Consider the following 55183-nt stretch of genomic DNA (forward strand, 5'->3'; position numbering starts at 1 on the left):
GGGTATTCGGGAAATCCTGTTGTAAGCAGGCTTCCCGATCCCAAAATCTCAAATTGATGGTCGTGTTGATGGACGCCCTATTGGGCGCCCTGGGTGGCCTTGAGAATGGCCTCGATCGGCACGCCGTAATCGGTAGGTATCTCGCTCGGGTCCATCGTGAAGATGTCCCGCATCACGAACGGAGACTGTCGCTTCGGCTTGGGCTTAATCACCTTGTGCTCCAGGCTGAACAACGTCTTGGCCCGGAACATCTCGAAGGACATGCCCCTGGCATTGCGGTTCAGGTCGCGCATCTGCCGGTTGATCGACTCGGTGAAGGCGTTGGTGTTGCGCTGGGCAGGGCCGAAGTAAGCGAAGATCTCCCTCTCCCAGTTCGTCATCGAGGTGATCAGCGGCTTCCAGTGGGCCTTGTGCCCCTCGGGAATCATGCTCAGCCACTGCTGGTAGCGTGACCGGGCCTCAGCCTCGGTGCTGGACTCCCAGATATCGAAGAACGCCTCCTTGAGCTTGTAGGCCACCCCCAGCTCGGGGAACTGATCCAGCCAGGTGTGGATGACCAGCTCGTTCATCGGGTTCAGGTCGCGGCGGCGCATCAGCAACAGCTTGCGGTCGCCCTTGAGCTGCCGCCGTTGGTGCTGGGTCAGCTCCTTCTTGATGCCCTTGCGCAGCACCTCCAGCGATTCGTTGGCCATTCGCTGGATGTGGAACCGATCCACCACGATAGCCGCCTTGGGGAACAGCTTGGAGGCCACGTCGCGGTACGGCTTCCACATGTCCTGGCAGACGATCTGGACGTTCTCCCGGCCCCGCATGTTGGCCAGGTAGTTGTAGAGCACGTCGAACTGGCGGGACTCCAGGATGTCGATGATCGTCCCCTGTTCGATGTTGGTCAGGACGCAGCGGAACTGCCGGTTCAGGTACAGCTCGTCGATGCCCAGCACGCGCGGCAGGGTGGGCCGGTAGCCGTAGGCCTGCACCTCGCAGTAGGCCTTGATGACGGCGCGCACCACCGACTCGTCCACGCCGACCTCATGTGCCACGCTGGCATTGGTGTTGGCCAGGGAGCGCTTCACGATGAAGTCGTAGCAGCGCCGCGTCATGCGGTGGTCTTCGGCCATCTCGTGAAACTTCGGCGTGAACGTCGAGTCGCAGCTCTTGCACTGGAAGCGCCGCTGCACGGCCCAGAGCGAGACTCGCTTTCCATGCATGGGCACGTCCCGGTATTTCACCTGCTTCTTGCCGAAGCGGACGAGCTGCCCCACCGTGCCGCAGGTGTGGCAGGCGGGCGGATCGGGATACTCCACCTGGAAGTGGTAATCGTGCTCGTCCTCTTCAAAGCTCAGCACCTGGGCTCGCAGAGGGTGGAGAAGGCTGGTAGGGGCGTTCACTGCTTGGCTCCTTGGCGCATTTGTCGCAGTTGGTGCTGCTGCACCGTGGCGCGGGTCTTGAGGTTCGTCAGCGCCGCCTGGGCGAACTCGAACATCTCGTCGGTGGAGACCGGGAGGTCGCCAGGGGTGAGCATGGCCTTGATCAGGTCATGGTGACTCATCACACAGGCATCGGTGGGGATCAGCGTGTACTGCTCCTCGCCCTTGTAGTCGGTGGAGACCATCCAGCGTTCGATGCGACCCAGCGGGCGACCGATCAGGGTGCCGAAGCCCTTGATCTCGTCCTTCGGCAGCCACTCGCCCTCCAGCGCATACGCCGCGATGAAGTTACGGGCAGAGTCGAGCTGCTCGGCAGGGATGTCGGCAGCGGAACGGACGCCGAAGGCGGCGTGTGTCTGCGACCAGATCTTCATGGTGGCTCGCCGGCGTACATCCTGCGGCAGCGAGGACACCTTGCCCTTGATTAGCGAACCGAGCATGTGGAAGCCATCGGTGCCGATGGTTTGGCCTACGAGCGTAGCCATGCGGTTGTCGGTGTCTTCGTACCGGCCATGCTTGCGGATCGAAGGCAGAACCTCGGCGGTAACCCACTTCTTGAAGCGCTTCGCCTCGGCCTTGCGACTACGAAGGATTAGGCTGTAGAGCCCGGACTCATTGATCAGGATCGGCTTGCGACCCGAACCCGAATACTGTTCGTGTTCGCACTTCTCGTCGCTATCCAGTCCAAGCAAGGCCTTATTGGTGTCGCTCAGCGCGAGTGCGGAGCAGACATCAATGGCGAAGAACCACGGCTGGTCGTCGATCAACAGGGCGCGGACCTTGCGAGCTTCAAACTGGAACGGGATGACTTTGGCTGCGTTCATGGGGCATCTCCAACGATTCTGGCTGTGTGCCCACCTTCCCAAGGCCAATTGGGAGGGTGGAACCGTGCGGGTTGGCCTACCGGTCGTTGGCACCGGCCACTCTTGCGAGTGCCCACACGGCCCACCCATAACGCGGGTGCAGCCATGCCTCGGACACAAAAAAACCGCTCTAGGGCGGTTGTGTCCGCCAACGAATACCGGGAGGCCAATCCCAGGCCGCAGGATTTACTGCGACGGGGACACGGTACCCAGCCCAAGGCGGTGTGTCAACAAGATTTCCCGTAAGCAAAAACGATTTGTAGAGCCCTACTGAAAGGGCTCAATCAACAACCTTTCCCGAATACCCGTATTAAATCAGCCGTAACTCACCTCATCTCATCAACCTCAGATGATGGCGTTGAAAAACTCGTAATTAAAGCCAAAAATGAAGCCACTTCTGCTATGCTTGACCTCTATGTCGTTGGTCGCGGGGTAATCTCTGACAACCTCGGAAATCACGACGAAAGTGTTATCGCGGAGACTATGGAATGCAAAATCCGAGATAACGAAAGCCTGAGGGAACAGCTCGAGATATTCAAAGCAGATGGACAACAAAACGAAGCGAACTATAACGGTATTTTATCTATTAACAGTGTCTCTGCCTGGACCGATTTCGCTGGCAGGATACAAGCTGGCTACACACTACTACCCTGAATTAGCGCTAGGCTTTTATGCAAATAGAAAAGAGCTGGCATCAATTGTCGCTTCATATGCCTTCACCATGCTTGGCTTTCTAGCTGCAGTAATGGCAATCCTGCTGAGTTTCTCCCACTCGAACACCTTTAGACAGTACAGAAAAAACCAGTACCTTAGCGTATTTTTTTCAATTTACTTTTATTGCCTAGCAACTCTGGCTGCGACATTCTTAGCATCTCTTTTAGCGCTGTCATCTTCTCTGGCATCCTGGTCAATCCAGGCGGCGTTAACTCTATCGCTAAACAGCATGGTCCAAGTGTTGATTATCGGACTAGCAATCTCCAGCATCTGCAGGAAAGCAATGCGAGGATGACTGGGATGCCCGATGCCAGCGCTGAAAACGGGCTCCTCGCAACTTAAAATGGTGCCTCTTCCTCGTCCTCGTCCTGCTTAACCAGAACGACATCCTCCCCCCTATCGATCACCCGATCGTCATCCGTAGCTGCATCCCACTGCAGAATCACCGACCCGTCATCACAGAACGTCATGTCCAGGCCGTCAGTCTCGGCCAGTAGCTCCATGATCGTGTCCCAATCCTGGTCGCTATCCGTGTCCAGCTGATGGATCAAAACCTTCCTCCCGAACTGAGCAAGCGGGGAGTTAATCATCGCAGAGACCCGCAGCCCCAGTTTCTCCAAGCCTGTCAGATCCTCGCGAGGCGCTGGCGTCGCGAATCCTTGTGCCACTCCCATTTCCCACCTCTAATACTGTATATGCGTACAGGCAATAGAGATCTTAGCGTGAGCTCACGAAAAAATAATTAACCGCCGGTATTGACGTAAAATTTACCGCCGGTTAACTTTGCTGCATCGCCGGATCGACACCGGCCAGCGGCAAGGTAGCGATGAACAGGCCTCGACTGTTCAGAGGGTTGGCAACTGACCCAGGCGTGCAGCGTAAAGCGCCAAGACCAGTTATCCGGCGGACAGGGTCGCGGTCGGAGTCACCAATTCGAAGATAGCCGCGAAACCGACTCCAGTAGAGGGCCGCGGCTGAAGGAGATCCTAAAATGCCGAGATTCACGAATGGGGCGTTGGTCTTTCTGTTTCTGCTGGCTTTGGCCGGTGGCTTTGCCATCGGGCAGTTGCTCGCAGAAATCAGCAGCTGATGCTCACCGGATTTCACTGGCTGGCCTTGGAGACAGGGCCAGACGGGAAGTCACAGGTGGCCACTGCCTTCCCAGTGAGCGAGCAATGGAGGGACGCAATCATGAAGTAAGAATAGAGCCGCCTAATCCAGCCATGGATCACTGGCAGCCTACCCGGCCGCTACAGAGCTGGGCGCTTTGACCGACGACAGAATATCGGTCTCGGAGTGCGCTGGTCGCCGCCAGCCCCGATAGCCAGCCGCATGTGCTGCACAGCGTCGGTCGGTGGCAACGACGCCGGATGCGTAACCGGCCCGATTCACCTTGTTCCCCATCACAAGGCTGCATCGGAGAGCCTTCCCGACCCTACATCAAGCATGTTCAGGGAGACAGGCGGGATCGGCTCTCCAATGCAGCCCCAACGGAAGTGAATTGCAATGGCGAAGTCGTTCAAGCAAATGATCAAGGATGGCGAGGTGCGACGCGCCGATGCCATGAAAGTCCAGCTGGAGGATCTGTACGAGGAGCCAGGCTTCAACCTGCGCACCGAAGGTGAGGCCCTTGAAGCGAGCATCGACTCCCTTGCGGAGTTCATCGCCGCAGGCGGGCAAGTTCCACCGCTGGAGGTTCGACCTCGCGCAGAGGGCGGCGTATGGCTTGTAGATGGTCACCGCCGTCGACGAGCGCTGCTGAAGCTGGACGCAGCAGGCCGCCTCCCAAGAACGCCGAACAAGGAAAACCCAGCGATTCTCGAAGCTTGGGTGCCGGTGATCGCATTTGAAGGAAGCGATGCAGATCGGGTCGCACGCATCATCACCAGCCAGGAGAACGAGAAGCTCTCCCCTCTTGAGCTGGCCGAGGGTTACAAGCGACTGAGGTCATTTGGCTGGTCGGTCGAGCAGATCGCGAAGAAGGTCGCCAAGACCCGGCAGCATGTCGAGCAGGTGCTCACCGTCGGCAACGCTAATACCGACGTGCAGAACCTGGTCGCCGCTGGGCACGTCTCGGCTACCACCGCAGCACAGGTAGTGCGGGAGCACGGCGACGGTGCCGGTCAAGTGCTGGGCGCTGAGCTGGAGAAAGCCCAGGCAAGCGGCAAGAAGCGCGTAACCGCCGGAACGATAAAAGGACCGTCGATCCCCAAGCTGCGCCTTGAAGCCGTCCACACTGCCTCACGCAACTTGATTGCATCGCTTGATGCGATCGACGAAGACAGCCGAAGCCTAACCATTTCCACCGCACTGGTCATCCAGCTGCGCAAGGCCTTGGAAAGCGCTCAACCGAGATAACCCATGGACACGATCACCATCGGCCAATGGATAGGCCACCTTGGGCGCGGACTCGCGCCCCGCGAGCTGGAATGCGTTCTCGATGTTGCCCAGGGCATGACCTCGAAGCAGATCGCGCGACACTTCGGCATCAGCGAGGGCGGCGTCGAAAAGCGCATCGCAGCCGCAATGTTCAAGCTCGACGTGCCCCGCCGCGCTGCCCTGGTCGCGGAGGCAATGCGCCGCAACATAATCAGTCCGATGTGCTTCCTGCTCGTCGCCCTAGTCGCAACCCACGCCGCAATCGGCGACAGCGATCCAATGCGCCGCGATCGCCGGGCGCCCGAACGGCGCACCGCCCAGATTCGAATCGTTCGCCGGGCCGAGGCCCTGGAACTTCACGCCTGATTCCCCACCGAGGATCACCCCATGCAGACAGCAATGCACCCCGCCTTCGCGGAGAAACGCGCCCTGCTCGCGGCCCTGCTCGAGCGCAGCCAAGTGGTACGCGACGAAGCTCGCGCTAAGGTCGCCCAAGGGAGCCCGCGGTACCAGGCATCTGGTCATGGCGGCACCTGGGATGTGGTTGAGATCGCCACGGGAGCGGTGCAGGGCTTCGCCTTTAGCTACCGGGCCGCGCTGCGGTTCGTGGATGCGATGGAGGCCGGAGCGGCCAGCAGAACAGGCACACGGCAATGAGCAAGCGCAAACCCCACAACATGCGGGCACGCCTCGAGCGCGCCTGCCGCGCCCTGGTCTCCGCCAACCACGCAGCCGTGGTGAACATCGACCCAAGCGGCCAGCAGGTGCTGATCAACTGGAAGAACCTCAAGCAGATTCGCGTTCGCCAGGTTGTCGATGCCGTCTGCGATATGGCTCACAGATGGACGATCTACCTCAGCGTCATGTGCCGCAAACCCGATGGCGCGGAGTACTCCAAGTCAATCGAGGTGGCACCAAATGGCAATTACCGGGCCGAGCACCTGACCGACGTGATCGAGGCGACTTACACCGACCTGCGGGCCACAGCCAACCCCAATCACCTGGTGGCGGCCGGATGGATCGCCATCCCTACCGACACAACTCTCGACGAGGCAGAGGCCGCCAAGATCTTTGCCGCCGTTGGCGCCTGGAATCAGCAGAAAGCAGCATGAAACGCATCACAGCGCGCGGCCGGCACGGGCGGCGCCAACAACACATCACTCTGCCGCCCAGCGGCCTGCAACAGGGAGGCGAAGATGCGAATCGATCTGCCGGGTCAGTTCGACCTGCCCATTCAAGTTTCCCATCAGGCTCCACAGGCGCCTGTCGGCAGTAAAGAGCAGCTGGCCGAGCGCATAGCAAAGGCGCTCATCAAGTACGAAGCCCGCCCTTCCTCGGCGCTCTGGATAGAAATCCAGGCCTGCGCCCGCGAAATTCTCAAGTAACCACCATGCCGCCACCAGCACGGAGGGCGGCGCCATGCATGGAGAAAGCCATGGCGAAGTTCTACTACCAGATCAAGGGACGCCGCCCGGCAACAAGCGCATACGGCGAGGCTGAGTGGGCGTGGCCACCAGTTTTCAGCGGAATGGTCGAGGCGCCAGACCGAAAGGCGGCTAAGGCAGTGGTCGAGGAACAGTACGAACGCCAGTTCCCATCGCGCGTGCTGCGCAAGGACATGGACGCGCACGAGTATTTGCTGCACGTCCAGCCGATCGACGAGAACGACAGCTACCTACTGGGTCGCTTCGAGAACAGGCCGTGTAAGGAGTGCGGCACCGTTTTCAAGCTGATCGACAAGTACAACGACCCGCACACCGAAACGAAAAGCCACGACTACTGCACCGAGAAGTGCCAGACGGCCGCAAAGTTTCGTGATCTTTCGGAGTTCCGCCTGGCCAGCGAAGGCCGGTCGCCGCCAGTGATTTACCAAGTGCGGCAGAAGTCCAGCGGTCGGGTTTACGTCGGCCAGACTACCCAGCCGTTCACGCTGCGTTGGTGGCAGCACCTGAGCAATCCAACCAGCTGCAAATTCCACGCAGCGCTCGGCGGCTCCGACATCACCGACTGGGAGTTCTCCGTGCTCGAGGTGATCGCCTACCCAGAGGATTGCACCAATCGAGCGGCGTACATCACCCAGCGAGAAAGTCACTGGATCGAAAACCTGGCGGCGGTTGAGACAGGCTTCAACACCGTTCGCCCTGCCGGCGCCGCCGATCAGGCCCAGGTGCCGCTGCCTCTCGCCGATCTAGCCTGACCCGCGCTGCCCGCCAGCGCCTTCCCCTATTCAACGATAACGATCACGCCGCACCGGCGAGGAATCCCCATGCCCACAGAAAACCGATCCACAATGGTCAGCGTGCCGCGCGAGCTGCTGCAATGCGCCTCCCGAGAGCCAAGCGGCGAAGTCATCAATGTGTCGCGCCGCAACGCTCTTGAGGCGCTGCGCGCCCTCCTGGCCCAGCCAGCCGAGCACCAGGGCGAGCCGGTGGCGGGAGAGGCGGTGTATCAGTTGCGGAATACATTTGTTGGCAATGTCTGGCGCGATGCGGACAAGGAAGCTTATGACAGCGCCGAGAAGCTGGCTGAGTACGAGCGCCGCGTGCTCTACACCCGCCCAGCGCCAGCAGCTCAGCAAGAGCCGGTGGCGACGCTGTACACCGCCATCGAAAACGGATTCTCTGACTTCGCCTGCTTAGGCGCTCTTGACGGCGGGTCATATTACAAAATGACCCCACTCTACACCCACGCCGATCCTGGCGAGGTTGAGCGGCTGCGCGAAGAGGTGGAGAAACAGCGGCGCCTCAAGATGCTCGTTGCCGAGAATCTGCAAAACGCGCTGGCCAACTGTTCGGTCTACCGCTACCAGCTGAACGAGCAGAGCACGCTGCTGCAACTTGGTCTGACGATGATCAATCGCGGCATCGTCAGCTTCGACGACCAGATCGAATACCGGCAGAAGCTGGCCGCCCTATCCGCCAGCGCAGAGCAGGAGGTGAAGTCGTGAGCCAGTCAATCGCACCAACACTTCGCGCAATGGCCAGCAACTACGCGGGCGGGCATTCCTGGGATCACCTTGACGGCGAAGCGGTAACGCGCGCAGCGGACGAGATCGACGCCCTGCGCGGGCAGCTGTCCGAGCTGAAAAAAGGGCTTGAGTCGCAAGTGGTTGAGGGACTGCGAGCCGATAACAAGTGGCTGCGCGCTGAGCTGGACAAGGCCTTGCTCAGGCTGGCCGAGCGGGATGCGCTGCTGCGCGAAGTGCTCGAGTTCATCGACGACGGTGTAGGTCGCAGTGGTGGCGAGTGGGCGATTATCCAGAAGGCGCGCACCGCCCTATCCGCCAGCGCAGAGCCGAGCGCCCCAGCATGCTGCGCATGCGGCCCAACAGAAAACATTGGCGCAGAGTTTGACGTCTGCGTCGATTGCCAGCAGCTCGCCCTGTCTGGGTATGGAAAACAGCAAGCGCATGACTTGGCAATGAGTGCTCAGGTTGAGCGCGATGAGCGGAAGCTGTTTGAAAAGGCTGTAATCGACAAGGCCGAACGCTTTCATCCAGACCTGAAACAGTACGGCGACCAGCCGGACGCAGAGTACCGCGACGCTAGTCTCGAATGGGCCTGGGGCCTATGGCGAGCCCGCGCCGCCCTGGAGCGCAAGCCGTCCTGACCACTGGAGTACATCCGTACTCTTTCGCTGTAACCCCTCTCCCCTCTATTCAATGATGCCGCTCAGCTGGCGGCAAGGGCGAAGCCATGTCTGAAAATAACGCGTGCTCCGAATACAACAAGGCGGAAGACCGCTGCAACAGCGGTTTCCCTGTTTTGCACTCTGTCTGTCGCGGCATGCCGAACGGCTGCCACGCGTGCGGAACACCTCATACCAAGCCGATGTGCATGCGTGAAGACCTGCCAGCACATCTGGTTCGTGACGACGGGATGCCGCTAGGTTGGCCGGTCAAGTAACCCCCTATCACCTCTATTCACTGCCGCGATATGGCGGCCAAGGATCTCCTGTGCCCAAAACGATCATCCTGACCGGCCAAGCCATCGTGAACTTCAAGCGGGTCATGTACGACGTGCCGGACGACGAAGTCCAAGAGCTGCTCGAAAGCAACGATCTCCGGGAGTCGCAGATCGATGACGACGATCTCCGCGACATCGAATGCATCCACGACGACGTAGCCATTGAGGTGCAGCCATGACCCGCCTCGCCCTCTGCCTCCTGCTGCTGGCCTCCGGCGCCAGCGCCCAAGAAAACGTCATCGACGTGCAGCACGACAGCCAGCGCGGCGTCACCTGCTACCTGCTCAACGGGGTCGGCATCAGCTGCATCCCCGACAACCAGCTCAGCGCAGGCAACGAGCGCCAGCTCTCCCCGCACGAGCAAGAAGACAACTCCCCTACCCCGGCTTCCGCTCAAGGGCGCTTGATTGATGAGAGGTATCAGATGTGAAAGCACTATCCATCAAGCAGCCATGGGCCTGGCTGATCGTTCACGGCGGCAAGGATGTCGAAAACCGCACATGGCACACGAAGCTGCGCGGTCGGTTCCTGGTGCACGCTTCGCAGGGCATGACCTGGGACTATTACCGCTGGGCCGCAGGGTTCGCGCGCCAGGCCGGCGTCGATGTCCCGACGTTCAACGAGCTGGAGCGCGGCGGCATCATCGGCTCGGTAGAGCTTGTGGATTCGGTCGATCACAGCGACTCACCTTGGTACATGGGAGACAAGGCCTTCGTGCTGCGCGATCCAAAGCCGCTCCCTTTTACCCCGCTCAAGGGCCAGCTTCAGTTCTTCGACGTGCCAGAAGGTTTGCTTCCATGACCGACCTGATCGAAGTGAAGACGGCCGACTTAGTCGGCGAAGCGCTGGGCTGGGCAGTCGGGCACCACTTTTTCGCCTGAGGTCTTCAAATGACATTGCGCCTCATATCGGTAACAAAGGCAGCTGAAATGCTGGGCATAGGCCGGTCCACGGCCTATCGCTTGGCCAAGGCCGGCGCCATACCCTGCGTTCGTGGCTTCGGCCCGCTTCGCGTTCATTATCAAAAGCTCGTCGAGATGATCGAGGCGGGCATCCCTGATACGCTCGCCGCCGCGGGCGTCGTATCCGAGGAGAGGATATGCCGTATAAAAGAGGAAAGGTGTGGTGGATTAGCTACACCGCGTCAGACGGAACTTATGTTAGACGCTCTGCTGGCACCGAGGACTATGCCGCAGCCAAGGCCCTAGAGCAGGAGCAGCGGAGCCAGGCGTGGCGGGAAAAGGAGATGGGCTTCGATCGGCAGCGCACGTTCGAAGAGGTGATGATCGAGTACCTGAACCACGCGGCGCAGACGCAGCGCAGCTTCGACACAACGCAGCACCGGGTCAAGGCGCTACGTGGGTTCTTCGCCGGGCGGATCATGAACGACCTGGCCGGCAAGGACATTCGGGAATACTCAACGCTGCGGATCAAGGCCGGGAAGTCGCCGGCAACGATCAACCGTGAGCTGGCCGCGCTGTCTGCGGCCATCAACTGGTGCGTCACTGAGCTGGAGTGGGGTCTGCCCAACCCGGTGAAGGGTCGAACAATGCGAGAGCCGGAAAGCCGCGTGCGCTGGATCACCAGGCCGGAGGTTGATGCTCTGTGCCGCATCGCACGGACGCAGCGCCACGGCAACGTGCTGGACGACTTCATCCGCCTGGCGGTGAACACTGGCTGTCGTAAAGAGGAAATGCTCGGGCTGGAGTGGCGCCGGGTGGATATGGCAAACCGGCTGATTTTTCTGGAGGGGGAGAGAACGAAGGCTGGGAAGCGCCGAAGCATCCCGCTGAACGAGGCAGCCATGGCGGTTATGCGCAGCAGGTTGGCTGACCGGGCGGAGCACTGCCCATCGTCACCGTGGGTGTTCTCGCGCCGCAATGGGGAAAGGGTCGCCGATCCGTCAACCGGGTTCGACTCAGCGACAAGGAAGGCAGGCATCACCGACTTCACCATCCACGACCTGCGGCATACGTGCGCAGCCTGGCTGGTGACAGCAGGAGTACCGATGATGGAGATAAGGGATTTGCTGGGGCATTCGACGGTGCAGATGACCGAGAAATATGCGCACCTCGCACCGGCCAGGGTGCGAGATGCGGTCAGTGTGCTCGACAAGCCGATGTCACAATCTCGCTACACTGAAACTCCAGCCGGTCGAGCGGAGGGCACTCTAAAGCTGGTAACTGCTTGATTTACAAGATGGTGCGGACGAAGAGACTCGAACTCTTACAGCTTGCGCCGCTGGAACCTAAATCCAGTGTGTCTACCAATTTCACCACGTCCGCGTGGAGCACTTAAAGCAAAGGCGCCCGATTATACAATCAAGGCGCCTTCGAGAATATGGGGTGGACGATGGGAATCGAACCCACGACAACTGGAATCACAATCCAGCGCTCTACCAACTGAGCTACGCCCACCATATTGCAGTATTGCGTTACATCACTTGCGTGCCAAAGCTGCCTATATGGCGCACCCGGCAGGACTCGAACCTGCGACCATCCGCTTAGAAGGCGGATGCTCTATCCAGCTGAGCTACGGGCGCATATTCAATCTGCTTTCTGCTAGGATTGCAAATCAACTTTTAGCCGTACCGAACAAGCTAACAAATCCGCTCATTCTGCCTGACCTTGCTAACCAGTGCTAGGCTCTGCCCGACAAGTGCGACGAATGTTATAGACGGGCCCGAAGGTCGTCAACACTTTTTTCAAAAAAATTTAAATTATTTAAGGGGTTAGGGGATTTGCCCGACCACGCGCCTTTGCCCTCGAGCCGTGTCGTGCGAGAATGCGCCCTCTTTTATGTTCCCTTCTCGATGGTTAATCACGCGTCTATGACTGCACACCTTATCGATGGCAAGGCGATCGCCGCCAACCTGCGCAAGCAGATCGCCCAACGTGTCGTGGAGCGCCGCCAGCAAGGCCTGCGCACGCCCGGCCTGGCGGTGATCCTGGTCGGCACCGACCCCGCCTCCCAAGTCTATGTCTCGCACAAGCGCAAGGACTGCGAGGAAGTCGGTTTCATCTCGCAAGCCTTCGACCTGCCCAGCGATACCACGCAGCAAGCCCTGACCGACCTGATCGACCGCCTCAACGACGACCCAGCCGTCGACGGCATCCTCCTGCAACTGCCACTGCCGGCCCACCTGGACGCCTCGCTGCTGCTCGAGCGCATCCGCCCGGACAAGGACGTCGACGGTTTCCACCCCTACAACATCGGTCGCCTGGCCCAGCGCATCCCGCTGCTGCGCCCGTGCACCCCGAAAGGCATCATGACCCTGCTGCACAGCACCGGCCAGGACCTCTACGGGATGAACGCGGTGATCGTCGGCGCCTCGAACATCGTCGGCCGCCCCATGGCCATGGAGCTGCTGCTGGCCGGTTGCACCGTGACCGTCTGCCACCGCTTCACCCAGGACCTGGCCGGCCATGTCGGCCGCGCCGACCTGGTGGTGGTGGCTGCGGGCAAGCCGGGGCTGGTCAAGGGCGAGTGGGTCAAGGAAGGCGCCATCGTCGTCGACGTTGGCATCAACCGCCAGGAAGACGGCAAGCTGGTGGGTGACGTGGTCTACGAGACCGCCCTACCCCGCGCGGGCTGGATCACACCGGTGCCAGGTGGCGTCGGGCCGATGACCCGGGCGTGTTTGCTGGAGAACACGCTGTATGCGGCGGAAGAGCTGCATAAGTGACAAGAGAAACGGCACCCATTGAGGTGCCGTTTTTTGTGCTGAGGCGGATGGCTCTATCGCGGGGCAAGCCCGCTGCTACACGAACAGTGCCCGTCTTCAGACCACCTCACTTGCGAGCCTCCTCCCACGATTTCAGCAGCTCGGCGTAGTTCACCGTCTCGCCCTTGGGCTTCTCGTTCGCCAGCTTCGGCTTCGGCGCGCCAGGCTGGTCGAACCAGTACTGGGCATCCTTTTCAGGGTTGAGCTTGGGCGCACAGGTGGCTTGGGCGTTGGAACGCTGCAAGCGTTCGAGCATGCGGTCCTGGTCGCGGGCCAGGCCATCGAGGGCCTGCTGCGGGGTCTTCTCGCCGCTGGCGACCTCGGCGATATGGCTCCACCACAGCTGCGCCAGGCGCGGGTAGTCAGGCACATTGGTGCCGGTCGGGGTCCACTGCACCCGCGCCGGGCTGCGGTAGAACTCCACCAGGCCACCGAGCTTGGGCGCCAGGTCGGTCATCGCCTGGGAGTTGATGTCCGACTCGCGGATCGGCGTCAGGCCGACGATGGTCTTCTTCAGCGACACAGTCTTGGACGTCACGAACTGCGCGTACAGCCAGGCCGCCAGGCGCTGCTTCTCCGGGGTCGACTTGAAGAACGTCCACGAACCGGTGTCCTGGTAACCGAGCTTCATCCCCTCCTCCCAGTACGGCCCCTTCGGTGACGGCGCCATGCGCCACTTCGGCGTGCCGTCGGCGTTGACTACCGGGAGCCCCGGCTTGGTCATGTCCGCCGTGAAGGCGGTGTACCAGAAGATCTGCTGGGCGATGTTGCCCTGGGCCGGCACTGGGCCGGCCTCGGAGAAGGTCATGCCCTGGGCTTCCTTGGGCGCATAGGCACGCATCCAGTCCACGTACTTCTGCGTGGCGAACACGGCCGCCGGGCCGTTGGTGTCGCCACCACGGGTGACGCTGGAACCGACCGGGTGGCAGTCCTCCACGCGGATGCCCCACTCGTCCACCGGCAGGCCATTGGGCAGGCCCTTGTCGCCGCCGCCGGCCATGGAGAACCAGGCGTCGGTGAAACGCCAGCCCAGGGACGGGTCTTTCTTGCCGTAGTCCATGTGCCCGTAGACACGCTTGCCGTCGATTTCCTTGACGTCCTCGGTGAAGAACTTGGCGATGTCCTCATAGGCCGACCAGTTCACCGGCACACCCAGCTCGTAGCCGTACTTCTCCTTGAACTTGGCCTTGAGGTCCGGGCGGTCGAACCAGTCGGCGCGGAACCAGTAGAGGTTGGCGAACTGCTGGTCGGGCAGTTGGTAGACCTTGCCATCGGGCGCGGTGGTGAAGGAAATGCCGATGAAGTCCTTCAGGTCCAGGGTCGGCGAGGTGTAGGCCTTGCCTTCATTGGCCATCAGGTCGGTGATCGACTGCACCTTGCCGTAGCGGAAATGCGTGCCGATCAGGTCGGAATCGTTGACCCAGCCGTCATAGATGTTCTTGTCCGACTGCATCTGCGTCTGCAGCTTCTCCACCACATCGCCTTCCTGCAGCAGGTCGTGGGTCAACTGGATGCCGGTGATTTCGCTGAACGCCTTGGCCAGCACCTTGGATTCGTACTCGTGGGTGGTGATGGTTTCCGACACTACGTTGATCTTCATCCCACGGAATGGCTCGGCGGCCTTGATGAACCACTGGAGCTCGGCCAACTGCTGGTCGGCGCTCAACGTGGAGGGCTTGAACTCGCTGCCGATCCACTTCTTCGCCGCGTCCTCGTATTGGTCGGCCCAGGCCGTGCCGTGCAGGCCAGCGAGCACCAGCAGCGCGGCCAGGGTCAAATGTCGCCGGTTCTTGTCGTTATCGAACATTGTGATCTCCCGATTGAATTGATCCACCACGCCGGTCTAGCCCCAGCGCAGCACCACCACGAGCCAGGCCAACGACAGCAGCGAGGCCACCCACAAGGGCCAGTCGCTGAGCCCGACTACCGCAAGGTGCAGGTAGGCGCTGGCCAGCAGGCCGATGAACAGCCGGTCGCCACGGGTGGTGACGATCGGCAGGAAGCCGCGCCGCTCCACGCACGGGCGGCGCAACTCGAACAGCGTCATGCACATCAGCAACAGCCCGACGGCAGCGAAGAACAGCGCCGTGGGCAGGGTCCAGGCCATCCACTCCATCGCCTTGCCTCCTTACACCCGGCCCAGGGCGAAGCCCTTGGCCACATGGTTGCGCACGAACCAGATCACCAGCATGCCCGGCAGGATGGTCAGCACCCCTGCGGCGGCCAGCACGCCCCAATCGATGCCCGACGCCGACACGGTGCGGGTCATCACGGCAGCGATGGGCTTGGCGTTCACCGACGTCAGGGTGCGCGCCAGCAGCAGCTCGACCCACGAGAACATGAAGCAGAAGAACGCCGTGACGCCGATGCCCGAGCCAATCAGCGGAACGAAGATCTTCACGAAGAAGCGCGGGAAGCTGTAGCCGTCGATGTAGGCGGTTTCGTCGATTTCCTTCGGCACCCCGGACATGAAGCCCTCGAGGATCCACACCGCCAGCGGCACGTTGAACAGGCAATGGGCCAGGGCCACGGCGATGTGCGTGTCGAACAGGCCGATGGACGAATACAGCTGGAAGAACGGCAGCAGGAACACCGCCGGCGGCGCCATGCGGTTGGTCAGCAGCCAGAAGAACAGGTGGCGATCGCCGAGGAAGCGGTAGCGCGAGAACGCATAGGCCGCCGGCAGCGCCACCGCCAGCGAGATCACGGTGTTCAGGCACACGTAGTACAGCGAGTTGAGGTAGCCGCTGTACCAACTGGCGTCAGTGAAGATCACCCGGTAGTTGTCCAGGGTGAAGGCCTGCGGCCACAGGGTCAGCCCGCCGAGGATCTCGGTGTTGCTCTTGAACGACATGTTCAGCAGCCAGTAGATCGGCACCAGCAGGAAGAAGAAGTACAGCAGCAGCGGCACCACCTTGCGCAGGGTCATGGCCTAGTCCTTGTCGGCGTGGGTCATGGCGGTATAGAACAGCCACGACACCAGCAGGATGATCAGGAAGTACACCAGCGAGAACGCCGCCGCCGGCCCCAGGTCGAACTGCCCCACGGCCATGCGCGTCAGGGTCTGGCTAAGGAAGGTGGTGGCGTTGCCCGGCCCGCCACCGGTGAGCACGAACGGCTCGGTGTAGATCATGAAGCTGTCCATGAAGCGCAGCATCACCGCGATCAGCAGCACATTCTTCAGCTTCGGCAACTGAATGTGGCGGAACACCGCCCAGGCCGAGGCACGGTCGATACGCGCGGCCTGGTAATACACGTCGGGAATCGCGCGCAGGCCTGAGTAGCACAGCAGCGCCACCAGAGAAGTCCAGTGCCAGACATCCATCACCAGCACGGTGATCCAGGCGTCGAACGGGTCGCCCGCGTAGTTGTAGTTGACCCCGAGCTTGGCCAGGGTGGCGCCGAGCAGGCCGATATCGGCGCGGCCGAAGATCTGCCAGATGGTGCCCACCACGTTCCACGGGATCAGCAGCGGGATGGCCATCACGATCAGGCACACCGAGGCCATGCGCCCACGGGTCGGCATGGTCAGGGCGATGGCGATGCCGAGCGGGATCTCGATCAGCAGCACGCAGCCGGAATAGATGAACTGGCGCAGCAACGCGTCGTGCAGCGCCGGGTCGCGCAGCACCTGGCGGTACCAGTCGGCGCCGACGAAGTAGCGGTTGGAGGCGTCGAAGATGTCCTGCACCGAGTAGTTGACCACGGTCATCATCGGCACCACGGCGCTGAACGCCACCAACAGGAACACCGGCAGCACCAGCCACCAGGCTTTGTTGTTCGGCACCTTGTTCATGGTTGCGCCTCCAGCAACACGTCGTCGACGTAGAGCATCAGCCACTGCGCTGGCAGGCCGACCCAGGCGCGGCCCTCGGGCAGCGGGCGGTCCTCGCCCAGGCGCGCCTTGAGGGTGACGCCGGCCAGCTCCAGGGTGAGGATGCGGTAGGTGCCGAGGTCTTCGACGTCCACCACCTGCGCTTCGAAGGTGTCGTCCAGCGGCCGCTCCCAGACCTGCACGAACTCCGGGCGAATGCCCACCTGCAGGCGCCCGCCAGGGGTCTGCGCCAGACGCTCGCGCAGGCCCTCCGGCAACCCCAGGCGCAGGCCGCCGAAGCTGACCCCGTCGGCCTCGGCGCGCACCTCGATCAGGTTCATCCCGGGGCTGCCGATGAAGTAGCCGACGAAGGTATGCCGCGGGCGTTCGAACAGCTCACGCGGGGTGCCGAACTGGACGATGCGCCCGCCGTGCATCACCGCGATCTTGTCGGCGAAGGTCGAGGCCTCCAGTTGGTCGTGGGTGACGTAGATCATGGTGATGTTGAACTGCTCGTGGATCTGCTTGAGCTTGCGCCGCAGCTTCCACTTCAGGTGCGGGTCGATCACCGTCAGCGGCTCGTCGAAGAGGATCGCTGAAACGTCGTCGCGCACCAGGCCGCGGCCCATGGAGACCTTCTGCTTCTCGTCGGCGCTGAGGTTGCGGGCTTTCTTCTTCAGCACCCCAACAAGGTCCAGGACCTCGGCGACCTCCTCGACCCGCGCGCGCACCCGCGCCTCGTCCAGGCCCTGGTTGCGCAGGGGAAAGGCCAGGTTGTCGAACACGCTCATGGTGTCGTACACCACCGGGAACTGGAACACCTGGGCGATGTTGCGCTCCTGCGGCGAGCGCTCGTTGACCGGCACGCCGTCGAACAGCACCTGGCCATGGGACGGGCTGAGCAGGCCGGAAATGATGTTGAGCAAGGTCGACTTGCCGCAGCCCGACGGCCCGAGCAAGGCATAGGCGCCACCCTGCTCCCAGACGTGCTCCAGCTGGTGCAGGGCGTAGTCGGCCTCGCTGGCCGGCTGGCGGCTGTAGCTGTGGGCCAGTTGATGCAGGCGGATCTCGGCCATCAGGCACTCCTCGCCTGGCGCAGGCCCGGGGCCTGCACCAGTTGCCCGGCGCTGTCGAAGACGAACAGCTTGTGGGTGGGGATGAACACCGGCACCTGGGTGTCCACTTGGTATTCGTGCACGCCCGGCAAGTGCAGGATCATCCGCCAGTGCTCGTTGCGCACGTGCAGGAAGGTTTCCGAGCCGCTGATCTCGGCCAGTTCCACCTTCACCGACAGCTCCAGGTCATCGTCGTGGGACGGCACCAGGGCGATGTGGCTGGGGCGCACGCCAAAGCGGTAGTCGCCATCGGCCAGCGCGCGCAGGTCGGCGGTGCGGGCGAAGTGCACCGCGCCGGCCAGGCTCACCTCGCCGCCGCTGATGCGCCCAGGCACCAGGTTGATCGGCGGCTCGCTGAACAGCTCGGCGGCCAGCACGTTGCGCGGCTTGTGGTAGACCTCGGCGGTCGGGCCGCTCTGGATGATCCGGCCCTCGTGGAGGATGGTCGTGGTGCCGCCCAGGGCCAGGGCTTCGTTAGGCTCGGTGGTGGCGTACACGGCGATGCAGTTGCGCGCGGCGAACAGCTCGCGCAGCTCCTGGCGCAGGCCTTCGCGCAGCTTGTAGTCGAGGTTGACCAGCGGTTCGTCGAACAGGATCAGTGACGCATCCTTGACCAGCGCCCGCGCCATCGCCGTGCGCTGCTGCTGGCCGCCGGAGAGCTCCAGCGGCAGACGCTGCAGGTACGCCTCGATGCGCAGCATGGCGGCGGTCTCCTGCACCCGGCGGCGGATCTCGGCCTCCGGCAGGCGCGCCTGGCGCAAGGGGGAGGCGATGTTCTCGAACACCGTCAGGGTCGGGTAGTTGATGAACTGCTGATAGACCATCGACACATTGCGCTGGCGCACCGGCACACCGGTGACATCCTCGCCGTCCATCAGCACCCGCCCGCCGTCCGGGCGATCGAGGCCGGCCATCAGGCGCATCAGGCTGGTCTTGCCGGCCAGGGTACGGCCGAGCAGCACGTTGAACGAGCCAGGCTCGAAACGCAGGCTGGCCTCGGCGATCCAGGCCTGGTTGTCGACGTGGCGGCTGACCTGTTCCAACACGAGGGTCATGGCGGAACCTTTTTGTCGTTGTTTGCGCCGATCGGAGCCAGAACCGTGCCAGCCCGGGCCAACCGCTCTGGCTCGAGCCCTCGCCCACCCTGATGGACCGTCGCCCGTTCACCTGCGAACAAAAATGAACAGTTTCGCTGGACAGTTGAACACCCGCGACATTGACAATGAACAGTCCTGAACGACACTCAACAGCGGTCGCTGACAACAACAATTCACACAGGACAGGCCCATGGCCGCTGCCACCTCGACCCACGCACACCTGATCCAGGCTTCCTGGGCGCGCTGCCGCGAACACGGCTTGCACCCGCACAGCGCGCCGGACTTCGACTGCCTCACCGGCGCCCAGCTCAGCGCCCTGCTCGAGCGCCGCCAGGCGCTGCTGCGCCTGACGCGCGACGACGTACTGCCGCACTACGCGCACCTGCTGGCCAACTCCAGCTACCTGGTGATGCTCGCCGACGCCAGCGGCTGCCTGCTCGATGCCTGGGGCACACGGCGCTTCGTCGACCCGCAGCACCAGCATGGTTTCGTCGCGGGTGCGCACTGGCACGAGCGCGGGGTCGGCACCAACGCGCTGGGCACGGCGTTGGTTTGCGGGGAGGCGATTCACGTCGGCCAGGACGAGCATTTCCTGCGCCAGAACCGCTACATGGCCAGCGCCGCAGCGCCCTTGTTCGACGCCGAGCGGCGCCTGGTCGGTGTGCTCGATGTGTCCAGCGACGGTTACCTGCCCGCCGCCCAGACCCTGGGCCTGGTGCGCATGATGAGCCAGAGCCTGGAAAACCGGTTGATCCTCGCCGCGCACGAAGCCGAGCACGGCCAACTGCTGTTCAACACCGCCCCGGACAACCTCGACAGCCCCTGGGCCGGCCTGTTGCTGTTCGACGAGCGCGGCCGGGTGGTGGCGGCCAACCACCGCGCCGACAGCCTGCTCGGCCAGGCCACCCTGCAACACACCCTGGAGCAACTGTTCCAAACGCCCCTGCGGCAGATTCTCGAGCACCCCGAGGGCCGCCCCTTCGCCTTGCAGGCCACCGGCCGCCACCGTTTTCACTGCCAGTGGCGCGCCGCACGCCGGCCCGCCCCGCAACCCCGCGCCGACGCCACCGACCCGCGCGTGGCCAAGGCCCTGGGCCAGGCCGGGCTGCTATTGGAAAAGGACATCCCAGTGTTGATCCAGGGCGAGACCGGGGTGGGCAAGGAAGTCTTCGTCAACGCCCTGCACCGTGCCAGCAGCCGCGCCGGCCAGCCATTGGTTGCGGTGAACTGCGCGGCGATCCCGGCGGAGCTGGTGGAGTCAGAGCTGTTCGGCTACGAGAAAGGCGCCTTCACCGGTGCCCATCACAAGGGCAACCCCGGGCTGATCCGCAAGGCCGACCGGGGCATCCTGTTTCTCGACGAGATCGGTGACATGCCACTGCCGACCCAGGCCCGCCTGCTGCGCGTGCTGCAATCGCGAAGCATCCAGCCGCTGGGCAGCGGCGAGCCGGTGGCGGTGGACATTCGCGTGGTGTCGGCGAGCAACCTGGACCTGGCCGCCGAAGTGCGTGCCGGGCGTTTCCGCCAAGACCTTTACTACCGCATCGCCGGGCTGGCCCTGGCGCTGCCGCCGCTGCGCGAACGCAGCGACCGCCGCGCGCTGATCGAGCAGGTGCATGGCCGCTACCGCGAACCCGGGCAACCCGAGCGCCTGCCGGCGGCGATCCTGGCGGTGTTCGAGCAACATCCCTGGCCGGGCAACCTGCGCGAGCTGGTCAGCGTGATGCAAGTGGCGCTGGCGTTGGCGGGCGATGGGCCGATCGAGTTGGAACACCTGCCGCCAGGGTTCCTGGCCGAAGGCGGCGTGCCGGCGCCTGAGGCGGCGACTGGGGAGGTCGACCTGCAGGCGCTGGTAAGCCGCAGCAATGGCAATCTATCGGCGGTGGCGCGAGCGTTGGGAATCAGCCGGACCACCCTTTACAAGCGGCTGGGGGAGCAGAAGATGTCTTCCTAGGGGGCTGTGCGTGCCCTATCGCAGGGCAAGCCCCACGCACACCGGTGAGTGTGAATACGGCGCCGTACCGGTGGGAGCGGCGATTCGACTGGCCCCGCCGCATAGCCACAGCCGATTCCGCTGCCGCCTCACCCATTTCAGCCGTCCCCGCTGTCCAACCCTGGCGCTTCAACCGGGTTTCCCCCGCACTTCTCCGGACAATGGCCACACAGCCCCCCGTGCCGCCAAGGAGCCCCCCATGACCCGCTACATCGACGTGCCCGCCCTCGCCCGCCTGGTCAACCGCAAGGGCCTGCCCACCTGCCTGGCCGAAATGGCCGAGTACATCCGCCAGGACTACCTGCGCTGGCACGACTTCGAGAAATGCGCGCGCCTGGCCAACCATTCGCCCGACGGTGTGATCGAGCTGATGCCGGCCTCCGACGCCAACCTGTACGCCTTCAAGTACGTCAATGGCCACCCGAAGAACACCCACGACGGCCTGCTCACGGTGATGGCCTTCGGCGCCCTGGGCGACGTCGACACCGGCATGCCGGTGCTCCTCAGCGAGATGACCCTGACCACCGCCATCCGCACCGCCGCCACCTCGGCCCTGGCCGCGCGTTACCTGGCCCGCGAAGGCAGCCGTCGCATGGCGCTGATCGGCAACGGTTCGCAGAGCGAGTTCCAGGCCATCGCCTTCCACACCCTGCTGGGCATCGACGAGATCCGCCTGTTCGACATCGACGTCGCCGCCTCGCGCAAGCTGGTGGCGAACCTGGCCGAGTACCCGGGCCTCAAGCTGAGCATCGCAGGCTCGGTCGCCGACGCGGTGCGCGGCGCCGACATCGTCACCACGGTCACCGCCGACAAGGCCTACGCCACCATCCTCACCCCGGAAATGATCGAGCCGGGCATGCACCTGAACGCGGTGGGCGGCGACTGCCCGGGCAAGACCGAGCTGCACCGCGAGATCGTCGAGCGCGCGCGCGTGATCGTCGAGTACGAGCCTCAGAGCCGTATCGAGGGTGAAATCCAGCAGTTGCCGACGGGCTCGCCAACCACCGAGTTCTGGCAGGTGGTCGAAGGCTCGGCAGCAGGCCGCGAACACACAGCCCAAGTGACGCTGTTCGATTCGGTGGGGTTCGCCATCGAGGACTATTCAGCGCTGCGTTATGTGCTGGATGAGGCCAAAGCGTTGGGGATCGGCGAGGACATCGCGCTGGTGCCGGTGCTGGCCGATCCGAAGAACCTGTTCGCGGTGTTGCGCCCGGCAGTGGTTGGCCATGAGGTCAGCGCCGCCTGAGCCCACGCCATCGCAGGGCAAGCCCGCGCCCACAAGGCCAACGGTGAACCGGGGGCAGGCTTGCCCCGCGATGAAAACGACGCCGAAAACGCTGTCGCACATCTGTAAATAGATGCCTTGGCAGCCGATTCGGCTGCAAACCCACCCTTTACAACCGAATCCAGCACCGGAGCCCCTGGCAAACGACACAAAAAACTCGTCTGGCTCGCGCATCCTGAGCGGCACCCTCAGTACCGGCGACCCGTAACAGCGCCTGGCAATCGCCCTAGCCCTGTTCCTGGAGCCGCAGATCCTCCTGTTCGACGAGCCAACCTCGGCGGTCGGTGAGGCGCTCAAGGTGATAAAGACGCTCGCCGAGGAAGGACGTACCATGCTCATGATCACCCACGAGAGGGGCTTCGCCCGCCAGGTCTCCAGCCAGGTGCTGTTCCTGCACCAGGGGCGGGTCGAAAAACACGGCAGCGCCGACATCCTCGACCAGCCACGCAGCGCGCGCCTGCGACAGTTCCTCTCCAACCGCCTGAAGTGAAGCCACCCCGCATGGATACCAAGACCACCCGCACCGCACCGCTGGACCGCATCGATGAAGCGATCATCGACGTGCTCCGGCACCACGGGCGCATCACCTACGAAAAGCTCTCCACCCTCGTGCACCTCACCCCCAGGCCGTGCCTGGAGCGGGTGCGCAAGCTGGAGCGGCGCGGGGTGATCCGTGGCTACGGGGCGATCATCGACCTGCAGCAAGTGGCGCCGGGCCTGTCGCTGCTGGTGCTGGTGGCGTTGTCCAACCAGAGTGGGCGCGCGGCGCAGAAAGCCTTCGAGGCCACCGTGCGCGCCTGCCCGCAGGTCTACGAATGCCAGCTGATCAGCGGGCATTTCGACTACAGCCTGCGCATGCGCTGCCGCGACATGGAGCATTACCGGGTGCTGACCGAGACTTGGATGAACAACGCCGAACTGCACATCGACAAGCTGGTGGCCCACCCGGAGCTGGCGGCGGTCAAGAGCATGGCCCCCGAGGCCTGAACACACCCGCAGCACCCAGCTCGGTTCGCCTGTGCAGGGATCGCCTCGCGATCCCGACGTCGAACACCCCCGCACCCCCGACCTAGACACAGCCAACCATACGGCTGCCTCGCCATCCGCCAACTGGTCAGACCGGTAAGGCCAAAAACCCTTGCAATGCGGGAAATTTCGGAGTTTTATGGTCCGGCGCTGAACAAACCGGTAAGACCACAATAATTAAGTCCTGCGCTCTTTGCCCTCGTCCCGGGCGCCGAAGCAAGGACACCGATCAGAGATCCCTCCCATGCTCAAATGGTGCTCGCGTTCGATCTTCCTGCAAGTCGTGCTGGGCCTTGCCCTCGGCATCGCCTGCGGTCTCAGCTTCCCCGACCTATCCCTTGAACTCAAACCCCTGGGCGACGGCTTCATCAAGCTGATCAAGATGCTCATCGGGATCATCGTGTTCTGCGTGGTGGTCAGCGGTATCTCCGGCGCCGGCGACCTGAAGAAGGTAGGGCGCATCGGCCTGAAGTCGGTGATCTACTTCGAGGTGCTGACCACCATCGCCCTGGTCATCGGCCTGGTGCTGGCCTTCTCCACCGGCATCGGCAGCGGTGCCAACATCCACCTCGAGCAGCTCTCCAGCGCCGACGCCAGCAGCCTGGCCGAGCGCGGCCAGCACATCAACGGCACCGCAGCGTTCCTGATGAACCTGATCCCGACTTCGGTGATCGGTGCCTTCGCCGACAACAACATCCTCCAGGTCCTGCTGTTCGCCGTGCTGTTCGGCAGCGCCTTGAACCTGGTGGGCGAACCGGCCTCGGGCATCTCGCGGCTGATCAACGAACTGAGCCACGTGGTGTTCCGCATCATGGGCATGATCGTGCGCCTGGCGCCGATTGGCGTGTTCGGCGCCATCGCCTTCACCACCAGCAAGTACGGCCTGGAGTCGCTGCAGCACCTGGGCGGCCTGGTGGCGCTGTTCTACCTGACCTGCATCGGCTTCGTCGTGCTGATCCTGGGTACGGTGATGCGCCTGTCGGGCCTGAAGCTGCTGCCGCTGCTCAAGTACCTGCGCGAAGAACTGACGATCGTGCTCGGCACCGCCTCGTCCGACGCCGTGCTGCCGCAGGTGATGCGCAAGCTGGAACACCTGGGCATCGGCAGCTCCACCGTGGGCCTGGTGATCCCCACCGGCTATTCGTTCAACCTCGACGGGTTCTCCATCTACCTGACCCTGGCCATCGTGTTCATCGCCAACGCCACCGGCACGCCGCTGGCCATGAGCGACCTGCTGACCATCCTGCTGGTGTCGCTGGTGACCTCCAAGGGCGCACACGGCATCCCTGGCTCGGCGCTGGTGATCCTCGCCGCCACCCTGACCGCGGTGCCGGCGATTCCGGTGGTGGGCCTGGTGCTGGTGCTGGCGGTGGACTGGTTCATGGGCATCGGCCGCGCCCTGACCAACCTGATCGGCAACTGCGTCGCCACCGTGGCCATCGCCCGCTGGGAACGCGACATCGACATGGAGCGTGCGCACAACGTACTGTCCGGCAAGCCGGGCTTCGCCCCTGTGGCGCGCAAGCAGGGCCAAGCCCATCAACAGGAATTCTGACCGACCCACGGCCGGCGCTCGACGCCGGCCGGCCGGCCAAGGAGCGAACCGTGATCAGCTCATCGACCGTCGTCACCTCCGTGGTGGAAAAGCTCCGTCAGGCCCTGGCCCGCGGCCAGTGGCGCAGCGGTGAAATGCTCCCCGGCCAGCGCGAGCTGGCCGAACAATTGGGCATCAGCCGGCCCAGCCTGCGCGAAGCGGTAACCGTGCTGGAAACCCTGGGCCTGGTGCGCTCGATGCCTGGCAAGGGCGTGCTGGTGCTCGACGCCGAAACCCCCGAACAGCCTCAGGACACCGCCGCCGCCAGCCTGGCCGACGTGCTGGAGCTGCGCTACACCCTCGAACCCTTCATCGCCGGGCTGGTGGCGCAATCGGCCGGCAGCCAGGACATCGGCCAACTGCGCCTGACCCTGATGGACATGCGCGAAGCCCTCGACGCCGGCGACAGCGAAGCCGGTGCGGCGGCTTACATCGCCTTCCACGAGGCGCTGTTCGCCCTGACCACCAACCCGATCTTCCAAAGCGTGGTGCAGCAGACCGGCAATGCCTTGAAGCAGAGCACCGCGATGCTCCACGACTCACCCGAGCACCTCGCCGCGCGCCTGGCCGAGAACGAGGCGGTGGTACGCGCCATCCGCAGCCGCAACAGCGCCCAGGCCAGTGCGCAGATGCGCCGGCACATCCTCGCCGAGGGCCAGCGCATGGGCATCGAACTGAACATTCCCGACGACGCCCAGGCGCCAGGAGAACACCCATGAGCGCCTGTGCCCCGCACCTGCCCGCCTTGACCCGCGCCGGTGAAAGCCGGCTGTCCGCCGAGCAGATCTACCCGCGCCTGTTCGACGCCATCCTCGAACAGCGCCTGCCGCCCGGCAGCGCCCTGCCCGAGCAGGCGCTGGGCAACGCCTTCGGCGTCAGTCGCACGGTGATCCGCCGGGTGCTGGGGCGCCTGTCGGACCAGCAGGTGGTGGTGCAACGCCCCAGCCACACCGCCCACCTGGCGGCACCCGACCCGCAGCAGGCGCGCCAGGTGCTCAGCGCCCGCCGCCTGGCCGAGACCACCCTCATCAGCCTGGCCACCCAACGCGCCAGGCCGACGCAGATCCGCCAGTTGCGCCAGTTGGTCGAGCGCGAGCGCCAGCACCATGAGAACGGCGAGCGCTGCACGGCGATCCGCCTGGGCGGCGAGTTCCACCTCAAGCTTGCGCAGATGGCCAACAACGCCCCGCTGGCGCGCTTTCTCAACGGGCTGGTGCCGATGACGTCATTGATCATCGCGCGCTACGAGTCGCCGTGCTGCGACCACTGCGCCTGGCAGGAGCACACGGCGATCATCGATGCGGTGGAGGACGGCGACGCGGCCGCCGCGCTCAGCCTGATGCACCTGCACCTGGACCGCCTGGAAGCCAAGCTCGACCTCGATCACAGCCCCCGCGCGTAGCGCTTGCGGTATTCCGCCGGGGTCATGCCCACATCGGCCTGGAACAATCGGGCTCAGGCCCACCCGCGCGGCCAGGCTGGCAACGTCAAGGCCGACGTCATCGCCGACAAGGACGCCACGTTCCGCCCTGGCAACTTCTGCAGCCTCATTCGCCAGTCCTGCTGGCCGAGCTGATGGCATGTGCCTGTCGGGCGCCGTACCATGCGCCCGACAATCACATGAGCCATTGGAGGCCACCCATGAACCACACGATCGCGCCGGTGGGCGAGGAACACTTCGACCGCCTTGCCGAGCTCTGGGAAGCCTCGGTGCGGGCAACCCACGACTTTCTACCGGCCGGCTACATCGAGCGCCTGCGACCGCTGGTGCGCGACCAGTACCTGGGCTTCGTGCAACTGCGCGCCTGGTACGATGCACAAGGGCGCATCCACGGCTTCGCCGGCGTGCACGACGGCAAGCTGGAAATGCTGTTCATCGACCCCGCCAGCCGTGGCCAGGGCGTGGGCAAGGCGTTGCTGGCGCGGAGCATCGACGAACTGGGCGTGCGCGCGGTCGACGTCAATGAGCAGAACCCGCAGGCGGTAGGGTTCTACCTGAGCCAGGGCTTCGTCCAGGTCGGGCGCTCGGAGGTCGATGGGCAGGGGGACCCATACCCCTTGCTGCACCTGAAACGTGAAGGTTGAACATGAACATGGGCGAACGCTGCAAAAAGGGGCCGCTCTGCGGCCCCACCTGACACTTCTATACTCAGAGAACCCCTCGGCCTCTAACTTGGCAGGCTACCCGCGTGAAACCGCGCATCTCGCTTGTGCTGCTGTGCCTGTTGCTGGCCCTGGCCGGCTGCGCCGGCAAGCGCCCTGCCGCGCCCCCGCCCCCCAGCGCCCTGCCCCCGGCCGTCTGGCAGCAGATCGACCAGGAACTGATCGAGGCCTCCGTGGCCGCCACCGGTTCGGCCAACGACTACGCCCGACGCTCCATGCGCGTGTGGCGCGAGCAAGTGCAGCAACGCACCGAAAGCGACTTCATCCCCTGGTTCACCGGTTACTGGACCCAGCAATGGCTGACCCTCAAGGTGGCCTGGTACAAGATGAACAGCGGCGAGGGCACCGACCCGCCGGAGAAGCGCCTGGCCCTGTACCTTCAGCAGCAGTACCACGAACGGGTGATCGAGCCGGTGGCCGAGCAGATCAACCCCGAAGGCATTCGCGACCGCGCCAGTGAGCTGTACCTGCAACTGCTCGGCCAGCAACTGCCGGCGATCATCCAGCGCCACAACGCCCCGCCCGAGCAGTTCAGCCAGCGCCTGAACCGCATCCCGGCCATCGCCCTGGGGCCGCCAACAGCCCGCGACGCCACCCTGTACCAGTTGCTGCGCGCGCCCTCGCTGGCCCAGCAACCGGCCTGGCAAGCGCTGCGCCAGCACCTGCACGACCAGGCGTCGAAGGCGCCGGGGCAAACCGAGGTGGGGCTGTCGTCGGTGGCCACCCGCGCCAGTGAAAAGCTAGGCGCCACCCTCGCCCCACGCGGCGTGGCCAGCGCGGTGGCGGCAGCGGTGGGCAAGGCGGCGGGGGCCATGATCTCGGTGGCGGTGGCCGGCTTCGGCATGATGACCCATGACCGCGAGCACCCGCAGATGGTCGAGCAACTGCGGGTGATCCTCAATGTGGCGTTGAACGAGGAATGGCGCGAACTGATGGAGAACCGCCAGAGCGGGGCGATGGCCGGGGTGTATTACCTGTCGGGGCAGGTGGAGGACGGTTTGTTGCCGCAGGGGGTAAGGCCCTGAAGCGGTGGTGGGTTCATCGCGGGGCAAGCCCGCGATAGTGCCACCGTCGCGCTTCAGGCGGGCGCCATCGCCGACGCCGGCAACCCAAACACCCGGTCGAACGCCCAGTTATAGGCAAACGTGTAGCAAGGCACCAACACGATGAAGGCCAGGTCCACCAGCAACGCCTCCACCAAGCTCATTCCCAGCCACCAGGCAATCAGCGGAATCAGGTACACCACCAGGGTCAACTGGAAACCGATGGCATGCGCCACCCGCCGCCCCAGGCTGCGCCCGCGCTTGGCCTGGCGGCTCTCCCAGCACTCGAACAGGCTGTTGTAGATCAGGTTCCAGAGCATGGCGATGGTGGTGATCATCACCGCCAGCGGCCCCGTGTGCGAAGCCTGGGTGTCGGACAGGTAGGCCAGCCCCAGGGTCGACATGCACAGCCCGATCAGTTCGTAGAAGGTCACGTAGACCAGTTTGCGCTTGACGCCTTGCAAGGGTTTTACCTCGGTGTCGGTTGACGAAAGCGCGCAGAATGAATCAGCAAGCTTGACAGTAAAAGTCAGCAGCCTTCAGATTTACTGAAAGGAGGCTGCCATGAACTTTTCCAGCGACACCATCCAACTGTTCCTCGCCGTGCTTGACCGTGGCTCGTTTTCCGCCGCTGCCCGCATGCTGGGCCGGGTGCCCTCGGCGGTGAGCATGGCCATTGGCAACCTTGAGGCCGAGTTGGGCTACCCGCTGTTCGAGCGTGGCCCGCGCGAGGCACGCGCCACCGACCGGGCCCGAGCCCTGGAGCCCCACGCGCGTCTGATCGCCGAACAGTTGGGGCTGTTGCAGGTGCATGCGCTGGAACTGTCACGCGGGCTGGAAAGCAGCCTGGCCATCGCGGTGGTGCCGGACATCGACCAGCGCCCACTGCTGTCGGCGATCGCCCGGCTGGGCGAGCGCCACCCGTTGCTGGACATCGAGCTGCTCAGCGCGCCGCAGGAAGATGCCCTGCAGTTGCTCGACAGCGGCCGGGTCGGGCTGTGCGTGGCCTTCGCCGGGCTGCAGGTCGATGCCCGGCGCGGCTTCCAGCACATCGGCATGGAATCACTGGTGGCGACCCTCTCACCGCGCCACCCGGCCCTGTGCGCGGGCAGCATCCGCAACCTCGAGGACCTGGTGAACGTGCGCCAGATCCTGGTGCGCAGCCGCGACCTGCCGCTGAGCGACACCCGCTCGTTGATCGGCACCGCGCACTGGCGCACCGACAGCCTCGACCTGGCAGTGCAGATGGTCGAGGCCGGTCTGGGCTGGGGCGACCTGCCGTTGGCGCGGGTGGCGCCCTTGGTAGAGGCTGGGCGCCTGGTGCGTTTGGCGTTTGGCAATACGCGCAACGAGTTGCAGTTGCCGGTGCATGCGTTTTGGCTGAAGCAGCAACCGCTCGGGAGGGCGGCGCGGGAACTGGTGGGGTTGCTGGCTGGGTAGCGCCGGTGGGCCTATCGCGCTCCCACAGGTACACCACCGCCTATGAGAACGGCGCCGTACCTGTGGGAGTGGGCTCGCCCCGCGATAGAACCGCCGCCGCCCGTCGGCAGATACCTACAGCCCGCGCTCCCCCTTCAACATTTCGCGCCCCGCGCCGATAGCGATATCGACAGGCTTCGCCAACGCGCCACAAGCGCACGGCGGCCTCCCGATAAATGGCTCAAGGTCTCGAAACATGAACCTGAAGTTCCGCCACAAAATCCTCCTCAGCGCCTGCGGTGTCGTGGTCCTGGCATTCGCCCTGTTCACCCTCTACAACGACTACCTGCAACGCAACACCATTCGCCAGAACATCGAAGCCTCGGTCCAACAGGCCGGCGCACTCACCGCCAGCAGCGTGCAGAACTGGATGAGCGGGCGCGTCCTGGTGCTGGAAAACCTCGCCCAGGACATCGCCCAGCAAGGCGCCACCGACAAGCTCGGTGAACTGATCGACCAGCCCTCCTACACCCGCAACTTCCTCTTCACCTACCTCGGCCAGGCGACCGGCGTGTTCACCCAGCGCCCCGACACCAAGATGCCCGACGGCTACGACCCACGCCAACGCCCCTGGTACGGCGCCGCCGCCAACGCCGGCCAGACCGTGCTGACCGCCCCCTACCAAGGCGCGGTGGGCGGCCTGATGGTGACCATCGCCACACCCGTCAAGAGCAAGGCCAACGGCCAATTGCTGGGCGTGGTCGGCGGCGACCTGACCCTCGACACCCTGGTGGAAATCATCAACGCCGTGGACTTCGGTGGCATCGGCCACGCTTTCATCGCCGACCGCGACGGCCAGGTCATCGTCAGCCCCGACAAGGCGCAGTTGATGAAAAACCTGAAGGACATCTACCCCGGCAGCGGCCTGAAGGTGGAGCCGGGCATGCAGGACGTGGCCCTCGACGGCCAGGAACGGATCATCTCCTTCACCCCCGTCAACGGCCTGCCGTCGGCGCAGTGGTACATCGGCCTGTCCATCGACAAAGACAAGGCCTACGCCGCCCTCAGCCAATTCCGCACCTCAGCGATCATCGCCATGCTCATCGCCGTGGCCGCCATCGCCGGCTTGCTCGGCCTGTTGATTCCGTTGCTGATGCGCCCGCTGACCACCATGGGCCGCGCCATGCGCGACATCGCCGAGGGCGAAGGCGACCTGACCCGCCGCCTGGACGCCAGCAGCAAGGACGAGTTCGGTGAGCTGGCCGGCGCGTTCAACCGTTTCGTCGAGCGTATCCATGCCTCGATCAGCGAAGTGTCCTCGGCCACGCGCCTGGTGCATGACCTTTCCGAGCGGGTGATGAGCGCCTCCAACGCCTCGATCACCGGCTCCGAGGAGCAGAGCATGCGCACCAACAGCGTCGCCGCGGCGATCAACCAGCTGGGCGCCGCCACCCAGGAGATCGCCCGCAACGCCGCCGACGCCTCTCAGCACGCCAGCGGCGCCAGCGACCAAGCCAACGATGGCCGCCAGGTGGTCGACGAGGCGATCGGCGCAATGACCGCGCTATCGCAGAAGATCAGCGAATCCTGCGAGCAGATCGAGACGCTCAACGCCAGCACCGATGAAATCGGCAAGATCCTCGACGTCATCAAGGGCATCTCCCAGCAGACCAACCTGCTGGCGCTCAACGCCGCCATCGAGGCGGCCCGCGCCGGCGAGGCCGGGCGTGGTTTCGCGGTGGTCGCCGACGAGGTGCGCAACCTGGCGCACCGCACCCAGGAGTCGGCCGAGGAGATCCACCGCATGATCACCAGCCTGCAGGTCGGCTCGCGCGAGGCGGTGCACACGATGAACGCCAGCCAAGTGTCCAGCGAGCAGACCGTGCAGGTGGCCAACCAGGCCGGCGAGCGGCTGGCCAGCGTGACCCGGCGCATCGGCGAGATCGACGGCATGAACCAGTCGGTGGCCACCGCCACCGAGGAGCAGAGCGCCGTGGTCGAGAGCCTGAACCTGGACATCACCCAGATCAACGCGCTGAACCAGCGAGGGGTGGAGAACCTCAATGAAACCCTGCGCCATTGCGATGCGTTGAGCCTTCAGGCGGGGCGATTGAAGCAGTTGGTGGGCAGTTTCAGGATCTAATGCGCGACATCGCGGGACAAGCCCGCCCCTGCAGGTCCGGCGCTGTACCTGCAGGCGGGGCTTGCCCCGCGATGAACCCACCGCGTTATAACCTAATAACCAACAATTCTATTTGGCTATAAAAAACAATCTATATGCTGCCCAGCATCCGACCACGGGCTAGCAGGCAGATTGAGTAGCGTATGGATGTAGGTTCTTTCGGTTTCACGGTTGCGGGACTGGTTGTGGGCTTCATCGTCGGCATGACCGGCGTCGGCGGCGGTTCGCTGATGACCCCGATCCTGCTGTGGTTCGGCATCAACCCCGCCACTGCGGTCGGCACCGACCTGCTCTACGCCGCCATCACCAAGGCCAGTGGCGTCTGGGTCCATGGCCGCAACAAGAACATCGACTGGAAGATCACCGGCCTGCTCAGCCTGGGCAGCGTGCCCGCCGCGGCACTGACCCTGTGGTTCCTCAGCACCCTGCACGCCGACACCTCGGCACTCAACGCGATCATCAAGCAGGGCCTGGCGGTTGTGTTGATCCTCACCGCCCTGGCGATCCTGTTCAAATCGCGCCTGCAGGCCTTCGCCAGCAAGCACGCTGGCGATCACTACCACTTGAGCGACCGCAGCCTGGCGACCCTCACGGTGATCACCGGCGTGGTACTGGGCGTGATGGTCACCCTGACCTCCATCGGCGCCGGCGCCCTGGGCACCGTGGCGTTGTTCCTGCTCTACCCGTTCCTCGTCACCCGCCGCCTGGTCGGCACCGAGATCGCCCACGCCGTGCCGCTGACCCTGGTGGCCGGCCTTGGCCACGCCGGCATGGGCAACATGGACTGGTCGCTGCTGGGCTACCTGCTGCTCGGCTCGCTGCCGGGCATCTACCTGGGCAGCCACCTCACCGGGCGCATTTCCGACCGCGTGCTGCGCCCCTGCCTGGCCGGGATGCTGCTGCTGATCGGCTACAAGCTGGCGTTCTAGGCCAACCGCAGGCGCCACTGCCCCGCATGGCTGAGCGAAAGGCGCGACAGCGGCGGCACATCGATACGCTGGAACGCCGCCAGCGGGCAGCCAAGCAGCGCCACCATCGCCGCGCGCATCACCATGGGGTGGGTCACCGCCAACCATTCGCCCGGGGTGTCGAACGCCCTCAGCCAGCGCTCGACGCGCTGGCACAAGGCCGCAACGGACTCACCGCCATGGGGCGCCTGGGTAGGGTCTTGCAGCCACTGCGCCAGGGCGTCTGGCTCCTCTTGCTGCAACTGCTTGAGCGCCACGCCCTGCCAGCGCCCCATGTCGCAGTCGGCCAGCGCAGGCTCAAGGCGCAGCGCCGGGCCAAGCAACGCCGCGGTCTGCGTGGCGCGCCGCTCGGGGGCGCAGAGCAGTTCACTGGCAACCGCCAGCACCGGCTCATCGAGCGCCAGGATGGCATCCTCGGCGCAGGGGAAACGCCCCACCTTCTGGGCCTGGGTCAGGGCATGGCAGATCAGGGTCAGGCGAACGGCTTTCACCTCGGGGCCTCTCTGTGAACGATGATGCGGTGGCCGGCGGAACGCCGCGGTAGGATCGCCAGTCTAACCCAGGCAATTCGCCATCAGAGCTCATTCGATGCCCAGCACCGCCCATCTGCCGACTTCGCCGCTGCTGCTCGCCCTGCGCGCCGGCACCCAGGCCAGCCACAAAGCGCTGGAGCGGCGCCTGCCGTTCTTCAGTGCGGGCTTCGACCAGGCTGCCTACCGTCAACTGATCGCCGCCTACTACGGCTTCCATGCCCCACTCGAAACGCTGCTGACCGAGCATCAGGCCCGCGCGCGTGACAAGACCCCTGCCCTCGCCCGTGACCTGCAAGCCCTGGCCCTGAGCCCCGCGCAGATAGACGCGCTGCCCCGCTGCCAGGCGTTGCCCGCGGTCGCCGACGCAGCCAGCGCCCTGGGCGTGATGTACGTGCTCGAAGGCTCGACCCTCGGCGGCCAAGTGCTCAAGCGCGCAATGGCCGAGCGCCTGGGCATCGACGCGAGCAACGGCGGCGCCTTTCTCGATGTCTACGGCAGCGCCACCGGCCAGCACTGGCGCGCCTTCCTCGACCGCCTGGGCCAGGCACCGGCCACCGCGCAAGCCAGTGCGGTACAGGCGGCGGTAGCGACCTTCGAGCGTTTCGAGCAGTGGCTCGAACAGCGCCAAGTCCTGTTGTAGCGGCGTGACTGCCAATTGCCACCCTTAATCGGCCTGCCCTTGCCTCGTCTTCCGAAGTAACCGGAAACCACAAGGAAGTCGAAGCATGACCGAAATGTCACGTCGCTCGCTGGTTGGCCTGGGCCTGGCCCTGCCGTTTCTCGGAACCCTGCAAGGCGCCCACGCCGCCAGCGAGCCCGCACCCGCCAAGGTCGCCGGCCCGGTGCAAATCAACTTCAACGAAAGCCCCTGGGGCCCGAGCCCTGCGGCGCGCCAGGCGATGGTCGAGGGCATCGCCCAGTGCGGCCGCTACCCGTACAAGGCGCAGTACCGGCTGATCGACCTGTTCGCCGCGCAGCACGGCCTTTCCTCGGAGCAGGTGCAGGTGTTCTGCGGCTCCAAGCTGGCCTTGCAGCACGCGGTGATGGCCTTCACCGGCAGCGGCGGCCTGGTGGTCGCCGAGCCGTCCTACGAGGCGCCCGTGGAAGCGGCGCAAGCGCGTGGCGCGAAGGTGCACGCGGTAGACCTCACGGCCCGCCACGCCCACGACATCGACGCCATGCTAGCCACCGACGCTGCGCCGGGGATGCTTTACCTGTGCAACCCCAACAACCCCACCGGCACCCTCACGCCACGGCGCGACATCGAGCGCTTGCTGGCACGCAAGCCGGCCGGCAGCGTGGTGGTGGTGGACGAGGCGTACATCCATTTCAGCGATGCGCAAAGCTGCATCGCGTTGGTCAAGGAGCACCCCGAGTTGCTGGTGTTGCAAACCTTCTCCAAGCTCTACGGCATGGCGGGCGCGCGCCTGGGCCTGGCGATCGGCCAGGCGCCCTTGCTCAAGCGCCTGGAGGTGTACGACGGCGACAACGTGGCCGCCGCCTCGACCTTGCTGGCGGGGCTGGCAAGCCTCGAAGATGGCCAACTGGCGCCACGGCGCAAGGCCGAGAACGCCCGCCTGCGCGAGGCGACCACGGCCTGGCTGGGCGAGCGCGGGTGGCGTTGCACGGCGTCGCAGGCGAACTGCTTCATGGTCGATTTGCGTGGGCCGGCGCAGCCGGTGGTCGAGCGCCTGGCCAAGGAAGGCGTGCTGGTGGGACGGGTGTGGGCGAGCTGGCCGAACTGGATGCGGGTGAGTGTCGGCAGTGAGGAGGATATGCGGCGGTTCAGGGTGGCGTTTGCCAAAGTGGTAGGTTGATATCGCGGCAAGCACGCCGGCGCCCCGCTGCATTCACCCTCAACGGGGTGCCTGTGGGGGCGGGCTTGCCCCGCGATAGGGCCCTTGCGGACGACCGCCAACACCTTCGTGAAATACGCCGTTTCAATTGCATTGCCTCAGGCCTTGCCCGATCATGGCCACTTGCCTCTAGCCCGCCGTGCTTGCGCGGGTTCATCTGAAGGGAGTCTCCAGGCAATGCTGCTCATGCTTATCCTCGTCGGCGTACTCAACGTCGCCATCAGTTGGTGGAACTGCCGCGCCGTCGGCCTGATCTGGGACGAGGCACGCTTCGTCGGCGGCCCCATGCGCATGCTGGCCTGGGCCGGGGCGATCGAGGCGACCCTCGGTTTCAGTTCCGTGCTGCTGATGCTGGTGACCCTGTACTTCTACGCCACCGGCCAGTTGCCCCAGGAATACCTCGATGCGGTGGGCAGCCTGTGGTACCTGCTGATCATCATCCCGGCCATCGGCAGCGGCGTGGTGATCACCCTGCACTCGCTGGAGAACGCCTGGCGCGAGCGCAACTTCGGCAATATCGCCGTCGCGGCATGGAACGTCTTCGCCACCGCCCAACGCCTGGAACGCGCCACCCACGCGATGCCGGCAGCGTTCGAGAAGGTCAGCAAGCTGTTCCAGGGCAAGGACGACCGCAAGGCCGCGCTGGTGGTGATGATCGTGCTGATCGCCGTGACCGGCGGTGCGCTGATCACTTGGAAGTTGATCCGCCATTACGCGCAGCAAGCGCGTGGGCCGCAGTTGCCGGAAGATACGTCAGCGGCACCCGGGTTGGAACAGGGCTATCAGATGCCCGAGCCGCAGCGACAGGTGCCGGCGGGTGGTGCGGGGCGCAGTTCGATCTGACCAAACGGCCTCATCGCGCATAGGCTCCCTACCGATCTCGAATTCGGCGGGGCGCCTGAGCGGGCCTGCCCCGCGCGCGCCGCCTGCTGCTGACCCCCCGAGGCCGAACATGCTGATCGCCGCTGCGGTATTCCTGCTAACCCTGGTACTGGTCGTCTGGCAACCCAAGGGCCTGGGCGTCGGCTGGAGCGCCAGCCTCGGCGCCCTGCTCGCCTTGCTGGTCGGCGCGGTGTCGCTGCACGACATTCCCACGGTATGGGCCATCGTCTGGAACGCCACCGCCACCTTCATCGCCATCATCATCGTCAGCCTGCTGCTCGACGAAGCCGGCTTCTTCGAGTGGTCCGCCCTGCACGTGGCGCGCTGGGCACGGGGTGACGGGCGGCGGCTGTTCGCCTTCATCGTGCTGCTGGGCGCGGCAGTGTCGGCGCTGTTCGCCAACGACGGCGCGGCGCTGATTCTCACGCCCATCGTCATGTCGATGCTGCTGGCGCTGCGCTTCTCCCCCGGCGCGACCCTGGCCTTCGTCATGGCCGCCGGCTTCATCGCCGACACCGCCAGCCTGCCGCTGGTGGTATCGAACCTGGTGAATATCGTCTCGGCCGACTATTTCGAACTGGGCTTCGGCGAGTACGCCTCGGTGATGCTGCCGGTGAACCTCGCCGCCGTGGCAGCGACCCTGCTGGTGCTGTCGCTGTACTTTCGCCGCGACATCCCGGCGCGCTACGCACTGGACGAGCTCAAGGCACCGGCGATGGCGATCCGCGACCGTGCCACCTTCCGCGTCGGCTGGGTGGTGCTGGTGGCGCTGCTGGCGGGGCTGTTCATCCTCGAACCACTGGGCATTCCGGTCAGCGCCGTGGCTGCCGCCTGCGCCGCCGTGCTGTTCGCCGTCGCCGCCCGTGGCCACGTGATCGCCACCCGCCGGGTGCTGCGCGAAGCGCCCTGGCAGATCGTGGTGTTCTCCCTGGGGATGTACCTGGTGGTCTACGGGCTGCGCAACGCCGGGCTGACCGACGCCCTGGCCGCAGTGCTCGACCGCCTCGCGGCCCATGGCCTGTGGGCCGCGACGCTGGGTACCGGGGTGATCGCCGCGCTGCTGTCATCGGTGATGAACAACCTGCCCAGCGTGCTGATCGGCGCGCTGTCGATCCAGGCCAGCGAGGCCCAGGGCGTGGCGCGCGAGGCGATGATCTACGCCAACGTCATCGGCTGCGACCTGGGGCCGAAGATCACCCCGATAGGCAGCCTGGCGACACTGCTGTGGCTGCACGTGCTGGCCCGCAAGGGCGTGCGCATCACCTGGGGCTACTACTTCAAGGTCGGCCTGCTGCTGACCGTGCCCGTCCTGCTGATCACCCTTTCAGCCCTGGCCCTGCGCCTCAGTCTGTGACCCTGGAGCAGGCCGGCATCGCGCCTCTGTGGGCCGATGCGTGCTGCGATGAGCCAACAAGAAAATCAAAACAATAAGTTCGAAGTTTTGTACACGAAATATCCGCTAAAGATTTCCCTCACGCGGGCCGACACAGAATCGATAGCAAATAGCCACACCGCTCCCCGCCGGGCATTTGCTCCCTCACCCTCACCCATGGTCGTCCCGATGAAGATAAAAAATAAACTGGTGCTCGCGTTCGTTCTGGTGGCTTTCATCCCGGTCAGCCTGGTTGGCGTGATCTCGATCTACAACATCCGCAGCGAGGCGGTGGATCAGTTCCTCGACGGCAGCACCCGCGAAATCCGCCAAATCGACGGCAACATGCGGCAATTCTTCGACGGCACCCTGCAGAACGTCGAACAAATGGCCACCGACTCTGTATACACCTCGGTCAGTACACTCAAGAACTACACCAGCGCCGACGCGGCTAAACAGCCTCTGCCCGCGTCCGCCCAGCAGGTCATCGATGCCTTCTCGCGCTATGGCGCCACGCACCCGGCAGCGGCGATCATCTCCATCGGCCTGGAAGACGGCACCTACGCCAAATGGCCCGACGACCCGCAGTTGGCCAACTACGACCCGCGTGCCCGTCCCTGGTACAAAGCCGCCATGGCCACCCCGGGCAAGACCGTGCGTACCCCTGCCTATTACTACGACAAGGACGACGTGGCCCTGGTCGGCACCGCGCGCACCCTGAGCGATGCCAGCGGCAAGGCCAAGGGCGTGTTCGTGGTCAGCGTGTCGCTGAAGAACCTCACCGAACTGGTCAAGAGCATCAAGCTGGGCCAGAGCGGCTACGTGATGCTGATCGAGAACGGCACCGTGCTGGTCGACCCGCGCGACGCCGGGCACAGCTTCAAGCAGCTCAAGGACCTCGGCGCGCCCTATGCGCAACTGGCCGCCACCGAGCAGGGCTTCACCGAGGTGGTGATCGACGGCGTGCGCTACATGGCCAACGTCTGGACCTCGCCCGGCCTGGGCTGGCGCTTCGTCGGCCTGATCGAATACCAGGAGGTGATGGGCGCCGCCACCCACATGACCTACCTGATCGCGGCCATCGTGCTGGTGCTGGCGCTGGTCTTCGCCCTGGTGGCTGCTGCGTTTTCGCGAGTGATCGTCAAGCCCATCGGCCAGGTCAGCACGGGCCTGCAATCCATCGCCGAGGGCGAAGGCGACCTGCGCCACGACCTCAAGGTGCAGGGCCGGGACGAAACCGCCGAATTGGCCGGCTGGTTCAACAAGTTCCTCGCGGCCATCCGCCAACTGATCCAGCACATCGGCGCAGCCTCGGGCAACCTGCAGGAGGCCTCACGCAGCAACAGCGAGATGGCCGGCAACATGAACGAGGCCGCTGGTCGCCAGCGTGAGGCGGTGGAGCTGGTGTCCACCGCGTTCAACGAGATGGTCGCCACCGCCAACGAGGTGGCGCGCTCGTGCAGCAGCGCCGCCGACGCCGCCGAGAACGGCCACCGCCGCGTGGCCGAGGGCAAGCAGCAGATCGAGCAGACCACCGACAACGTCAACCGCCTGGGCAGCCGCCTGAGCGAGTCGTCCCAGGCGATGCTGGAGCTGGAGGCAGGCAGTCGCAACATCAACCAGATCCTCGGCACCATCCGCGCCATCGCCGAGCAGACCAACCTGCTGGCGCTCAACGCCGCCATCGAGGCCGCCCGCGCGGGCGACCAGGGCCGAGGGTTCGCGGTGGTGGCCGATGAAGTGCGGGCGCTGGCCAAGCGCACCGCCGACTCCACCGGCGAGATCGACCAGTTGCTCAACACCCTGGGCAACAAGACCCAGGAAGTCTCGCAGAAGATGGAAAGCTGCCTGGACCTGTCGCGGGCCAGCGTGTCGTCCATCGAGAGCGCGCGCGACAGCTTCGAGGGCATCCAGTTGTCGGTCAACGAGATCCGCGACCAGAACCTGCAGATCTCGGCGGCGGCGGAGGAGCAGCACAGCGTGGCCGAGGAGATCAACCGGCATATCCAGCAGATCTACGACGAGGCGCGGCTGGTGGAAAGCCTGGCCAGTTCGGCGCAGTCGGATTCGGGGCGGTTGTCGCAGTTGTCGGAGGAGTTGAGCGGGTTGGTGGGGCGGTTCAAGTCCTGAGTCTTGCGGCGCTCCATCGCGGGGCAAGCCCGCTCCTTGTAAAGGCTCACCGCTGATCATAGTACAGCGGGGCCTTGTGGAGCGGGCTCGCCCCGCGATGGGGCCAGCCCCCTTCCCTAGGCCGGCACCTCACCCGCCGCCGCCTGCTCCAGCAACGCCCAGCCCCCCTGCCCGTCCACCTCCAGGCGATGGGAATGGAACCCGGCCAGCGTGCTGCGGTGCCCCACGCTCACCAGCAGCGCCTGCGGCAACTCACTGCGCAGCAGCGCATACAGCGCATGTTCCAGCCCCTCATCCATCGCCGAGGTGGACTCGTCGAGGAACACCACCTGCGGCTGGTTGAACAGCACCCGGGCGAACGCCAGCCGCTGCTGCTCGCCCATCGACAGGATCTGCGCCCAGTCCCGGCTGACCTCCAGCTTGTCCGCCAGGTGCGCCAGGTTGACCTGACGCAGCGCCTGCTGCATGCGCGCGTCATCCGCCGCAGCCCCGCTGGCCGGATAGGCGATGGCGGCGCGCAGGTCGCCCAGCGGCAGGTACGGCCGCTGTGACAAGAACAACGACTGCATGCCCATGGGCCGTCGCACCTCGCCCTCGGCATACGGCCACAACCCCGCCAGGGCGCGTAGCAAGGTGGTCTTGCCACTGCCCGACGGGCCTTTGATCAACAGCGCCTGGCCGGCGTGCAGGCTCAGGTCGAGGTCGGTGATCAGCCGGTGGCCGTCCGGGCGCAGCACCTGCAGGCCGCTGATGGCCAGCGCCTGCTCCTGCGCCTGGGTGCTGACCTGCGGCAACGCGCTGGCCTGCTGGTTGGCGTCGAGGAAGCCGGTCAGACGGTCGAGGGTGGCGCGGTAGCTGGCGAAGGTGTCGTAGGACTCACGGAAGAACGACAGCGAATCCTGCACCTGGCCGAAGGCCTGGGAGGTCTGCATCACGTCGCCCAGCTTGATCGCCCCGCTGAAGAAGCGCGGCGCCTGGAGAATGAACGGGAACACCACCGCGACCTGGCTCACGCCCAGGTTGAAGCCATTGAACTTCAGGCCCCGGAACACCATCGCCCAGACGTTGACGATCAGCGCCGCGAAGCGCCCCAGCAGGGTCTGCCGCTCGACCGGGCCACCCTGGTAGAAGGCCACGTTCTCGGCATTCTCGCGCAGGCGCATCAGCGCGTAACGGAAGTTCGCGGTGAGTTTCTCGTTGAGGAAGTTCAGGCGGATCAGCGGCCGGCCAAGGCGGAAGGCGATCCAGGTGGCGATCAGCACGTAGACGTACACCGCGAACACCATCGCCCGAGGGATCTCGACACCTGCAACCTCCAGCGGCGCCGACAGCCCCCAGAGGATGCCGGTGAACGCCACCAGCGACACCAGCGCGCTGACCGCACCGAGGGCCAGCGACACGGAGCCGGTGACGAAGGCGTTGACGTCCAGCTCGATCCGCTGGTCGGGGTTGTCCACCGGTTCGGCGAGAAACTGCCCGCGGTAGTAGGCATCGCCGCGCATCCAGTCGTTGGTCAGGCGCTGGGTCAGCCACACCCGCAGGCGGATGCTGAAGGCCTGGGTCACATAGGAGGTGAACAGCGCCCGCGCCACGTGGATCGTCGCCAGCACCGCGAAGACCCCGAGCAGGTACCAGAACGCGGTTTGGTCCAAGGCCTGCAAGGCGCTGTAGAAGCCGTTGTACCAGAACGAGAACAGCACGTTCATGCGCACCGAGAACAGCGTCAGCGACAGCAGCAGGGCGAACACCAGCAGCGGGCGCCAGCTGCGCCGGAAGCTGAAATAGGCTCCCGCCAGTTGCCAGAACTGGCTGCCCCAGCGGGTGAAGCGCACAGCCAGGGCGGCGGCAGCGGTGAAACAGACGAGGGTGACGAGGAAGGCGACTGCAAGCCAGCTCAGGCTCTCTTGCAGTGCCTGGTGCCAGTTCATTTCCATGGTGGGGTTTCCGTGACGAACGTTTCCGCGAGCTTAGCATTGCGCTTTGCCGGGGCTGCGGATCATGACGGAGGTTTCATGTTGGCCATGCCGGCCCTATCGCGGGGCAAGCCCCCACAGGTACCCCACCCATTCATGAAGTTGGCGGTGAACCTGTGGAAGCGGGCTTGCCCCGCGATAGGGCCGAACCTGTAGGCCCCTTACCCCAACGCCTCGCGCACCTTCGAATCCAGCCCCTCCCCCGCATTGGCCGCGATCCACTCCCCCAGTTGCCGGCGCATCGCCGGCGTCCAGAAGTTCTGCAGGTGCGTGCGCACCCCCTGCACCGCCAGCGCGTGGTCCGGCTCGCTGTCGAAGTAGTGGGCGATCTGGTTGGCCATCTTGACCAGGTTCTCGCTGCTCATCGGCGCACCTCGGCGTTGGCCTTGTCTTCGGCCTGGCGCCGCTCCTGGAGCAGGCGCCGCTGTTCATCACTGAAGTCCTGGTAACGCTTCTGCCATTCCGACGGCTGGAATACCCGCACCACCTCCACGGCGGTGACCTTGTATTCCGGGCAGTTGGTGGCCCAGTCGGAGTTGTCGGTGGTGATCACGTTGGCGCCAGACTCAGGGAAGTGGAAGGTGGTGTACACCACCCCCGGCGCCACCCGGCCACTGACCCTGGCGCGCAGCACCGTCTGCCCGGCGCGACTGCCGATGCCGACCCAGTCGCCGTCCTTGATGCCCCGGCTTTCGGCGTCGCTGGGGTGGATCTCCAGGCGATCCTCGTCATGCCAGGCGACGTTGCCGGTGCGCCGGGTCTGGGCGCCGACGTTGTATTGGCTGAGGATGCGCCCGGTGGTCAGCAGCAGCGGGTAGCGGGCATTGACCTTCTCGTCGGTGGGCACGTAGCCAGTGAGCATGAAGCGCCCCTTGCCGCGCACGAACTGGTCGATGTGCATGGTCGGGGTGCCGTCGGGGGCGGCGTCGTTGCACGGCCATTGCAGGCTGCCGTGGCGGTCGATCTCGGCGTAGCTGACGCGGTGGAAGCTCGGCGTCAGGCGCGCGATCTCGTCCATGATCTCGGACGGGTGGCGGTAGTCCATGCGGTAGCCCAGGGCGTTGGCCAAGGCCACGGTGGCCTCCCAGTCGGCCTTGCCGGCCAGCGGCTCCATCACTTTGCGCACCCGCGAGATACGCCGCTCGGCGTTGGTGAAGGTGCCGTCCTTCTCCAGGAACGAACTGCCCGGCAGGAACACGTGGGCGAACTTGGCGGTTTCGTTGAGGAAGATGTCCTGCACCACCACGCACTCCATCGCCCGCAACGCGGCGGTGACGTGCTGGGTGTTGGGGTCGCTCTGGGCGATGTCCTCGCCTTGGCAGTAGAGGGCCTTGAAGCTGCCGTCCAGCGCCGCCTCGAACATGTTGGGAATGCGCAGGCCCGGCTCGGGTTGCAAGGTCACGCCCCAGGCCTGCTCGAATTGCGCGCGCACGCTTTCGTTGGAGATGTGCCGGTAGCCAGGCAGCTCATGGGGGAACGAGCCCATGTCGCACGAGCCCTGCACGTTGTTCTGCCCGCGCAGCGGGTTCACCCCGACCCCTTCGCGGCCGATGTTGCCGGTGGCCATGGCCAGGTTGGCGATGCCCATCACCGCGGTGCTGCCCTGGCTGTGCTCGGTCACGCCCAGGCCGTAGTAGATCGCTGCGTTGCCACCGCTGGCGTATAGCCGCGCGGCTTCGCGGATCTGTTCGGCGGGCACGCCGCAGATCGGGCCGAGGGCTTCGGGGGCGTTCTCCGGCAGCGCGACGAAATCGCGCCAGCGGGCGAAGTCGGCGGTTTCGCAGCGCGCGTCGATGAAGCGCTGGTCGAGCAGGCCTTCGCTGACGAGGGTATGGGCCAAGGCGTTGAGCATGGCCACGTTGGTGCCCGGGCGCAGTTGCAGGTGCAGCTCGGCGCGGGCATGCGGCGAGTCGACCAGGTCGATGCGCCGCGGGTCGATGACGATCAGCCGCGCTCCCTGGCGCAGGCGGCGCTTGAGCTGCGAGCCGAACACCGGGTGGGCGTCGGTGGGGTTGGCGCCGATCACCAGCACCACGTCGGCCTTCATCACCGAATCGAAGCTCTGGGTGCCGGCGGACTCGCCCAGGGTCTGCTTCAGGCCGTAGCCGGTCGGCGAATGGCAGACCCGCGCGCAGGTGTCGACGTTGTTGTTGCCGAATGCGGTGCGCACCAGCTTCTGCACCAGGTAGGCCTCTTCGTTGGTGCAACGGCTGGAGGTGATGCCGCCGATCGAATCGCGCCCGTACTTGAGCTGGATGCGCCGGAACTCGCTGGCCGCGTAATTCACCGCCTCGTCCCAGCTGACTTCCTGCCACGGGTCTTCCAGGCGCTTGCGGATCATCGGCTTGGTGATGCGGTCGGGGTGGGTGGCGTAGCCCCAGGCGAAGCGGCCCTTGACGCAAGCGTGGCCGTGGTTGGCGCCGCCGTTCTTGTCCGGGACCATGCGCACCAGCTGGTCGCCCTTCATCTCGGCGCGGAACGAGCAGCCCACGCCGCAGTAGGCGCAGGTGGTGATCACCGCACGCTCGGGCTGACCGAGCTGCACCAGGCTTTTCTCGGTGAGGGTCGCGGTCGGGCAGGCCTGCACGCAGGCGCCGCACGAGACGCACTCGGAGGCGAGGAAGTTGTCGCCACCGGCGGCCGCCACCCGCGAGTCGAACCCCCGCCCGCTGATGGTCAGGGCGAAGGTGCCCTGGATGTCTTCGCAGGCACGCACGCAGCGGCTGCACACGATGCACTTGCTCGGCTCGTAGTCGAAGTACGGGTTGGAGACGTCCTTGGCCTCGCTGAGGTGGTTGGCGCCGTCGTAGCCATAGCGCACCTCGCGCAGGCCGACCTGGCCGGCGACGGTCTGCAGCTCGCAGTTACCGTTGGCCGAGCAGGTCAGGCAGTCCAGCGGGTGGTCGGAGATGTACAGCTCCATCACGTTGCGCCGCAGGTCGGCCAGGCGCGGGGTCTGGGTGCGCACCACCATGCCTTCGCTGACCGGCGTGGTGCAGGAGGCCGGGTAGCCGCGCATGCCGGCGATTTCCACCATGCACATGCGGCACGAACCGAACGCTTCCAGGCTGTCGGTGGCGCAGAGTTTCGGGATGGTGGTGCCCAGCAACGCGGCGGCACGCATCACCGAAGTGCCAACGGGCACGCTGATCTCTCGGCCGTCGATGTTCAGGCTGACCTGCACGTCGCTGTCACGGGCTGGCGTGCCCAGGTCGATGTCGCTGTTGGCGGGGTCGAAGTAGTTGATCATTGCGCGGCCTCCGGGGTGGCCAGGCCGAAGTCGGCGGGAAAGTGCTTGAGGGCGCTGGCCACGGGGTAGGACGTCATGCCACCCATGGCGCACAGCGAACCGTATTGCATCGTGTCGCAAAGGTCGCGCAGCAGGTGCGCCTGGTCCTCGCGATAGGCGGGGTCGGTGCTGGCGATCAGCCGGTCGACCACCTCCATGCCGCGGGTCGAGCCGATGCGGCACGGCGTGCACTTGCCGCAGGACTCCTCGGCGCAGAATTGCAGGGCGAAACGCGCCATGCCGGCCATGTTCAGGGTGTCGTCGGCCAGCACCACACCGCCGTGGCCGAGCATCGCGCCCAGCGCGGCGAAGGCCTCGTAGTCCAGCGGCGTGTCGAACTGCGCAGGCGGGACCCAGGCGCCCAGCGGGCCGCCGACTTGCGCCGCCTTGATCGGCCGGCCGCTGGCGGTGCCACCGCCATAGCCTTCGACCAGCTCGCGCAGGGTCAGGCCGAAGGCGCGCTCCACCAGCCCGCCGTGGCGGATGTTGCCAGCCAGTTGGAACGGCATGGTGCCCAGCGAGCGCCCCATGCCGAAGTCACGGTAGAAGGCAGCGCCCTTGGCCAGGATGATCGGCACCGAGGCCAGGGTGAGCACGTTGTGCACCAGCGTCGGTTGGCCGAACAGGCCTTCCAGCGCTGGCAGCGGTGGCTTGGCGCGCACGATCCCGCGCTTGCCTTCGAGCGATTCGAGCAGCGCGGTTTCCTCGCCGCAGATATAGGCGCCAGCGCCGACCCGCACCTCCAGGTCGAAGGCCACGCCGCTGCCGGTGGTGTCCAGGTAGCCGGCCTCGCGGGCCAGCAGCACGGCTTCGTTGAGCGCGTGGATGGCGTCCGGGTATTCCGAGCGCACGTAGATGTAGCCCTTGCTCGCGCCCACGGCGAGGCCGGCGATGATCATGCCCTCGATCAGCAGGAACGGGTCGCCCTCCATCAGCATGCGGTCGGCGAACGTGCCGGAGTCGCCTTCGTCGGCGTTGCACACCACGTACTTCTGCCCGGCAGGCGCCTGGCGCACGGTGCGCCACTTGATCCCGGCCGGGAACGCCGCGCCGCCGCGGCCACGCAGGCCGGAGTCGAGCACGGCGGCGACCACCTCGTCGCTGCTCATCAAGGTGGCCTGGCGCAGGCCCTCGAAGCCGCCGTGGGCGCGGTAGTCGTCCAGCGACAGCGGCCGGGTGAGGCCGGCGCGGGCGAACAGCAGGCGCTGCTGGGTCTTCAGGTACGGGATGTCCTCGACCCGGCCCAGCGCCAGGGGGTGCTTGCCAGGGTCGCCGGCCAGGGCATCGAGCAGCGCCGGCACGTCCTCTGGGCTGACCGGGCCAAAGCCCAAGCGTCCGTCGTCGCCGTCCAGTTCGACCAGCGGCTCCAACCAATAGAGGCCACGGCTACTGGTGCGCTGCACCTGCACCGGCAGTTGCCGGCGCTCGGCTTCCTTCAGCACGGCTTCGGCAACGCGGTCGGCGCCCACCGCGCGGGCGGCGGAATCACAGGCGATGGAGAGCTTCAGCATGTGCCCACCTCCACCCGGCAACCCTCGACCAACTCGCGCAGGCGCTCTGGGGTGAGGCGCGCATGCAGCTGGCCGTCCAGCTCCAGTGCCGGCGAGCAAGCGCAGGCGCCCAGGCAGTACACCGGCCGCAGGCTCACCGCGCCATCGGCGCTGGTGCCGTGGTCGTCCACGCCCAGTTGCTCGCGCAGCTGCGCGGCCAGCGCCTCGGCGCCGCGGCTCTGGCACGACTCGGCGCGGCACAGGCGCAAGGTATGGACGGCCGGGGGCGTGGTACGGAAATCGTGGTAGAAGCTGATCACCCCGCGCACCTCGGCGAGGCTCAGGTTCAGGGCATGGGCGATCTCGGGGACGGCGGTGTCCGGCACGTATCCGGCGCCTTTCTGGATGGCGTGGAGGATCGGCAACAACGCGCCGGGTACCTCCTTGTGGCTGTCCAGCACGCGGTGAATCAGGGGCAGGTGCAACGTCTCGTCAGGCATACAGCGGACCTCGGCATCCCGGAGCCGCCCGGTGGAAGCGGGCGGTGTCCGGCGGTGTTCTGCTGTGGCGAGCCGTGCCTGTCACGGTCACAGGGTCACGACTCCCCTCCTCGCCCAGGCCCGTGCGTCTGCGCGCACTGAGTCCTTGGGCATCCTGCTAGCATGGCACCGATGATGATAGAAGGTTGCGTGCAAGCGACAAGGCGCGTCCTGAAACCGACGCGCTCAGTCCACCACCACATGCGGCAGAAACCGCGCACTGTCCTTGGTGATCAGGCTGTCGTCCTCGCGAATGCCGACCCCCGAGGCCTGGTCGCCGATCACCCAGGCGCCGACCAGCGCATAGCTGTCGCCAAAGCGCGGCAACGGCGCGAATGCCTGCAGGATAGAGGGCGAATCCTGGTATGGCCCGTCCTCGAACACCCGCTGGTCATCGGCGGTGCGGATGTCGACGTTGGCCCCCTCGCGGGAAAAGTACGGCTTGCGCACCCAGCCCTTGGGCACGCGGCCCTGGGGGTTGGCGTCGAGAAACGCCGGCAACAGGTTCGGGTGCCCCTCATGCCACTCCCATAACAACGGCAGGATGCCTTTGTTGGAAATCAGCGCCTTCCAGGCCGGCTCCACGAACTGCGTGGCGCTGGCGGCGATGGCATGGCCGAACGGCTCGTGGAAGATATGCTCCCAGGCATGCAGCTTGAACAATCGGCGGATCGGCGCCCCGTCCAGGTCGACGAAACGCCCGTGCTGGTCCAGGCCGATGTCTTCCAGGTCGATGTGCCGCGTGGCGATGCCCGCGTGCCCGGCCATCTTGCGCAGGAAATCCGTGGTGCCACGGTCTTCCACCGAGCCCGAGATCGCCGCGAAATGAAACACGCCTTCGCCCCCGAGCCCGGCAAAGGCATGCACCAAGTCCTCGGCGATGCGATTGAACTGGCTGGCGCGGGCCGGCAGAGCGCCACGCCGCAGTTGCTCCTCCAGCCAGATCAACTGGAACGCCGCGGCCTCGTAGAGGGAGGTCGGGGTGTCGTAGTTGGCCTCGATCAGCTTGGCCGGGCCGTGACCGTCGTAGCTGAAGTCGAAACGCCCATAGAGGTGCGGCTGGCGGGTCTTCCACGACTCGCGCACCATGTCGAAGAACGCCGGAGGGATGGCCAGGCGGGTCATCAACGCCTCGCTGTCGACGATCCGTTCCACCGCATCCAGGCACAGGGCATGCAGCTCCTGGGTCGGGGCCTGGAGGTCGCGCACCACCTGGGCCTCGCTGAACAGGTAGTAGCCGCGCTCGTCCCAGTAGCGCTCGCCGTCGATGGTGTGGAAGGCAAAGCCCTCCCGTTCGGCGCTGGCACGCCAGTCGGGGCGCTCGTCGAGCATGACCTTGCGCATGCTCAGCCGCCGAAGAAGCTGCTGGACTTGCCGCCCCAGCCAGCACGCGCGGTGGCCTCGCTGCCGAAGCCGCCACGGGAAATCGAGGAAGCGGTGGACGCGCGCGCACCGCTACTGCTGGAGTAGCCGCCGCCACCGGACGAGCCGCCGCCGCTGCCTTGCTCTTCCTGCTCCTTGCGCTGGATCACCGTGCCCACGTTCGGGCCAGTGCCGTAGCGCGACAGCGGCCGGGCGTTGTAGCGGCGGCTGTCCGGCGCGACCACCTGCTTGAGCAACATGCCCGCCACCAGGCCGGTGGCTGCGCCGCCCAACGCGCTGCCGGCGACCTGGGCGTTGGCGGCATCGAGCTGGGACTGGGTCACTTCGCCGAGGGTCTCCAGCTCGAAGCCCTCCAGACGTGGCTGGTAGCGCGTGCTGGTGGTCAGCAGGCAAGCGCCTGCGCGGGTGGCGGCCTCACAGTCAGCCAGGGTGGCGTAGCTCGGGCCACTGCGGGCGAACTCGGCCTGCGCCCGGGCGTAGGCGTACTGGCAATCGCTGCGCGGCACGTTGTCGGCGACGCAGGCGTCGACACTGTCGTAGGGGGTCGACTGGCTGACCGTGTAGGCCTGCTCGGGCGGGCTGCACGCGGTCAGCGCCAGCGGCAGGGAACCGGCCAGCACCAGGGTGACGGAACTTCGCTTCATGAACGGCTCCTTGCGCCTCAGGCAGAGGGGGTCATGCAGGCGGCGTTGAGCAAGCCCACGCTGATCGCCACGGCGGCGGCATAGATCGCGGCGGCCATCTCACCCTTGGCGATACGCCCGGCCAGCCCCTTGAGCACCAAGCTGGTGAGGGAGAAGGCCAGCAACTGCACCAACGCACCGATCACGCACCACACCACCACATCCAGCAGCCCGGCGCTGTAGGCGATGATGTTGCTGGCCGGCAGCGAGAAGCCGATCAACGCGCCACCCAGGGCGACGGCGGCGGCACTGTTGTCGTCGCGAATCAGGGCGAATTCGCGGTGGGGGGTCAGGTGCGTGTAGATGAACTGGAACAGCCAGAACATCACCAGCGCCACGCTGATGTAGAGAATGAAGCCGATCACCGCGTGGGCGTTGAGCGACAGGCGAAGCGCGTCGAGCATGCTGAGGTCCTTGTCAGGTAACGTGAAAATCCGTGGGTAGCAGGGTGGCGCCCACCGAGGTGGTGAGGCTGAGGTTGCCGCGCGCATCCTCCTCCACCGACAACAGGAGGAATTCGCGCCGGCCGGGCAGGCCGATGTCGCGGGCATACAGCAGGGCCAGGTGCTGGATGCGGTAACTGTCTTCAGGGGTGACGACCCATTCGCTGAACGGGATCAGTTCAGTCTGGCCGGGCTCGCTGCCCCATTCGCGGGCGAACCCACAGCCATCGTGATGGTAGAACGGCAGGCCCACCTTCGAGCCCGGGCCGACCAGGCGCTTGAGTTCGGCCTCATTGGCGATGGGGACCACGCTGTGGTAGCCGAACAGGATGATGTCGCCCACGTCCTTGGCGGATGGGCCATTCATCACCACCTGCAGCCAATAGTCCTCGTCGTCCAGGTAGAAACGGCGAAAGTGGACGGACTGCCCGAGATTGATATCGCCGCTGGCGCAGATCGTCTGGTTGCCCAGCACCACCAGTTCGCTGCGGCCCTCCAGCAGCGGCTTGAGCGCGGGTGAAATGGCCAGCGTGCGGCCGCGCCCAAGACCCAGTGGCAGGTCAGCGGGCCTGGGGGCCTCGAAGCCCATGAAGCGCTTCAACCAGCCCATGGTGCGTCTTGCCGGGGCGGTCGAGGTAAGGAGGACGACATTGCAGCTCCCTGGGGTCGTCGGGTCGGGGGGCGCAACGATACTGATTTTCGTGAGGGGCGCCAAGGGCCTCGGGGCGCTGTCACAAGCGCCGGAAGAACAAGGTGACCTGCCCCACCTCGATACCGAACTTGCGCATGCTCGTGCGGTTGATCAGGGTGTCCTCATCCATCAGGTACATCCAGTCATCCATCTCCAGCGCCCAATGCCGACCATCGACCGGCACGTCCAGCCGATACCGCCAGTGCAGCGCGTTGCCCGCCACCTCGCCCTTGGCCTCGCCGATCACATCGCCCGCCTGCCCGCGCCAGTGCCTGGGGCCCTCTGGCGTGAGGGTCCAGGTGCGTTGCTGGCGGGTGCCATCGCTGTAGACGAAGCGCTCGTCGAGAATCAAACGTTCGCCCTCGCGCCGGCTGTCGATGCGCACGTGGAAGCGCTTGGTGACCTCCCCCGAGCGGTCCTGCACCATGCCCCACGCCTGCACCGGCCGCGAGAAGAACGCCAGCAGGTCGAACACGGGTTTTTCCCGGGCGTAGGCCTGCACGTCGACATTGCCGCAACTGCCGAGCAGCAGGCAGCTGAGCAACAACAGGAATGAACGCATGTCACCTTCCTCCATCAGCCTCGCCAAGCCCCATCAGGTGCTGGCGCAATTGCGGGTCACGTGCCCGGCGGTCCAGCCAGATGGCGAAGAACGCGCGGGAAAAGGCCGCGTCGTCGATACTCCGCTGCAACTGGCCATTGACGTAGAACCGACAACCGCGCCCAGGCAGGTACAGCCCGGTGATGCGCATGCCGGGGCGCACATCGACGAACGCGCCGTCCAGCAAACCGCCCCAGCGTGCCAGGGTCGACGGGGCAAGCGCCTCGCCGCCCAGCCGGCGCATTTCGTCCAGGCTGGCCTTGACCAGGGTGTCCCGGGACAGGGTTCGGTGGTAGGTCAGTTCGAGTGCGAAGGGTTGGCCCCAGTCAGGCGGCGCCACCGGGCTCCATAACCGCGCGTGGTACACACGCAGGCCGAACCACGTGAATTCGCCGCTGCCAACCAGCCGGGCGTCCGGCAACAGCCGCGGCCCATCGGCCCAGGCTGACGAGGTCAGGGCGAGCAGCAAGCAGAGCAGGACCGGCGTATGTCGTCTGGGGGTGTGGATGGCCAACATTTCGCTGACTCCGAAGCCTGGGCCAAACAAGATTGTACAACCCTATTGGTTTGTACAACTTTTCACGCGACAGGTTCCCAGCGTATCGGTTCAACAGCTCAGGTATGGAACGCTAGCGACGTCACACTTTGAAATACTTTCACTCGGATGCCATATACCTGACGCAATCCATTCCTATCGTCGGAAACCTCCCGCATTACCGAGGCCTCACCGATGAAGACCCCCGCTACCGACGTCAGCACGCCTAACCCCACCGGCACCCCTGTATCACTGTTCGAATCGGCGATTCACCGCTCCCTCGCCCTGCTCAAGGACAACCCGAACCCTGGCGGCGCCAAGGCCGCCGACCCCAAGCACTTCATGGTCGGTGCCGTAACCGACAACAAGAAGGCCGAGGAAATCGCCGCAGTCATGGCCACCCACGACCCGGAAGCGATCAAGCGCCTGAATGACCCGAACCTGGCCGATATCAGCAACACCGGCGTGCCGCTGGCCAACATCGCCTCGATCACCCAGGTGTCACCCAACGTCCTGGAACTCAAGACCCGCGACGGTCGCGACATCGTCATCGTCAAGCAGATGACCCCCTACCTGTTCGACGCCATGGCTGGCAAGGCCGGTGCAGTGGAAGCGCTGAACAAGAGCAAGGCCGAGGGCTACCGGATCGCCCAGGCCGGCGACGTGCCACCGGGCATGAACGACTACAAGGCCATCGGCCCGGCTGATGAGGTCGGCCCAGGGTTGATCCGCTACGAAACCTGGTCGGGCGACAAGGTCATCGTCAGCAACGAGGTCAACCACACGCTGTTCGACCAGGTGAAGAACGACCAGCAAACCCTCGCGCTGATCAACGACAGTGAAAAGGAAGGCTACCACCTGGCCAGCGCCGACCAGCCCGCCGACGGCCTCAAGCTGATCGGCACGCCCGAGGAACTGGGCCACGGCCTGATTCGCTACGAAACCGAAAGCGGCGAGAAGGTGATCGTCTCCCAGGCCGCCACGCCCAACCTGTACGCCTCGATGGTCAAGGTCTCCGACGGCATCTTCGGGGTCGACGGCGCCGCCGACACCAGTTGGATCGACAACTCCAAGTACGCCAGCGGCGTGCGCGACTGGGACACCCTCACCGGCAACAAAGGTGGCGCCAAGCCCACGGAAGAGGAAAAGAACCTCGAACGCCCGCGCGCCGCAGCCAAGATGCTCAGTGACAACTGGGACAAATGGGGCCTGCACGACCGCAAGGTCGACTTCGCCAACCCGCCCAGCGACCTGCCGCCCGAAGCCCAGGCGGTCCTCAAGTACCTGGCCGGCAGCCCGAGCCTGATGAACGCCCTGGACAGCGGCGGCCTGGGCAAGAGCGACGGCGTCATCACCCGCGCCGAGGTAGACCGCTTCATCAGCCAGTCGAACAAAGACCTGTCGGCGGCGTCCTCGGCCTACGGCAAGTTTCTCTCGAACAATCCCGACGCCTCGGAGCTGGCCAAGGCGAACGCCAAGTCGGCGGCCATCGTCATGGCCAACATCTCCTTGGTCAGCAGCGCCGGGCCACAGATGCAGGGCGAGCACCAGCGCGCCAACAACGGCAGCCTGACCACCGACAACCTCGCCGCGATCCACAACGACCCGGGCCTGAGCCTGGAGCTGAGCGGCGCCGCCGGCTACTGGTCCAACCCTGGCATGCTGCATGTGCTCGACTCGGCTGGCGACCTGCCAGCCACCGCCACCAGCGATGGCATCGTGCAGCAGAAGAACCTGCGCGCCTGGCTGGAGAACCAGGCACCGAAGGACGACCACGGCGTGCTGATGATGCTCAGCAACGCCTCGATCCGTGGCTCATTGGCCGATGTCGACACCTCGAAACTGACCCAGGACATCCTCGAGCACCCCGAGAACTACGACGGCAAGACCAAGGCCGCGGCCATGCTCGAGCTCAGCGACGCCCGCGCGCGCCTGGCCTCCAGCGACAAGGTCGACGGCGGCGGCGACTTGTATGCCGGCATCACCGCCGACAGCCAGTACCACCTCAACCCGACCAAGTCCAAGCTGCTCAAGCAACTGGACGACGCCGCTGCGAAACTGGCCGCCGACCCGGACGTCAAGACCTTCCTGGCCGGCGCCCAGGGCCCGGGCATGCGCGACATCGTCAACAGCGACCCAGCGATCAAGCAGGCGCTGCAACACAGCCAGGACACCCGCATCAACAGCGGCGACATCATCAACACCAGCCTGGCGGCCAAGGGCGCCGACGGCCAGCCGGTGACCCTGCCCGAGGCGTTGAGCCTGGCCGGCACCGACGCCACCCTCACCGACCTGGCGCTGGGTGGCGACGGCAAGGTCGACCTGGCAGCGATCGCCGAGAAGTCCGGCAAGAGCGGCGACATCGAGCAGTACTTCCGCGAGCACATCCTCAACGGCAAGGACCTGGACGACGCCCTGGCCAAGGGCGGCGACCCGCTGGCGGCGATCGGCCAGTTCGGCTCGCAGGCGGCGCTGTTCAGTGAGTTCCTCGGCGACCGGGTATCGCCGCAGGATGCTTCTGACGTGCAGCAGCGGATCAACCAGGCGCTCAGCCAGACCCTGATCGACGGCGCCACCGACGATGCGCTCAAGGACATCTTCGGCGACGGCAGCGGCAACTTCGACGAAGCCAAGGTCACGGCGATCATCGAGAAGGCCATGGCCGACGACCCGGATATGTTCAAGGACGCCAGCGGCACGCCGATTCGCCCGCAGGACGTGGTGTCGCTGATGCGCTCGGTGTGGGACCTCAACCGCCAGGGCGAGAAGATCAGCGATGCCCTGCCCAAGGCCATCGACGGCATGAAGCTCAACGTCGGCGAGGCCTACAAGCAGGGCCTGCTGCACATCGGCAGCGCCCTGCTGGCCGGCGGCGTGCTGGCCGCGCGCTCCAGCACCGGCGGCAACTCGCCGACCGACAACGCCTCGCGGGTGTCGGCGGGCATGCAGTTCGCCGGGCTGATCATCGAGGGCGGCACCAAGTACGCCAAGGAGGCGGGTTACGGGATGGTTTGGAAGCCCACGCCGATCGACCCGAGCAAGCCCCAGGGCATCGGCGACTTCCCCACCGGCAAGATGGTGCAGAACGCCGACGGCATCAACCGGCTGGGCAACCTGGGCAAGATCGTCGGCGGCGCCGGCAGCTTCATCGGCGGCGTGCTGGGGTTGATCAGTGGGGTCAACAGCGCCTTCGCCGGCGACAAGGTCAATGCCGGGTTCTCGCTGACCACCGGCGCCCTGGGCACGGGCGCGGCGATCACCTCGATCATCGAAGGCGGTGCGGGGTTGTTCGGGCTGGCCGATGTCGGCGCGATCGCCGGGGCGTTCTCCGGGGTGCTGGGCTGGGCCACGGCGGGGGTCGGGTTGATTGCCGGGATCGTGTTCCCGATCATCGAGGTGGCGCACCGGGAGAAACAGCAGGACCAGTTCTTCGGGGCGTTGAAGCCGGTGGTGGACAAGTATGGCCTGGATGGTGGGCCGATTACCGAGGATGATCGGTATCAGGAGTATCTGTTCTAGGGCTGTGATGGCCCTATCGCGGGGCGGCTTCCCAACGGGTAGCCGCTATAGCGCTCCTAAGCCTCCAGGCAGGCAGTACTCAGCTACAACAGGGTGGGCCTGTGTTGGCCTGTTTGCGTGCCCAACACACTGAAATCTGCTTCAACGGACGCGTACGCAACATGGGGCTTTCTTCGTCTTTGCTCAAAGACGCTTGAATACCTTTTCGCAGATACGCTGAAAAGCAGGATGGTTGGCGAGGTCCCGATTTTCCGGCGCCCTCAGTAGAATTGGCAAGAATCCACATCCAAGGTCTGCCGCTGCGGCAAGGGATTCAAGCGCCTGGTCTACTTCCCCGAGGAGGATCATCCCGGAAGAGAACGTGGCCCTCAGGGCTGGGTTGTCGTGGGCGTGGGCATCCAGGAGCGAGCGTGCCTGGGCTTTTTTCCCACAACGCGCCAGCGCACAGACCACCGAAGAAGGAGCAAAACTCCAGGTCAGGTCATGCTTCTCA

At 65.2% G+C, this 55183-nt stretch carries 56 protein-coding genes, 3 tRNA genes and 4 pseudogenes (1 of these 63 cut by a window edge); 37 read left to right on the plus strand and 26 right to left on the minus strand.

Annotated features, from left to right (window positions below; translation table 11 throughout):
* Positions 1-77 precede the first annotated feature (77 nt).
* Both P0Y43_RS23050 and P0Y43_RS23055 read right to left on the minus strand, forming a co-directional pair.
* Positions 78-1388, minus strand: a complete 1311-nt coding sequence (locus P0Y43_RS23050) for an ISL3 family transposase (RefSeq protein ID WP_275635250.1) — start codon at positions 1386-1388, stop codon at positions 78-80.
* A complete protein-coding gene (locus P0Y43_RS23055; RefSeq protein WP_275635251.1) occupies positions 1385-2251 on the minus strand; it encodes a BRO-N domain-containing protein in 867 nt (288 codons plus the stop codon). Before P0Y43_RS23055 ends, P0Y43_RS23050 begins: the two co-directional genes overlap by 4 nt.
* A 583-nt stretch (positions 2252-2834) precedes the next feature.
* On the opposite strand from P0Y43_RS23055, the gene P0Y43_RS23060 reads away from it, so the two are divergent.
* A complete protein-coding gene (locus P0Y43_RS23060) occupies positions 2835-3299 on the plus strand; it encodes a hypothetical protein (protein ID WP_275639574.1) in 465 nt (154 codons plus the stop codon).
* A 43-nt stretch (positions 3300-3342) separates the two neighbouring features.
* Here the strand turns inward: P0Y43_RS23060 and P0Y43_RS23065 are convergent, their stop codons facing one another.
* Complete coding sequence (locus tag P0Y43_RS23065; RefSeq protein WP_275639575.1) at positions 3343-3678, minus strand: DUF1654 domain-containing protein; 336 nt, start codon at positions 3676-3678, stop codon at positions 3343-3345.
* Positions 3679-4510: 832 nt separating this feature from the next.
* Between P0Y43_RS23065 and P0Y43_RS23070 the strand changes: the two genes are divergently transcribed.
* From P0Y43_RS23070 to P0Y43_RS23130, 14 genes and pseudogenes are all read left to right on the plus strand, one after another.
* On the plus strand, positions 4511-5362 hold the full coding sequence (locus P0Y43_RS23070) for a ParB/RepB/Spo0J family partition protein (protein WP_275639576.1): 852 nt from the start codon (positions 4511-4513) through the stop codon (positions 5360-5362).
* A gap of 3 nt (positions 5363-5365) precedes the next feature.
* Complete coding sequence (locus tag P0Y43_RS23075; protein ID WP_275639577.1) at positions 5366-5749, plus strand: response regulator transcription factor; 384 nt, start codon at positions 5366-5368, stop codon at positions 5747-5749.
* Positions 5750-5770: 21 nt separating this feature from the next.
* On the plus strand, positions 5771-6040 hold the full coding sequence (locus P0Y43_RS23080; protein ID WP_275639578.1) for a hypothetical protein: 270 nt from the start codon (positions 5771-5773) through the stop codon (positions 6038-6040).
* Positions 6037-6495, plus strand: coding sequence for a hypothetical protein (locus tag P0Y43_RS23085; RefSeq protein WP_275639579.1), 459 nt, complete (start codon positions 6037-6039; stop codon positions 6493-6495). Before P0Y43_RS23080 ends, P0Y43_RS23085 begins: the two co-directional genes overlap by 4 nt.
* Before the next feature lie 84 nt (positions 6496-6579).
* Positions 6580-6768: a hypothetical protein gene (locus P0Y43_RS23090; RefSeq protein ID WP_275639580.1), complete on the plus strand. Its 189-nt coding sequence runs from the start codon at positions 6580-6582 to the stop codon at positions 6766-6768.
* Positions 6769-6818: 50 nt separating this feature from the next.
* Positions 6819-7580 (plus strand): GIY-YIG nuclease family protein, encoded by a 762-nt coding sequence (locus P0Y43_RS23095; protein WP_275639581.1) that lies wholly within the window; start codon positions 6819-6821, stop codon positions 7578-7580.
* Between the two features lie 69 nt (positions 7581-7649).
* On the plus strand, positions 7650-8330 hold the full coding sequence (locus tag P0Y43_RS23100) for a hypothetical protein (RefSeq protein ID WP_275639582.1): 681 nt from the start codon (positions 7650-7652) through the stop codon (positions 8328-8330).
* Positions 8327-8992: a hypothetical protein gene (locus tag P0Y43_RS23105; protein ID WP_275639583.1), complete on the plus strand. Its 666-nt coding sequence runs from the start codon at positions 8327-8329 to the stop codon at positions 8990-8992. Before P0Y43_RS23100 ends, P0Y43_RS23105 begins: the two co-directional genes overlap by 4 nt.
* A 346-nt stretch (positions 8993-9338) precedes the next feature.
* Positions 9339-9527, plus strand: a complete 189-nt coding sequence (locus P0Y43_RS23110) for a hypothetical protein (protein WP_275639584.1) — start codon at positions 9339-9341, stop codon at positions 9525-9527.
* Entirely contained in the window at positions 9524-9778 is a 255-nt protein-coding gene (locus P0Y43_RS23115; RefSeq protein WP_275639585.1) for a hypothetical protein, read from the plus strand. Before P0Y43_RS23110 ends, P0Y43_RS23115 begins: the two co-directional genes overlap by 4 nt.
* Positions 9775-10149, plus strand: coding sequence for an ASCH domain-containing protein (locus P0Y43_RS23120; RefSeq protein ID WP_275639586.1), 375 nt, complete (start codon positions 9775-9777; stop codon positions 10147-10149). Before P0Y43_RS23115 ends, P0Y43_RS23120 begins: the two co-directional genes overlap by 4 nt.
* Positions 10146-10211 (plus strand): annotated as a pseudogene (locus P0Y43_RS23125) (DUF2591 domain-containing protein); the annotation flags it as partial. The gene P0Y43_RS23120 and the pseudogene P0Y43_RS23125, both read left to right, overlap by 4 nt.
* A 27-nt stretch (positions 10212-10238) precedes the next feature.
* The gene (locus tag P0Y43_RS27135; RefSeq protein WP_430540273.1) at positions 10239-10556 is read left to right on the plus strand and encodes a helix-turn-helix domain-containing protein; all 318 of its coding nucleotides are present in this window, start codon (positions 10239-10241) and stop codon (positions 10554-10556) included.
* The gene (locus P0Y43_RS23130) at positions 10448-11539 is read left to right on the plus strand and encodes a tyrosine-type recombinase/integrase (RefSeq protein WP_275639587.1); all 1092 of its coding nucleotides are present in this window, start codon (positions 10448-10450) and stop codon (positions 11537-11539) included. The genes P0Y43_RS27135 and P0Y43_RS23130 overlap by 109 nt, the downstream gene beginning before the upstream one ends.
* Positions 11540-11548: 9 nt before the next feature.
* On the opposite strand, the gene P0Y43_RS23135 is transcribed toward P0Y43_RS23130, so the two are convergent.
* The 3 genes from P0Y43_RS23135 to P0Y43_RS23145 all read right to left on the minus strand — a co-directional run bounded on the left by P0Y43_RS23135 (position 11549) and on the right by P0Y43_RS23145 (position 11890).
* Positions 11549-11633: transfer RNA gene (locus tag P0Y43_RS23135), tRNA-Leu, on the minus strand.
* A gap of 56 nt (positions 11634-11689) precedes the next feature.
* Positions 11690-11765 (minus strand) — tRNA-His (locus P0Y43_RS23140).
* A gap of 48 nt (positions 11766-11813) precedes the next feature.
* Positions 11814-11890, minus strand: a tRNA-Arg gene (locus tag P0Y43_RS23145).
* Between the two features lie 288 nt (positions 11891-12178).
* On the opposite strand from P0Y43_RS23145, the gene folD reads away from it, so the two are divergent.
* Positions 12179-13033: a bifunctional methylenetetrahydrofolate dehydrogenase/methenyltetrahydrofolate cyclohydrolase FolD gene (gene folD / locus P0Y43_RS23150; RefSeq protein ID WP_275639588.1), complete on the plus strand. Its 855-nt coding sequence runs from the start codon at positions 12179-12181 to the stop codon at positions 13031-13033.
* Positions 13034-13139: 106 nt separating this feature from the next.
* Here the strand turns inward: folD and P0Y43_RS23155 are convergent, their stop codons facing one another.
* The 6 genes from P0Y43_RS23155 to P0Y43_RS23180 are packed head-to-tail and all read right to left on the minus strand — an operon-like array spanning position 13140 to position 19056.
* Complete coding sequence (locus tag P0Y43_RS23155; RefSeq protein ID WP_275639589.1) at positions 13140-14879, minus strand: ABC transporter substrate-binding protein; 1740 nt, start codon at positions 14877-14879, stop codon at positions 13140-13142.
* Positions 14880-14915: 36 nt separating this feature from the next.
* The gene (locus P0Y43_RS23160) at positions 14916-15188 is read right to left on the minus strand and encodes a DUF2160 domain-containing protein (protein WP_275639590.1); all 273 of its coding nucleotides are present in this window, start codon (positions 15186-15188) and stop codon (positions 14916-14918) included.
* Positions 15189-15200: 12 nt separating this feature from the next.
* A complete protein-coding gene (locus P0Y43_RS23165) occupies positions 15201-16001 on the minus strand; it encodes a carbohydrate ABC transporter permease (RefSeq protein ID WP_275639591.1) in 801 nt (266 codons plus the stop codon).
* A 3-nt stretch (positions 16002-16004) separates the two neighbouring features.
* Positions 16005-16868 carry a carbohydrate ABC transporter permease gene (locus P0Y43_RS23170; RefSeq protein WP_275639592.1) on the minus strand — a complete coding sequence of 288 codons (864 nt, stop codon included), beginning with the start codon at positions 16866-16868 and terminating at the stop codon, positions 16005-16007.
* Positions 16865-17962 carry an ABC transporter ATP-binding protein gene (locus P0Y43_RS23175; RefSeq protein WP_275639593.1) on the minus strand — a complete coding sequence of 366 codons (1098 nt, stop codon included), beginning with the start codon at positions 17960-17962 and terminating at the stop codon, positions 16865-16867. Before P0Y43_RS23175 ends, P0Y43_RS23170 begins: the two co-directional genes overlap by 4 nt.
* Positions 17962-19056, minus strand: coding sequence for an ABC transporter ATP-binding protein (locus tag P0Y43_RS23180; RefSeq protein ID WP_275639594.1), 1095 nt, complete (start codon positions 19054-19056; stop codon positions 17962-17964). The genes P0Y43_RS23175 and P0Y43_RS23180 overlap by 1 nt, the downstream gene beginning before the upstream one ends.
* 232 nt (positions 19057-19288) lie before the next feature.
* On the opposite strand from P0Y43_RS23180, the gene P0Y43_RS23185 reads away from it, so the two are divergent.
* The 10 genes and pseudogenes from P0Y43_RS23185 (at position 19289) to P0Y43_RS23230 (ending at position 28184) form a co-directional block, all read left to right on the plus strand.
* The gene (locus P0Y43_RS23185) at positions 19289-21052 is read left to right on the plus strand and encodes a sigma-54-dependent Fis family transcriptional regulator (RefSeq protein ID WP_275639595.1); all 1764 of its coding nucleotides are present in this window, start codon (positions 19289-19291) and stop codon (positions 21050-21052) included.
* A 238-nt stretch (positions 21053-21290) separates the two neighbouring features.
* The gene (locus P0Y43_RS23190) at positions 21291-22337 is read left to right on the plus strand and encodes an ornithine cyclodeaminase (protein WP_275639596.1); all 1047 of its coding nucleotides are present in this window, start codon (positions 21291-21293) and stop codon (positions 22335-22337) included.
* 247 nt (positions 22338-22584) lie between these two features.
* Positions 22585-22866: pseudogene (locus tag P0Y43_RS23195) on the plus strand (histidine/lysine/arginine/ornithine ABC transporter ATP-binding protein); the annotation flags it as partial.
* Positions 22867-22877: 11 nt separating this feature from the next.
* Positions 22878-23363 carry an Lrp/AsnC family transcriptional regulator gene (locus P0Y43_RS23200; protein ID WP_275639597.1) on the plus strand — a complete coding sequence of 162 codons (486 nt, stop codon included), beginning with the start codon at positions 22878-22880 and terminating at the stop codon, positions 23361-23363.
* 283 nt (positions 23364-23646) lie between these two features.
* On the plus strand, positions 23647-24957 hold the full coding sequence (locus tag P0Y43_RS23205; RefSeq protein ID WP_275639598.1) for a C4-dicarboxylate transporter DctA: 1311 nt from the start codon (positions 23647-23649) through the stop codon (positions 24955-24957).
* Between the two features lie 50 nt (positions 24958-25007).
* Complete coding sequence (locus tag P0Y43_RS23210; protein ID WP_275639599.1) at positions 25008-25715, plus strand: FadR/GntR family transcriptional regulator; 708 nt, start codon at positions 25008-25010, stop codon at positions 25713-25715.
* Positions 25712-26398: a GntR family transcriptional regulator gene (locus tag P0Y43_RS23215; protein ID WP_275639600.1), complete on the plus strand. Its 687-nt coding sequence runs from the start codon at positions 25712-25714 to the stop codon at positions 26396-26398. Before P0Y43_RS23210 ends, P0Y43_RS23215 begins: the two co-directional genes overlap by 4 nt.
* A gap of 24 nt (positions 26399-26422) precedes the next feature.
* Positions 26423-26572 (plus strand): hypothetical protein, encoded by a 150-nt coding sequence (locus P0Y43_RS23220; protein ID WP_275639601.1) that lies wholly within the window; start codon positions 26423-26425, stop codon positions 26570-26572.
* A 65-nt stretch (positions 26573-26637) separates the two neighbouring features.
* Positions 26638-27081: a GNAT family N-acetyltransferase gene (locus tag P0Y43_RS23225; RefSeq protein WP_275639602.1), complete on the plus strand. Its 444-nt coding sequence runs from the start codon at positions 26638-26640 to the stop codon at positions 27079-27081.
* 104 nt (positions 27082-27185) lie between these two features.
* Entirely contained in the window at positions 27186-28184 is a 999-nt protein-coding gene (locus P0Y43_RS23230) for a hypothetical protein (RefSeq protein ID WP_275639603.1), read from the plus strand.
* Positions 28185-28237: 53 nt separating this feature from the next.
* Here the strand turns inward: P0Y43_RS23230 and P0Y43_RS23235 are convergent, their stop codons facing one another.
* Complete coding sequence (locus P0Y43_RS23235) at positions 28238-28666, minus strand: PACE efflux transporter (RefSeq protein WP_275639604.1); 429 nt, start codon at positions 28664-28666, stop codon at positions 28238-28240.
* Positions 28667-28766: 100 nt separating this feature from the next.
* Between P0Y43_RS23235 and P0Y43_RS23240 the strand changes: the two genes are divergently transcribed.
* The 4 genes and pseudogenes from P0Y43_RS23240 to P0Y43_RS23250 all read left to right on the plus strand — a co-directional run bounded on the left by P0Y43_RS23240 (position 28767) and on the right by P0Y43_RS23250 (position 32732).
* Complete coding sequence (locus P0Y43_RS23240) at positions 28767-29642, plus strand: LysR family transcriptional regulator (protein ID WP_275639605.1); 876 nt, start codon at positions 28767-28769, stop codon at positions 29640-29642.
* Positions 29643-29877: 235 nt separating this feature from the next.
* A pseudogene (locus P0Y43_RS27140) lies at positions 29878-30909 on the plus strand (HAMP domain-containing protein); the annotation flags it as partial.
* Positions 30910-31023: 114 nt separating this feature from the next.
* Positions 31024-31764 (plus strand): methyl-accepting chemotaxis protein, encoded by a 741-nt coding sequence (locus P0Y43_RS27145; RefSeq protein WP_430540274.1) that lies wholly within the window; start codon positions 31024-31026, stop codon positions 31762-31764.
* A gap of 182 nt (positions 31765-31946) precedes the next feature.
* The gene (locus tag P0Y43_RS23250) at positions 31947-32732 is read left to right on the plus strand and encodes a sulfite exporter TauE/SafE family protein (RefSeq protein WP_275639607.1); all 786 of its coding nucleotides are present in this window, start codon (positions 31947-31949) and stop codon (positions 32730-32732) included.
* Here the strand turns inward: P0Y43_RS23250 and P0Y43_RS23255 are convergent.
* A complete protein-coding gene (locus P0Y43_RS23255) occupies positions 32729-33262 on the minus strand; it encodes a histidine phosphatase family protein (protein ID WP_275639608.1) in 534 nt (177 codons plus the stop codon). The genes P0Y43_RS23250 and P0Y43_RS23255 overlap by 4 nt on opposite strands.
* Before the next feature lie 97 nt (positions 33263-33359).
* Between P0Y43_RS23255 and P0Y43_RS23260 the strand changes: the two genes are divergently transcribed.
* From P0Y43_RS23260 to P0Y43_RS27155, 6 genes and pseudogenes are all read left to right on the plus strand, one after another.
* A complete protein-coding gene (locus P0Y43_RS23260) occupies positions 33360-33944 on the plus strand; it encodes a biliverdin-producing heme oxygenase (protein ID WP_275639609.1) in 585 nt (194 codons plus the stop codon).
* An 85-nt stretch (positions 33945-34029) separates the two neighbouring features.
* The gene (locus P0Y43_RS23265; protein WP_275639610.1) at positions 34030-35121 is read left to right on the plus strand and encodes a pyridoxal phosphate-dependent aminotransferase; all 1092 of its coding nucleotides are present in this window, start codon (positions 34030-34032) and stop codon (positions 35119-35121) included.
* 216 nt (positions 35122-35337) lie between these two features.
* Positions 35338-36003, plus strand: a complete 666-nt coding sequence (locus tag P0Y43_RS23270) for a hypothetical protein (RefSeq protein WP_275639611.1) — start codon at positions 35338-35340, stop codon at positions 36001-36003.
* 109 nt (positions 36004-36112) lie between these two features.
* On the plus strand, positions 36113-37396 hold the full coding sequence (locus P0Y43_RS23275; RefSeq protein WP_275639612.1) for an arsenic transporter: 1284 nt from the start codon (positions 36113-36115) through the stop codon (positions 37394-37396).
* 207 nt (positions 37397-37603) lie between these two features.
* Positions 37604-38641, plus strand: a pseudogene (locus tag P0Y43_RS27150) (cache domain-containing protein); the annotation flags it as partial.
* Between the two features lie 198 nt (positions 38642-38839).
* Positions 38840-39544, plus strand: coding sequence for a methyl-accepting chemotaxis protein (locus P0Y43_RS27155; RefSeq protein WP_430540275.1), 705 nt, complete (start codon positions 38840-38842; stop codon positions 39542-39544).
* 116 nt (positions 39545-39660) lie between these two features.
* On the opposite strand, the gene P0Y43_RS23285 is transcribed toward P0Y43_RS27155, so the two are convergent.
* The 11 genes from P0Y43_RS23285 to P0Y43_RS23335 all read right to left on the minus strand — a co-directional run bounded on the left by P0Y43_RS23285 (position 39661) and on the right by P0Y43_RS23335 (position 51153).
* Positions 39661-41478: an ABC transporter ATP-binding protein/permease gene (locus P0Y43_RS23285; RefSeq protein ID WP_275639614.1), complete on the minus strand. Its 1818-nt coding sequence runs from the start codon at positions 41476-41478 to the stop codon at positions 39661-39663.
* A 200-nt stretch (positions 41479-41678) separates the two neighbouring features.
* Positions 41679-41882, minus strand: coding sequence for a formate dehydrogenase subunit delta (locus P0Y43_RS23290; RefSeq protein ID WP_275639615.1), 204 nt, complete (start codon positions 41880-41882; stop codon positions 41679-41681).
* Positions 41879-44767 (minus strand): formate dehydrogenase subunit alpha, encoded by a 2889-nt coding sequence (gene fdhF / locus P0Y43_RS23295; protein ID WP_275639616.1) that lies wholly within the window; start codon positions 44765-44767, stop codon positions 41879-41881. Before fdhF ends, P0Y43_RS23290 begins: the two co-directional genes overlap by 4 nt.
* Entirely contained in the window at positions 44764-46317 is a 1554-nt protein-coding gene (locus P0Y43_RS23300) for a formate dehydrogenase beta subunit (protein ID WP_275639617.1), read from the minus strand. Before P0Y43_RS23300 ends, fdhF begins: the two co-directional genes overlap by 4 nt.
* Positions 46311-46796 carry a formate dehydrogenase subunit gamma gene (locus tag P0Y43_RS23305; RefSeq protein ID WP_275639618.1) on the minus strand — a complete coding sequence of 162 codons (486 nt, stop codon included), beginning with the start codon at positions 46794-46796 and terminating at the stop codon, positions 46311-46313. The genes P0Y43_RS23300 and P0Y43_RS23305 overlap by 7 nt, the downstream gene beginning before the upstream one ends.
* Positions 46797-47021: 225 nt before the next feature.
* Positions 47022-48179 (minus strand): glutathionylspermidine synthase family protein, encoded by a 1158-nt coding sequence (locus P0Y43_RS23310; RefSeq protein ID WP_275639619.1) that lies wholly within the window; start codon positions 48177-48179, stop codon positions 47022-47024.
* A gap of 2 nt (positions 48180-48181) precedes the next feature.
* Complete coding sequence (locus P0Y43_RS23315) at positions 48182-48862, minus strand: DUF1190 domain-containing protein (protein ID WP_275639620.1); 681 nt, start codon at positions 48860-48862, stop codon at positions 48182-48184.
* Between the two features lie 17 nt (positions 48863-48879).
* On the minus strand, positions 48880-49305 hold the full coding sequence (locus tag P0Y43_RS23320) for a DUF350 domain-containing protein (RefSeq protein WP_275639621.1): 426 nt from the start codon (positions 49303-49305) through the stop codon (positions 48880-48882).
* Positions 49306-49318: 13 nt separating this feature from the next.
* Complete coding sequence (locus P0Y43_RS23325; RefSeq protein WP_275639622.1) at positions 49319-49954, minus strand: DUF2491 family protein; 636 nt, start codon at positions 49952-49954, stop codon at positions 49319-49321.
* Between the two features lie 121 nt (positions 49955-50075).
* On the minus strand, positions 50076-50597 hold the full coding sequence (locus P0Y43_RS23330) for a DUF3833 domain-containing protein (protein WP_275639623.1): 522 nt from the start codon (positions 50595-50597) through the stop codon (positions 50076-50078).
* 1 nt (position 50598) lies between these two features.
* Positions 50599-51153 (minus strand): chalcone isomerase family protein, encoded by a 555-nt coding sequence (locus tag P0Y43_RS23335; RefSeq protein WP_275639624.1) that lies wholly within the window; start codon positions 51151-51153, stop codon positions 50599-50601.
* 213 nt (positions 51154-51366) lie between these two features.
* Here P0Y43_RS23335 and P0Y43_RS23340 point away from each other — a divergent pair, with 213 nt between their 5' ends.
* Positions 51367-54690, plus strand: a complete 3324-nt coding sequence (locus P0Y43_RS23340) for a type III effector HrpK domain-containing protein (RefSeq protein ID WP_275639625.1) — start codon at positions 51367-51369, stop codon at positions 54688-54690.
* A gap of 183 nt (positions 54691-54873) precedes the next feature.
* On the opposite strand, the gene P0Y43_RS23345 is transcribed toward P0Y43_RS23340, so the two are convergent.
* Positions 54874-55183, minus strand: partial view of a tetratricopeptide repeat protein gene (locus P0Y43_RS23345; protein ID WP_275639626.1) — the final stretch only. It continues 989 nt past the right edge of the window; 310 of the gene's 1299 nt are visible here — the last part of the coding sequence; its start codon lies off the right edge, out of view — the gene reads right to left on this strand; its stop codon occupies positions 54874-54876.

The organism is Pseudomonas entomophila (assembly GCF_029193575.1).
GTDB classification, from domain to species: Bacteria; Pseudomonadota; Gammaproteobacteria; order Pseudomonadales; family Pseudomonadaceae; genus Aquipseudomonas; species Aquipseudomonas entomophila_G.

Bases quoted from the DNA above. Each gene is read 5' to 3' on its own strand.
- P0Y43_RS23055 (WP_275635251.1), bottom strand. From the start codon at position 2,251: ATGAACGCAGCCAAAGTCATCCCGTTCCAGTTTGAAGCTCGCAAGGTC.
- P0Y43_RS23060 (WP_275639574.1), top strand. From the start codon at position 2,835: ATGGACAACAAAACGAAGCGAACTATAACGGTATTTTATCTATTAACA.
- P0Y43_RS23065 (WP_275639575.1), bottom strand. From the start codon at position 3,678: ATGGGAGTGGCACAAGGATTCGCGACGCCAGCGCCTCGCGAGGATCTG.
- P0Y43_RS23070 (WP_275639576.1), top strand. From the start codon at position 4,511: ATGGCGAAGTCGTTCAAGCAAATGATCAAGGATGGCGAGGTGCGACGC.
- P0Y43_RS23075 (WP_275639577.1), top strand. From the start codon at position 5,366: ATGGACACGATCACCATCGGCCAATGGATAGGCCACCTTGGGCGCGGA.
- P0Y43_RS23080 (WP_275639578.1), top strand. From the start codon at position 5,771: ATGCAGACAGCAATGCACCCCGCCTTCGCGGAGAAACGCGCCCTGCTC.
- P0Y43_RS23085 (WP_275639579.1), top strand. From the start codon at position 6,037: ATGAGCAAGCGCAAACCCCACAACATGCGGGCACGCCTCGAGCGCGCC.
- P0Y43_RS23090 (WP_275639580.1), top strand. From the start codon at position 6,580: ATGCGAATCGATCTGCCGGGTCAGTTCGACCTGCCCATTCAAGTTTCC.
- P0Y43_RS23095 (WP_275639581.1), top strand. From the start codon at position 6,819: ATGGCGAAGTTCTACTACCAGATCAAGGGACGCCGCCCGGCAACAAGC.
- P0Y43_RS23100 (WP_275639582.1), top strand. From the start codon at position 7,650: ATGCCCACAGAAAACCGATCCACAATGGTCAGCGTGCCGCGCGAGCTG.
- P0Y43_RS23115 (WP_275639585.1), top strand. From the start codon at position 9,524: ATGACCCGCCTCGCCCTCTGCCTCCTGCTGCTGGCCTCCGGCGCCAGC.
- P0Y43_RS27135 (WP_430540273.1), top strand. From the start codon at position 10,239: ATGACATTGCGCCTCATATCGGTAACAAAGGCAGCTGAAATGCTGGGC.
- P0Y43_RS23130 (WP_275639587.1), top strand. From the start codon at position 10,448: ATGCCGTATAAAAGAGGAAAGGTGTGGTGGATTAGCTACACCGCGTCA.
- folD (WP_275639588.1), top strand. From the start codon at position 12,179: ATGACTGCACACCTTATCGATGGCAAGGCGATCGCCGCCAACCTGCGC.
- P0Y43_RS23155 (WP_275639589.1), bottom strand. From the start codon at position 14,879: ATGTTCGATAACGACAAGAACCGGCGACATTTGACCCTGGCCGCGCTG.
- P0Y43_RS23160 (WP_275639590.1), bottom strand. From the start codon at position 15,188: ATGGAGTGGATGGCCTGGACCCTGCCCACGGCGCTGTTCTTCGCTGCC.
- P0Y43_RS23165 (WP_275639591.1), bottom strand. From the start codon at position 16,001: ATGACCCTGCGCAAGGTGGTGCCGCTGCTGCTGTACTTCTTCTTCCTG.
- P0Y43_RS23170 (WP_275639592.1), bottom strand. From the start codon at position 16,868: ATGAACAAGGTGCCGAACAACAAAGCCTGGTGGCTGGTGCTGCCGGTG.
- P0Y43_RS23175 (WP_275639593.1), bottom strand. From the start codon at position 17,962: ATGGCCGAGATCCGCCTGCATCAACTGGCCCACAGCTACAGCCGCCAG.
- P0Y43_RS23180 (WP_275639594.1), bottom strand. From the start codon at position 19,056: ATGACCCTCGTGTTGGAACAGGTCAGCCGCCACGTCGACAACCAGGCC.
- P0Y43_RS23185 (WP_275639595.1), top strand. From the start codon at position 19,289: ATGGCCGCTGCCACCTCGACCCACGCACACCTGATCCAGGCTTCCTGG.
- P0Y43_RS23190 (WP_275639596.1), top strand. From the start codon at position 21,291: ATGACCCGCTACATCGACGTGCCCGCCCTCGCCCGCCTGGTCAACCGC.
- P0Y43_RS23200 (WP_275639597.1), top strand. From the start codon at position 22,878: ATGGATACCAAGACCACCCGCACCGCACCGCTGGACCGCATCGATGAA.
- P0Y43_RS23205 (WP_275639598.1), top strand. From the start codon at position 23,647: ATGCTCAAATGGTGCTCGCGTTCGATCTTCCTGCAAGTCGTGCTGGGC.
- P0Y43_RS23215 (WP_275639600.1), top strand. From the start codon at position 25,712: ATGAGCGCCTGTGCCCCGCACCTGCCCGCCTTGACCCGCGCCGGTGAA.
- P0Y43_RS23220 (WP_275639601.1), top strand. From the start codon at position 26,423: ATGCCCACATCGGCCTGGAACAATCGGGCTCAGGCCCACCCGCGCGGC.
- P0Y43_RS23225 (WP_275639602.1), top strand. From the start codon at position 26,638: ATGAACCACACGATCGCGCCGGTGGGCGAGGAACACTTCGACCGCCTT.
- P0Y43_RS23240 (WP_275639605.1), top strand. From the start codon at position 28,767: ATGAACTTTTCCAGCGACACCATCCAACTGTTCCTCGCCGTGCTTGAC.
- P0Y43_RS27145 (WP_430540274.1), top strand. From the start codon at position 31,024: ATGCGCACCAACAGCGTCGCCGCGGCGATCAACCAGCTGGGCGCCGCC.
- P0Y43_RS23250 (WP_275639607.1), top strand. From the start codon at position 31,947: ATGGATGTAGGTTCTTTCGGTTTCACGGTTGCGGGACTGGTTGTGGGC.
- P0Y43_RS23260 (WP_275639609.1), top strand. From the start codon at position 33,360: ATGCCCAGCACCGCCCATCTGCCGACTTCGCCGCTGCTGCTCGCCCTG.
- P0Y43_RS23265 (WP_275639610.1), top strand. From the start codon at position 34,030: ATGACCGAAATGTCACGTCGCTCGCTGGTTGGCCTGGGCCTGGCCCTG.
- P0Y43_RS23270 (WP_275639611.1), top strand. From the start codon at position 35,338: ATGCTGCTCATGCTTATCCTCGTCGGCGTACTCAACGTCGCCATCAGT.
- P0Y43_RS23275 (WP_275639612.1), top strand. From the start codon at position 36,113: ATGCTGATCGCCGCTGCGGTATTCCTGCTAACCCTGGTACTGGTCGTC.
- P0Y43_RS27155 (WP_430540275.1), top strand. From the start codon at position 38,840: ATGGTCGCCACCGCCAACGAGGTGGCGCGCTCGTGCAGCAGCGCCGCC.
- P0Y43_RS23285 (WP_275639614.1), bottom strand. From the start codon at position 41,478: ATGGAAATGAACTGGCACCAGGCACTGCAAGAGAGCCTGAGCTGGCTT.
- P0Y43_RS23290 (WP_275639615.1), bottom strand. From the start codon at position 41,882: ATGAGCAGCGAGAACCTGGTCAAGATGGCCAACCAGATCGCCCACTAC.
- fdhF (WP_275639616.1), bottom strand. From the start codon at position 44,767: ATGATCAACTACTTCGACCCCGCCAACAGCGACATCGACCTGGGCACG.
- P0Y43_RS23300 (WP_275639617.1), bottom strand. From the start codon at position 46,317: ATGCTGAAGCTCTCCATCGCCTGTGATTCCGCCGCCCGCGCGGTGGGC.
- P0Y43_RS23305 (WP_275639618.1), bottom strand. From the start codon at position 46,796: ATGCCTGACGAGACGTTGCACCTGCCCCTGATTCACCGCGTGCTGGAC.
- P0Y43_RS23310 (WP_275639619.1), bottom strand. From the start codon at position 48,179: ATGCGCAAGGTCATGCTCGACGAGCGCCCCGACTGGCGTGCCAGCGCC.
- P0Y43_RS23315 (WP_275639620.1), bottom strand. From the start codon at position 48,862: ATGAAGCGAAGTTCCGTCACCCTGGTGCTGGCCGGTTCCCTGCCGCTG.
- P0Y43_RS23320 (WP_275639621.1), bottom strand. From the start codon at position 49,305: ATGCTCGACGCGCTTCGCCTGTCGCTCAACGCCCACGCGGTGATCGGC.
- P0Y43_RS23325 (WP_275639622.1), bottom strand. From the start codon at position 49,954: ATGGGCTGGTTGAAGCGCTTCATGGGCTTCGAGGCCCCCAGGCCCGCT.
- P0Y43_RS23330 (WP_275639623.1), bottom strand. From the start codon at position 50,597: ATGCGTTCATTCCTGTTGTTGCTCAGCTGCCTGCTGCTCGGCAGTTGC.
- P0Y43_RS23335 (WP_275639624.1), bottom strand. From the start codon at position 51,153: ATGTTGGCCATCCACACCCCCAGACGACATACGCCGGTCCTGCTCTGC.
- P0Y43_RS23340 (WP_275639625.1), top strand. From the start codon at position 51,367: ATGAAGACCCCCGCTACCGACGTCAGCACGCCTAACCCCACCGGCACC.